The sequence below is a fragment of the Calothrix sp. CCY 0018 genome, from assembly GCF_963920925.1.
In the GTDB taxonomy this organism is placed as follows: Bacteria; Cyanobacteriota; Cyanobacteriia; order Cyanobacteriales; family Nostocaceae; genus Rivularia.
This window is the reverse complement of the sequence record NZ_CAWUDI010000034.1, coordinates 1-57,671: the sequence shown is the minus strand read 5'-3', so window position 1 is coordinate 57,671 and position 57,671 is coordinate 1. Positions and strand designations below refer to the sequence as shown.

At 39.8% G+C, this 57,671-nt stretch carries 48 protein-coding genes and 2 pseudogenes (1 of these 50 running past the window's edge); 20 read left to right on the top strand and 30 right to left on the bottom strand.

The window, feature by feature from the left end; translation table 11 throughout:
• A protein-coding gene (locus ACM03V_RS23020) for a DUF1622 domain-containing protein (RefSeq protein WP_414623127.1) crosses the window boundary here: on the bottom strand, positions 1-186 show its beginning. It extends 228 nt beyond the left edge of the window; only the first 186 of its 414 coding nucleotides appear in the window; the start codon lies at positions 184-186; its stop codon lies off the left edge, out of view.
• Positions 187-319: 133 nt separating this feature from the next.
• On the bottom strand, positions 320-1,483 hold the full coding sequence (hemW, locus tag ACM03V_RS23015; protein WP_414623126.1) for a radical SAM family heme chaperone HemW: 1,164 nt from the start codon (positions 1,481-1,483) through the stop codon (positions 320-322).
• 285 nt (positions 1,484-1,768) lie between these two features.
• Here hemW and ACM03V_RS23010 point away from each other — a divergent pair, with 285 nt between their 5' ends.
• The 3 genes from ACM03V_RS23010 to ACM03V_RS23000 all read left to right on the top strand — a co-directional run bounded on the left by ACM03V_RS23010 (position 1,769) and on the right by ACM03V_RS23000 (position 3,664).
• Positions 1,769-2,845 carry a PIN/TRAM domain-containing protein gene (locus ACM03V_RS23010; protein WP_414623125.1) on the top strand — a complete coding sequence of 359 codons (1,077 nt, stop codon included), beginning with the start codon at positions 1,769-1,771 and terminating at the stop codon, positions 2,843-2,845.
• 177 nt (positions 2,846-3,022) lie between these two features.
• On the top strand, positions 3,023-3,205 hold the full coding sequence (locus tag ACM03V_RS23005; RefSeq protein ID WP_414623124.1) for a hypothetical protein: 183 nt from the start codon (positions 3,023-3,025) through the stop codon (positions 3,203-3,205).
• 48 nt (positions 3,206-3,253) lie between these two features.
• Positions 3,254-3,664: a nuclease A inhibitor family protein gene (locus ACM03V_RS23000; RefSeq protein WP_414623123.1), complete on the top strand. Its 411-nt coding sequence runs from the start codon at positions 3,254-3,256 to the stop codon at positions 3,662-3,664.
• Positions 3,665-3,726: 62 nt separating this feature from the next.
• On the opposite strand, the gene ACM03V_RS22995 is transcribed toward ACM03V_RS23000, so the two are convergent.
• From ACM03V_RS22995 to ACM03V_RS22980, 4 genes and pseudogenes are all read right to left on the bottom strand, one after another.
• Positions 3,727-4,524 carry a DNA/RNA non-specific endonuclease gene (locus ACM03V_RS22995; RefSeq protein WP_414623122.1) on the bottom strand — a complete coding sequence of 266 codons (798 nt, stop codon included), beginning with the start codon at positions 4,522-4,524 and terminating at the stop codon, positions 3,727-3,729.
• 343 nt (positions 4,525-4,867) lie between these two features.
• Positions 4,868-5,068: a zinc ribbon domain-containing protein gene (locus ACM03V_RS22990; RefSeq protein ID WP_414623164.1), complete on the bottom strand. Its 201-nt coding sequence runs from the start codon at positions 5,066-5,068 to the stop codon at positions 4,868-4,870.
• Positions 5,069-5,098: 30 nt separating this feature from the next.
• Positions 5,099-5,206 (bottom strand): annotated as a pseudogene (locus ACM03V_RS22985) (VOC family protein); the annotation flags it as partial.
• 83 nt (positions 5,207-5,289) lie between these two features.
• Positions 5,290-5,439 carry a hypothetical protein gene (locus tag ACM03V_RS22980; protein ID WP_414623121.1) on the bottom strand — a complete coding sequence of 50 codons (150 nt, stop codon included), beginning with the start codon at positions 5,437-5,439 and terminating at the stop codon, positions 5,290-5,292.
• A gap of 91 nt (positions 5,440-5,530) precedes the next feature.
• Between ACM03V_RS22980 and ACM03V_RS22975 the strand changes: the two are divergent.
• Positions 5,531-6,703 (top strand): annotated as a pseudogene (locus tag ACM03V_RS22975) (RNA-guided endonuclease InsQ/TnpB family protein); the annotation flags it as partial.
• Here the strand turns inward: ACM03V_RS22975 and ACM03V_RS22970 are convergent.
• Complete coding sequence (locus tag ACM03V_RS22970) at positions 6,702-7,040, bottom strand: VOC family protein (RefSeq protein WP_414623120.1); 339 nt, start codon at positions 7,038-7,040, stop codon at positions 6,702-6,704. The pseudogene ACM03V_RS22975 and the gene ACM03V_RS22970 overlap by 2 nt on opposite strands.
• Before the next feature lie 117 nt (positions 7,041-7,157).
• Positions 7,158-8,405: a vWA domain-containing protein gene (locus ACM03V_RS22965; protein ID WP_414623119.1), complete on the bottom strand. Its 1,248-nt coding sequence runs from the start codon at positions 8,403-8,405 to the stop codon at positions 7,158-7,160.
• 461 nt (positions 8,406-8,866) lie between these two features.
• On the opposite strand from ACM03V_RS22965, the gene ACM03V_RS22960 reads away from it, so the two are divergent.
• The 5 genes from ACM03V_RS22960 to ACM03V_RS22940 all read left to right on the top strand — a co-directional run bounded on the left by ACM03V_RS22960 (position 8,867) and on the right by ACM03V_RS22940 (position 12,464).
• Entirely contained in the window at positions 8,867-9,532 is a 666-nt protein-coding gene (locus tag ACM03V_RS22960) for an ATP-dependent Clp protease proteolytic subunit (RefSeq protein WP_414623163.1), read from the top strand.
• Positions 9,533-9,736: 204 nt separating this feature from the next.
• Positions 9,737-10,333 (top strand): ATP-dependent Clp protease proteolytic subunit, encoded by a 597-nt coding sequence (locus tag ACM03V_RS22955; RefSeq protein WP_414623118.1) that lies wholly within the window; start codon positions 9,737-9,739, stop codon positions 10,331-10,333.
• A 322-nt stretch (positions 10,334-10,655) separates the two neighbouring features.
• Entirely contained in the window at positions 10,656-11,294 is a 639-nt protein-coding gene (locus ACM03V_RS22950; protein WP_414623117.1) for a DnaJ domain-containing protein, read from the top strand.
• A 164-nt stretch (positions 11,295-11,458) separates the two neighbouring features.
• Positions 11,459-11,923, top strand: a complete 465-nt coding sequence (locus ACM03V_RS22945; RefSeq protein ID WP_414623116.1) for a hypothetical protein — start codon at positions 11,459-11,461, stop codon at positions 11,921-11,923.
• 79 nt (positions 11,924-12,002) lie between these two features.
• Positions 12,003-12,464: a hypothetical protein gene (locus ACM03V_RS22940; protein ID WP_414623115.1), complete on the top strand. Its 462-nt coding sequence runs from the start codon at positions 12,003-12,005 to the stop codon at positions 12,462-12,464.
• Positions 12,465-13,328: 864 nt separating this feature from the next.
• Here ACM03V_RS22940 and ACM03V_RS22935 read toward each other — a convergent pair.
• Positions 13,329-14,153 (bottom strand): hypothetical protein, encoded by an 825-nt coding sequence (locus ACM03V_RS22935; protein ID WP_414623114.1) that lies wholly within the window; start codon positions 14,151-14,153, stop codon positions 13,329-13,331.
• A gap of 206 nt (positions 14,154-14,359) precedes the next feature.
• On the bottom strand, positions 14,360-14,863 hold the full coding sequence (locus ACM03V_RS22930) for a hypothetical protein (protein ID WP_414623113.1): 504 nt from the start codon (positions 14,861-14,863) through the stop codon (positions 14,360-14,362).
• A gap of 763 nt (positions 14,864-15,626) precedes the next feature.
• Between ACM03V_RS22930 and ACM03V_RS22925 the strand changes: the two genes are divergently transcribed.
• Positions 15,627-18,374 carry a carboxypeptidase-like regulatory domain-containing protein gene (locus ACM03V_RS22925; RefSeq protein ID WP_414623112.1) on the top strand — a complete coding sequence of 916 codons (2,748 nt, stop codon included), beginning with the start codon at positions 15,627-15,629 and terminating at the stop codon, positions 18,372-18,374.
• A gap of 158 nt (positions 18,375-18,532) precedes the next feature.
• Here the strand turns inward: ACM03V_RS22925 and ACM03V_RS22920 are convergent, their stop codons facing one another.
• A complete protein-coding gene (locus ACM03V_RS22920; protein ID WP_414623111.1) occupies positions 18,533-18,871 on the bottom strand; it encodes a hypothetical protein in 339 nt (112 codons plus the stop codon).
• A gap of 395 nt (positions 18,872-19,266) precedes the next feature.
• Between ACM03V_RS22920 and gyrA the strand changes: the two genes are divergently transcribed.
• Entirely contained in the window at positions 19,267-22,044 is a 2,778-nt protein-coding gene (gene gyrA, locus ACM03V_RS22915) for a DNA topoisomerase (ATP-hydrolyzing) subunit A (protein WP_414623110.1), read from the top strand.
• A gap of 320 nt (positions 22,045-22,364) precedes the next feature.
• Entirely contained in the window at positions 22,365-24,005 is a 1,641-nt protein-coding gene (lnt, locus tag ACM03V_RS22910; protein WP_414623109.1) for an apolipoprotein N-acyltransferase, read from the top strand.
• Between the two features lie 47 nt (positions 24,006-24,052).
• Here the strand turns inward: lnt and ACM03V_RS22905 are convergent, their stop codons facing one another.
• Entirely contained in the window at positions 24,053-24,343 is a 291-nt protein-coding gene (locus ACM03V_RS22905; protein WP_414623108.1) for a hypothetical protein, read from the bottom strand.
• A gap of 83 nt (positions 24,344-24,426) precedes the next feature.
• Here ACM03V_RS22905 and ACM03V_RS22900 point away from each other — a divergent pair, with 83 nt between their 5' ends.
• A complete protein-coding gene (locus ACM03V_RS22900; RefSeq protein WP_414623107.1) occupies positions 24,427-24,894 on the top strand; it encodes a GxxExxY protein in 468 nt (155 codons plus the stop codon).
• 71 nt (positions 24,895-24,965) lie between these two features.
• Here the strand turns inward: ACM03V_RS22900 and ACM03V_RS22895 are convergent, their stop codons facing one another.
• The 11 genes from ACM03V_RS22895 to ACM03V_RS22845 form a co-directional block, all read right to left on the bottom strand.
• Positions 24,966-25,508, bottom strand: coding sequence for a hypothetical protein (locus tag ACM03V_RS22895; protein WP_414623106.1), 543 nt, complete (start codon positions 25,506-25,508; stop codon positions 24,966-24,968).
• Positions 25,509-25,647: 139 nt separating this feature from the next.
• The gene (locus tag ACM03V_RS22890) at positions 25,648-27,276 is read right to left on the bottom strand and encodes a TrbI/VirB10 family protein (RefSeq protein ID WP_414623105.1); all 1,629 of its coding nucleotides are present in this window, start codon (positions 27,274-27,276) and stop codon (positions 25,648-25,650) included.
• Positions 27,277-27,495: 219 nt separating this feature from the next.
• A complete protein-coding gene (locus tag ACM03V_RS22885; protein WP_414623104.1) occupies positions 27,496-28,191 on the bottom strand; it encodes a hypothetical protein in 696 nt (231 codons plus the stop codon).
• Between the two features lie 100 nt (positions 28,192-28,291).
• Positions 28,292-29,086 (bottom strand): hypothetical protein, encoded by a 795-nt coding sequence (locus tag ACM03V_RS22880; protein WP_414623103.1) that lies wholly within the window; start codon positions 29,084-29,086, stop codon positions 28,292-28,294.
• 116 nt (positions 29,087-29,202) lie between these two features.
• Positions 29,203-30,237 (bottom strand): hypothetical protein, encoded by a 1,035-nt coding sequence (locus ACM03V_RS22875; RefSeq protein ID WP_414623102.1) that lies wholly within the window; start codon positions 30,235-30,237, stop codon positions 29,203-29,205.
• Between the two features lie 239 nt (positions 30,238-30,476).
• Positions 30,477-31,259: a hypothetical protein gene (locus ACM03V_RS22870; RefSeq protein WP_414623101.1), complete on the bottom strand. Its 783-nt coding sequence runs from the start codon at positions 31,257-31,259 to the stop codon at positions 30,477-30,479.
• A 172-nt stretch (positions 31,260-31,431) separates the two neighbouring features.
• Entirely contained in the window at positions 31,432-34,182 is a 2,751-nt protein-coding gene (locus ACM03V_RS22865; protein ID WP_414623100.1) for a hypothetical protein, read from the bottom strand.
• A complete protein-coding gene (locus ACM03V_RS22860; RefSeq protein ID WP_414623099.1) occupies positions 34,136-34,495 on the bottom strand; it encodes a hypothetical protein in 360 nt (119 codons plus the stop codon). Before ACM03V_RS22860 ends, ACM03V_RS22865 begins: the two co-directional genes overlap by 47 nt.
• Positions 34,496-34,680: 185 nt before the next feature.
• Positions 34,681-35,286 (bottom strand): hypothetical protein, encoded by a 606-nt coding sequence (locus ACM03V_RS22855; RefSeq protein WP_414623098.1) that lies wholly within the window; start codon positions 35,284-35,286, stop codon positions 34,681-34,683.
• 670 nt (positions 35,287-35,956) lie between these two features.
• Positions 35,957-36,427, bottom strand: coding sequence for a hypothetical protein (locus ACM03V_RS22850; protein ID WP_414623097.1), 471 nt, complete (start codon positions 36,425-36,427; stop codon positions 35,957-35,959).
• A 45-nt stretch (positions 36,428-36,472) separates the two neighbouring features.
• The gene (locus tag ACM03V_RS22845) at positions 36,473-38,056 is read right to left on the bottom strand and encodes an alkaline phosphatase PhoX (RefSeq protein ID WP_414623096.1); all 1,584 of its coding nucleotides are present in this window, start codon (positions 38,054-38,056) and stop codon (positions 36,473-36,475) included.
• A 510-nt stretch (positions 38,057-38,566) separates the two neighbouring features.
• Here ACM03V_RS22845 and ACM03V_RS22840 point away from each other — a divergent pair.
• From ACM03V_RS22840 to ACM03V_RS22830, 3 genes are all read left to right on the top strand, one after another.
• The gene (locus ACM03V_RS22840; protein ID WP_414623095.1) at positions 38,567-38,821 is read left to right on the top strand and encodes a hypothetical protein; all 255 of its coding nucleotides are present in this window, start codon (positions 38,567-38,569) and stop codon (positions 38,819-38,821) included.
• A gap of 612 nt (positions 38,822-39,433) precedes the next feature.
• Positions 39,434-40,894 (top strand): alkaline phosphatase PhoX, encoded by a 1,461-nt coding sequence (locus ACM03V_RS22835; protein ID WP_414623094.1) that lies wholly within the window; start codon positions 39,434-39,436, stop codon positions 40,892-40,894.
• 159 nt (positions 40,895-41,053) lie between these two features.
• The gene (locus ACM03V_RS22830) at positions 41,054-42,028 is read left to right on the top strand and encodes a calcium-binding protein (RefSeq protein ID WP_414623093.1); all 975 of its coding nucleotides are present in this window, start codon (positions 41,054-41,056) and stop codon (positions 42,026-42,028) included.
• Positions 42,029-42,220: 192 nt separating this feature from the next.
• Here the strand turns inward: ACM03V_RS22830 and ACM03V_RS22825 are convergent, their stop codons facing one another.
• From ACM03V_RS22825 to ACM03V_RS22815, 3 genes are all read right to left on the bottom strand, one after another.
• Positions 42,221-43,507: a nickel/cobalt transporter gene (locus ACM03V_RS22825; protein ID WP_414623092.1), complete on the bottom strand. Its 1,287-nt coding sequence runs from the start codon at positions 43,505-43,507 to the stop codon at positions 42,221-42,223.
• Positions 43,508-43,518: 11 nt separating this feature from the next.
• Positions 43,519-44,904, bottom strand: a complete 1,386-nt coding sequence (locus ACM03V_RS22820) for a tetratricopeptide repeat protein (RefSeq protein WP_414623091.1) — start codon at positions 44,902-44,904, stop codon at positions 43,519-43,521.
• 292 nt (positions 44,905-45,196) lie between these two features.
• A complete protein-coding gene (locus ACM03V_RS22815) occupies positions 45,197-46,474 on the bottom strand; it encodes a DUF4331 domain-containing protein (RefSeq protein WP_414623090.1) in 1,278 nt (425 codons plus the stop codon).
• Positions 46,475-47,349: 875 nt separating this feature from the next.
• Between ACM03V_RS22815 and ACM03V_RS22810 the strand changes: the two genes are divergently transcribed.
• Positions 47,350-49,578, top strand: a complete 2,229-nt coding sequence (locus ACM03V_RS22810) for a DUF4114 domain-containing protein (RefSeq protein ID WP_414623089.1) — start codon at positions 47,350-47,352, stop codon at positions 49,576-49,578.
• A 367-nt stretch (positions 49,579-49,945) separates the two neighbouring features.
• Here ACM03V_RS22810 and ACM03V_RS22805 read toward each other — a convergent pair whose 3' ends face one another.
• Complete coding sequence (locus ACM03V_RS22805; RefSeq protein WP_414623088.1) at positions 49,946-50,470, bottom strand: DUF937 domain-containing protein; 525 nt, start codon at positions 50,468-50,470, stop codon at positions 49,946-49,948.
• A gap of 237 nt (positions 50,471-50,707) precedes the next feature.
• On the opposite strand from ACM03V_RS22805, the gene ACM03V_RS22800 reads away from it, so the two are divergent.
• Positions 50,708-52,249 (top strand): YcjF family protein, encoded by a 1,542-nt coding sequence (locus tag ACM03V_RS22800; RefSeq protein ID WP_414623162.1) that lies wholly within the window; start codon positions 50,708-50,710, stop codon positions 52,247-52,249.
• Positions 52,250-52,562: 313 nt separating this feature from the next.
• Here ACM03V_RS22800 and ACM03V_RS22795 read toward each other — a convergent pair whose 3' ends face one another.
• Together ACM03V_RS22795 and ACM03V_RS22790 are read right to left on the bottom strand one after the other, a co-directional pair.
• Positions 52,563-54,503: a tetratricopeptide repeat protein gene (locus ACM03V_RS22795; RefSeq protein WP_414623087.1), complete on the bottom strand. Its 1,941-nt coding sequence runs from the start codon at positions 54,501-54,503 to the stop codon at positions 52,563-52,565.
• Positions 54,504-54,540: 37 nt separating this feature from the next.
• A complete protein-coding gene (locus ACM03V_RS22790; RefSeq protein ID WP_414623086.1) occupies positions 54,541-56,232 on the bottom strand; it encodes a tetratricopeptide repeat protein in 1,692 nt (563 codons plus the stop codon).
• Positions 56,233-56,571: 339 nt separating this feature from the next.
• Between ACM03V_RS22790 and ACM03V_RS22785 the strand changes: the two genes are divergently transcribed.
• Entirely contained in the window at positions 56,572-56,748 is a 177-nt protein-coding gene (locus ACM03V_RS22785) for a DUF6888 family protein (protein WP_414623085.1), read from the top strand.
• Positions 56,745-56,942, top strand: a complete 198-nt coding sequence (locus ACM03V_RS22780; RefSeq protein WP_414623084.1) for a DUF6887 family protein — start codon at positions 56,745-56,747, stop codon at positions 56,940-56,942. The genes ACM03V_RS22785 and ACM03V_RS22780 overlap by 4 nt, the downstream gene beginning before the upstream one ends.
• A gap of 70 nt (positions 56,943-57,012) precedes the next feature.
• Here the strand turns inward: ACM03V_RS22780 and ACM03V_RS22775 are convergent, their stop codons facing one another.
• A complete protein-coding gene (locus ACM03V_RS22775; RefSeq protein WP_414623083.1) occupies positions 57,013-57,414 on the bottom strand; it encodes a hypothetical protein in 402 nt (133 codons plus the stop codon).
• Positions 57,415-57,671: the final 257 nt, after the last annotated feature.

The following is a 57,671-nucleotide window of genomic DNA, read 5'->3' as shown; positions in this document are numbered from 1 at the left end:
TAAAGAAAACGAGTAGCCCATTTGTAGACGGCTTTCTTGGAACATTTTAGCTGAGTTTGTAAAAGATAAGGCATTTCGTAAAAATATAATTAAACCTTTGACTAGTCCGATTGAAATTACGAAAAGGGCTAATAGTTGACAGGTACTAATTGCGATATCGATCAGATTTTTTACAAAGGGTTCCATTATTTGTTCGATTTTAGATTTTAGATTTTGGATTTAACATTTAGCTTCTTAACTATACAAAGAATAATAATTTTTTGTTCCCCGTTCCCTATTCCCTGTTCCCCACTCCCTACTCCCTATTTCCTTATCATTATTAAAGTTTCTCAAACAACTCTGCTAACACTACGTTAGAAAACAAAAACCCATCGGGATCGAGCAGTTGCAATCTTTCATCTACCACTTGCACCCAACCTTTCTCTAAATAAGGTTGCAATACTTGTAATACTTCTTCAATTTTCTTTTCACCGAATTGTGCTGCTAATATTTGCAAATTCACACCTTCCGCCAAACGTAAACCTAACATTAAGGTTTCTAATAAAACTTCATGAGAAGTTGTGATTTCGCAATCAATTATACTTCCATCATTCACCCAAGCGTAATATTCTTTGGTTTTGCGGGGACGGTTGAAGCGTTTCCCTTGATAATAACTTGCTGCTCCCATTCCGAAACCGTAATAATCGCGATTTTCCCAATAAACTCGATTGTGGCGACATTGATATCCTGGTTTAGCATAATTGGAAATTTCATAATGTTCGTAACCTGCATTGGTAAGAATTTCCTGTGCCATACGGTACATTTTTACGGTTGTTTCATCTGTCGGAAGAGGGCGATCGCCTGGTTGATAATAACGTCCGAAAGCGGTACCGGGTTCTATTGTCAAGTCATATATAGATATATGCATGGGCGTAATTTTGATTGCTTGCTCTAGAGATTGTTGCCATATATCTAAAGTTTGATGTGGTAAACCGGAAATTAAGTCTATGCTAAAGTTAGAAATCTGTGCAGCTTGAAGTAAATCAATAGCGGTAAAAATATCCGAAACTGAGTGAAAGCGTCCGCAAGCTTGCAATAATTCTTCTTGAAAAGCCTGTACTCCCAGACTGATGCGATTTACACCTGCATTTACATATCCTTGCAAATGCTGTTGATCAAAAGTACCTGGATCGATTTCCATCGAAATCTCTGCAAATTTGTCAATGCCAAATTTCCCATCTAAAACTTCCAATATTCCTTGTAATTGTTGTGTTGAAAGTAATGAAGGAGTACCGCCACCAAAAAAAATTGTTTCTAAAGGTTTATTATTAGTTTGTACAGTAACAATTTCTTGACATAAAACTTCAACGTAATCAGAAATTGCGCCGGATGTTTCGCCACGTTTGGTGTTTCCTACCACATAGATGGGAAAATCACAATAAAAGCAGCGTCGTCTACAGAAAGGAATGTGTATGTAGACAGCACTTGCGGAGCCTGAAGTCATTGAATTAACTAATTTATCGGACATTATGAGAAACAATTTAATTTAGATTAAGAATGAATTAGAAATAGTAAAAATCAATGAGAAATCTACATTTTTGTATGGTTTCATGACAATACCAGCAGAATAAAAAAGCTGAGAATATTTGGTTATAATGATTGCAGATGGTTTATGAACAAGCCTGTAGGTTCACTGCAAATATTTATCTCTATTTTTAACCCGATTACATACAAAGTGACTTGAGTTGATTGGGTAATGCAGTTGCAGGAAAACAAACAAAATCAAATCATGTTTGACGCTATTATAATTTTTTCATTCGTCCTAGCAGCAACGGGAATAGGTTATTACAGCACCGATTTACTACCGATTGGTACGTTAGATAGTGTAAGTAACTTAGAAGCTTTGCGCTTAGTTATTGCGGCTTTTGCAGCCATTCTTGGCGGTGCGATCGGGCTGCGAGTCCAAACCGGATATCGCCGTTTGGAAGCCCAAGTCCGAGATTTGCCACTGGAAGTTATTCTGACACGTTCAATTGGTTTAGTAATTGGATTGTTGGTAGCTAACTTAATGTTAGCGCCACTATTCTTGCTACCGATCCCCGATGACTTCAGCTTCATCAAGCCATTAGTAGCCGTTGTAGGTAGTATCACTCTGTCTTATACTGGCATGAATTTAGCTGATACCCACGGACGCGGATTATTACGATTGATTAATCCTAATACAGTAGAAACGATGCTGGCCGAAGGAACTTTAAAACCTGCTGCTACCAAAGTTTTAGATACAAGCTGCATTATTGACGGGCGTATTGAAACGCTGTTAGATACCGGCTTTTTAGAAGGACAAATTATCGTACCGCAATTTATTCTGTTGGAGTTACAGCAAGTCGCTGATGCTAGCAAAGATCAAAAGCGGGTACGAGGAAGACGGGGATTAGAGATTCTCAACCGGATTAAGAAGTCTTATTCCGAACGCATTGTAATTAACTCGCTTGATTACGAAGAAATTGCCACGGTAGATGCAAAGTTGGTTCGGTTTGCTCAAGAAATCAACGCGACTTTGTTAACCAACGATTACAATTTATCGAAAGTTGCCAGCGTGCAGAAAGTCCCCGTTTTGAATGTTAACGATTTGGTAAATGCGGTACGTCCGAATTATTTACCAGGTGATAACATCGATTTGAAAATCCTCAAAGAAGGCAAAGAACCCAGTCAAGGTATCGGCTATTTAGATGACGGTACTATGGTGGTAGTTGAGGAAGGAAGTCCTTTTGTCGGTGGTGAAGTACGAGTAGTTGTTACTAGTTCATTGCAGACTTCTGCCGGTAGAATGATTTTTGCTAAACCCCAAGCTTCTGCATTTGCTTAAATGTTTGAAGTCTACTTTAACAATTCCATTAATTTAGATATCGATGCGGTTTAACTGCATCGATTGTTTTTTGATTAAGGGAGCAGGGAACGGCGAGCAGGGAACAGGAATAAATATTTTATATTTTATGATTAAATATTCTCTTAATTGATAATTGATAATTAATAATTGAAACAAATGGCGCGTCCATCACGTAGAAAACTTTGCTCCCTATGCAGTCAATCTGCACCAATTCTTTACCGAGTAAAATATCTTGAAGATGGCGATTGGGTTTTTTTATGTCCCCAATGTTGGGAAAAGGTTAGTCAAAATAACCCATTTTATGTTTATGGTGGAACTTGGAAAGCAAAGAAAAAGTAATTTTAATTAGTTAGGAGTTATAACTTTAACCTTTAACCTCATTGAATCATGAACAACAATGAATTTGATATTCCCAAAAAAATAAAATCGCTTTCCCAAGATTTAGTATGGATGAGCGAATCCGATTATCCTTTTGATACTTTTACATGGTCAAATCAAGAGGTTAAAGAAGTCAATACGCAGAATATATTACAAAAAACTCATCATTCCCTCGATGCTCCTGTCAAAGTAATAGATGTGGAAAAGTTTTTTCAACGAGCTACAGATGAAAAAGACTGGTACGACTCGCAAGAAATGGAAATAGCGAAAAAATATCAAGCTCTTGTAGAAACTTTAAAGCAAAACCTAGACAATATCCAAGTTTACAAGATTGGTGACGTTGAAATCGATGTTTACATTGTCGGACAATTAAAATCGGGGGATTGGGTTGGTTTGTCAACAAAAGCTGTGGAAACTTAACAATAGTTGTTAGTTGTTAGTTGTTAATTCCCAATTCCCAATTCCCAATGCCCAATTCTCTATTATTTTCTATCAACTTCACTTTCAATTACTTGCTGAATAGATTCTGGTACTTTAGTCAAAAAGTTGTAACCAGTTTTGGCTTCAATTTGATCGACTGAGACTATATATCTTTTCCAGTCATCGCCGGTATTTTGACGATTGGCTACGTTTACGGCGATAACTCTTGTATTTTCAGATATTCCTTGCAAACCTTGTCCGGGATTATCCAAAACTACAATCACTTTCCAAGTATATGCAGGTGCGGTAACTTCTTTTTTTCTACCAATTTTTTTAGAGCCACCATCAACACCAGCAATAATATAAAGTTCTTTGCCCTGCTTTACTAAATAACGGCAATATTCTTCTAATTCTCGCCACGCACCCCGATTATTGTCGGGAGTTTGCGGGACAATATTAGTCATTAAGAAAGTGGCTGAATTATCTTGTACAGTCGCAGTGCGATCGGCAGAAGGAACCATATGTCCTCGGTCGTAACCGCTACCAGTGTAATCGTTTGGTTTGACGCGATACAAATCTGATGGTAGCGAATCATCAGGACGAAAATCGTCTTGACGTTCGGCATTACCCAACCAGCTTTGATTGAGTTGCCAAGCTACCCAATTTGGCGTGCCTCGTTCCCGACTGTATGATAAAGCATATTGTGGTTTTATCATCAGGTAGTTATTCGGATTTTCCCCCGCATTACTAGGATTACCCATTGCTAAATGAGGACTAACTGGTTGTTGCAACAGCAGTTGACAGCCAGCAATCAAAGCAAATAGGAATACAAAAATAACAAAAACTAATTTTCGTTTCACAATGGTTTTTAGAAGTTTCCGTTTAGAAGTATTCCATTCTGGGGTAGTTTTTGCAAAGGGGGGAGCGCTACGAAATCAGTACAATCAAAAATTCATCCACCGCTTTATTTGTTATTCATCACGGCAAGATGAACCAGCATTAATTGCTTATCGTCTTTAAGTGTCTTCAGCAAAGGACTTTTAATAGCTTTTTTTGCGATCAGAATTTGTGCTTCTAATGGCAAATTCTCAAAGTCTATTTCTTGCTTGCGATGACTGTCTTTCTCCGGACAGTGCCATTCATATTTTAATAATTAAATATGTGACGCACCTACATCGATTCAAAGAATACGATGTAGGCTTCTCAGCGACTCGTCTTAGACGACATAAACTGAGCTTTTTTAAACAGGTCGTGCGCCCCACGATTCCTAATATTTATCGCTGCGTTCAAGTCCCTGCAAATATGGGTATGGCAGACGGGACAATTATGCATTCTTACTGACAGCGACTTTTTGACTTTATGACTACAATTAGAGCAGATTTGGCTTGTACCGTTGGGATTCACAGCTATTACTTTTAAACATTGCTTTAAGTTGTAAATTTCTAATGGTAAATTATCGGGATCTTTGAAAAAAGTAAATCGCTTGCCAGTAATTTGATCAATTCTAATATCTTCCACCGCTACACCTTTTGATTTTAGCTCAAACCGGAGAAGCCCCACACCCGACCCGAAGGGCGGTGTGGGATGAATCCGAGGATAAAAGGCTCGCGTCCTGAAATGCAATGTTAATTTATTGACGAGTTTTTTGGGGCAGCGAGCCTTTTATCAATCTCTTCGGATGGCAACGAGTCAATTAAATCTTCAAGAATTGCAGTCATGGTTTTATCTTTGCTTACCGCATATAGTTTTAACTTATTTAATCTACGTTCACTCATTCTTACGTCTAATCTTTTTTTACCCATATGTCTGTACGATGGCTGTATGTTGGTGTTACTATATTTATAGGTCGAAACAAGGAATAAATCAATGAGAACTTCTTGCCAGTACAAAATAAAGCCAACAAAAGAACAAGTAACAAAGATTGATAACACACTCAATATGTTGCGTCATCAATACAATTTTTTGTTGGCTCAAAGATTCAACTGGTATGAACAAAATCGTTGTTCTATTGATAGATGTTCTTTGATATGCCAGTTGCCCGAATTAACGGAACAACCTAATTATTACAATCAAAAAGCATCTCTAACGCAACTTAAAAAGGAACGTCCTTGGTACAAAGAAATTTACTCTCAAGTATTACAGGAAGTTCCGAAAAGAGTAGAGAAAGCGATGAACAGATGGTTAAAAGGTGATATTAATGGTAAAAGGTCAGGTAGACCTAGATTTAAAGGTGAAGGTCAGTACAGGACTTTTACTTATCAGCAATTTAAACAACATCATTTTTCAAATGAAGTTATAAAGCTTTCAAAAATAGGTGATGTAAAAGTAATTGTTCATCGTCCTATTCCGGGCGGGTTCACAATCAAAACTGTATCTGTCACCAAGAAAGCGGATGGTTATTATGTTACTTTGAGTCTTGATGATAAGACCGTACCAACAGTTAAACCTGACTTTGATACAGACAAAATCGTTGGTATCGACTTAGGATTGATAGACTTTTTCGTTACATCTGATAACGAACGTGTTGCAGCCCCAAAACATTTACGGAAAGCAGAGCGTAAATTACGTAAGGCTCAAAAACGTGTTTCTCGTCGCAAAAAGGGTTCTACCCGACGTAAAAAAGCTATTCATAAACTAGGTCAACAGCATAAAAAAGTTGCTGATACCCGCAAAGATTTTCACTTTAAAACAGCAAATAAATTGCTATCTAAATATGATGTAGTAGCAGTTGAAAAGCTAAATATAAAAGGTCTAGCTAGGACTAGACTTGCAAAAAGTATTCATGATGCAGGCTGGGGACAATTTATCTCAATACTTACAAACAAAGCCGAAAATGCTGGTTTGTTGGTAATACCAGTAAAGCCTCATGGGACTTCTCAAGAATGCTCAAATTGTGGTCATAAAGTAAAGAAACCGTTGTCGCAGAGAGTTCATAATTGCCCGGTTTGTAATACTTCTTTGTGTCGTGACCACAACGCATCAATTAACATCAGGAATCGTGGGGCGCACGACCTGTATAATCAAGCTCAGTTTATGTCTAGGGTTGCCTAGAGTCTCTGAGAAGCCCACACTCACCCGAAGGGGAGTGTGTGGAGTACGTCACACAGCGAACGGTTTCTTTTATATCATCCACTTCAAAGCAAAGATGTCTTAAACCGCAAGCTTCTGGGTTGCTGGATCTTTCTGGTGGATTAGGAAAGGAAAACAGTTCAATTTGGTCGTTTTCTCCAACTTTTAAATCTAATTTGTAAGAATTTCTCGAATCACGGAAGGTTTCTTGAATAATAGAAAAACCTAAAACTTCTGTATAGAATTTTTTTGAAACTTCGTAATTCGAGCAAATAATCGCTATATGGTGGATTCTATTGACTTTCATCTTTGGTTAGGGATTAGGAGTTAGGAGTTAAGAATTAGGAGTTATTTCTACCCCCTCTCCCCACTCTACCCCTTCTCCCCCCTCCCCTTTTTCCCGTGCCCAATTCCCAATTACCTATTACGAATCTTGCAATGTGGTTTTAGAAACGATTCTGGTTTTCTTCTTGTCAGCTTCTGAAAGTTCTTCTCCAGATTGCAAGCGAGTTGCAGAGGTTTGTAAAACGGTTGCTGCGCTGTTATCTCCCATTTGTAAAGCTGTTTTGGCTGCGGTTTGCAACATCGTAGCAGCACCGGCTCTATCTCCTTGTTGCAGTTTGGCTTCTGCTAGCTGAGTTTGCCGATATTTTGCTAATGCTAAAACATGAGGCTGAACTTGTGGACTAGCTACGGGTTGGTATGAAGAGGTTGCATTAATTTCTATGGGAATAGTATCTGAGAGCAATCCCGCCATATTGCTCGTTGGGTCGTCGTAACGAACTTGTAGTTGAGCTACTGTATGATTACCTTGGGCAAATTGTCCTAAATAAATATTTGCTAAAACTGTTCTTTTACTATCTTTCATTAAGTCACCCAAACGCACTGCAAAACGTCCGTCTGCTTCTTGTTGCACTGGCAATTCGATGGTATCGGGAAATACCTGGGCAACGGGTTTAAGTTCAGCTAACCGAACCTTGGGCATTAAAGAAAATAGCAGATAGGCATTGGTTAAACCAACAGTTTGAATGCGGCTGAATAATTGATTAAATTTATTTTCGGCTTCCTCTGGTTGTGCAATATGCGACAAACTACCACCGCCAGCATCAGCAATTTCTTCGAGAACATCTTGGTTCCAATTGTCGCCAAATCCAAGAGAATTTAAGGTCAAACTATAGTCAACTGCTAAGTTAGCGAACTTTATACAGCGTTTGTTATCGCCATGTTCGTTTTCACCATCAGTTAATAAAAAAGCTTGAGAAATAGCTTCATTTTTGCCCTTAGCTAATTCCTCTATACCTAAACGCAAACCTTCATCAATAGAAGTACCGCCATCGGCACTGAGACGGTTTATCTGTTGTTTTATACCTTCTCTGTCTTCAATTACCTGGTTGGGAATAAGTACCTTAGCCCGGTGATCGAAAACTACAATACTAAGGCGATCGCCATTTTTGAGTCGATCGACAATGCGGTTTGCGGCTTTTTTAACAGTTTCTAGCGGACGACCATTCATGGAACCGCTATGGTCTAAAATCAAGCATAAATTAAGGGGAACGCTACGGTCGAGGTTTTCTACCTTAGCGGTTAGAGAAACTGCCAACTGACGTTGAGAACTTGATTGATTTACGTCCAGATTGCTATCATTGAGTTCGGGCAACAAGCTTACTTTCATATTAGTTGCGGTTCCTTACACGGACTATATTATATATAAATAACTCCAGGAGGCAGCCAACTCGCTACGGAAAACTCCTGGTGTGGTTCAATTCTTAAATGATATTCATAATCGTGCTTGCTCAATAATAAAATTGCTCAGAATAAATTTTTTTCAGAGGGGGGAGATGGGGAGATGGGGGGACAAGGGGACAAGGGGACAAGGTAAATATAAGACAACTAACTACTAACAACTAACTACTAGTACAAGTCGGCGTAAATAAGGCAACCATTAAAAATAGCTGAAAAGCCTAGAAAATCAAACTTCTTACTTCTTACTTCTTACTTCCGCGAAGCGGTACTAGCTACTAACTACTAACTACTAAATTTGTAAAAAGCGAGAAATCCACACCTCCATTGTGGTTATCCGTTGCGTTAGGATGTTCTACAGTTAATAGCGTTAATTCAGGCAACGGTTGGAAAATGGAACATTCACCCATCAAGGCTATGCAAGCGCCTTATTCGGGCGACAATCTTTATCGCACACCACCCCCAGATTTACCTTCACTATTGTTGAAGGAGCGTATCGTGTACCTGGGAGCGGCACTGGTGCCAGAAGTTACTAAATTAATTATTGCCGAATTGCTTTATTTGCAGTCGGAAGATCCAGACAAGCCAATAAAAATTTATATTAACTCTGTTGGTACAAGTTTCGGCGACCAGCCTATTGCTTTTGAAACGGAAGCTTTTGCTATATACGATACAATGAGGTACATCAAGCCTCCCATTCATACTATTTGTATCGGTCAGGCTATGGGTATGGCAGCAATGTTACTTAGTGCTGGAACAAAAGGCTTTAGGGCAGCTTTACCCCATGCTTCAATTGTTCTCAAACAGCCCATTAGCGGTACAAGAGGACAAGCAACTGACATTCAAATCATGGCGAAAGAAGTGTTTGTCAATAAAGAAGCAATGATTGATATCTTTGCTCTCAACACCGGACAAGACAAGGCAAAGGTTAAAAAAGATATGGATCGCTTATTCTATATACCGCCAGAGCAGGCAGTAGAATATGGCTTGATCGATAGAGTTTTTGAAAGTAGGGCACAATTAGACTCCGAATCTGCCGCACCAGCTGGAGTTTTATAAACAAGCAAGTAGAGATTAAATAATGAGGATGAAATTTATTTAATTGTTCATCCTTTAACAAATTTCTCGCTGCAAGAATTTGGAGTTAATCGCCTATAGCGAGGGTAGGAATCAATTATTGCTATATGATAATTATTTCCACCTGCGGTATAGCTTCCACAATAAAGATTTTCATCCTCAATTAATTACAAACGGAGTCGAAATATGCCGATAGGCTATCCAAGCGTTCCTTATAAACTACCAGGGGAACAGTATACTCAGTGGGTTAATATTTATACTCGCCTCGCTCGCGATCGCATTATCTTTTTAGGTGATGAGGTAAACGACCAGATAGCCAACGAAATCATTGCTATCATGTTATACCTTGATTCCGAAGACCCAGGCAAAGATATTTTTCTGTACATAAATTCACCAGGTGGCGTTGTAACATCCGGCTTGGCAATTTACGATACCATGCAGCACATCAAGTCAGACGTGGTAACAATATGTCTTGGTTTAGCAGCTTCAATGGGTTCATTCCTGCTGGGTGGTGGAACTAAAGGTAAGCGATTGGCATTACCTCATTCGCGGATTATGATTCACCAACCTTCCGGTGGTACTCGCGGGCAGGCAACCGACATCGAAATCGAAGCCAGAGAAATTATCCGGATTCGCCATCAGCTAAACGGCATTTACGCCAACAATACTGGTCAATCAATCGAAAAAATCGAAAAAGACATGGATCGTGACTTTTTCATGTCTTCTGAAGAAGCCAAAGAATATGGCTTGATTGACAAAGTGATTGAAGAACGACCAGTTTAGAAGAGATGGGGGGATGGGGATAGGGCATAGGGAATAGGGCATAGGGAATAGGGCATGGATAATTTAGGAATTTTAAACTGAAATTTTAAAGCTACTTATCCAATTACGAATTACCAATTCCTAATTCCTAATTCCCCATGCTCCATGCCCCATTCCCATTCCTTGTAAACTTGTCCGTGATGAACTTTAAATTATAAATTTAGTCTTTATCATTAGTGGCTTCAGCAATTAGCTGAAAATGTAATATAATCAGTCACTTACTTTAATAATTACAATAATTAGGTAAGCTGATAGCTGTTAAAAGTGCTTCTGATAGCTCAAAATGGATCTTTTAGATTGCTACCGTTTATTGGGTTTAAGGTCGGGAGCTTCTTTTCCCGATATCAAATCGTCTTATCGCCGACTTGCACAGCAATATCATCCCGATATTAACCCGGATGATGACAGAGCTAAGGAAAAGTTTATTGCTCTGACTGAGGCATACAAATTGCTGTTGCAAGTTATACCGCCGACCGCCGACAATTCTTATCAAAACGTGTCGCAAGCTGTAGAAACGCCGCAAAAACAACCGACTCAGGTTAAGGAGACACGGCAGCAAAAAGCACAGGAAGTACCTAAGCAGCCGCCACAGCAGCCACAACCGAAACCTCCTCATGTTGCAGAAATTGAGCGACGCTTGAAGTGGAAGACTTACGAACAGCTACAAACATTTCTCAAGGAAAGACGTTTCCCGCAAGCCATTGCATTAGCAGAAGCTTTAGTGGAACGTTTGCCCCATGATGCTGAAGTACGGCAGTGGTTAGCTATATCATATCAGCTTTGGGGAAGAGCGTTAATTGCTGAAAAACAGTTACTTAAAGCGAGAATATTTCTTAAAAAGGCTTTAAAAACCGATCCTAAGAATAAGTCTTTGATTAACGAGGTGCAGCGCGATTTTAAAAAGTTGGAGCAGGTTTTTTAAAGGAATAGGGAACAGGGAGTAGAAAGTAAAAGACAGTCGTTTATCGTATCTTGATTTTTTTAGTTGAATTTACGTAATTTTGATGAAGCTAATCGGCAAGCTTAAGTAATATTACTTGGTTAATGATATTCTTCTCTCAGCGAAGATAATTAAACTAGTCCCGTATGCTTAATCGTATAGCTTCAGCTTTTTTTTTGACAACGGTATTTACCGCTATTTTCTCAAATCAAATTACGTTAGCCGAAAGCGTGAATGTTTACTTTAGCGGCACAGTTGAACCTCGTGCTAGTTTCAGTAGCTATACCCCCGGCAAGATAGAATCAATTATTTCTGGCAAAGACGCTAAAAGCACGAACGGGTTTACTAATATAACTCCTGCGAAAATTAACGTCCAAACCAGCACCCCTACAACAATTAGCGTTTCTTCTCCCCAACTTTCTGGTACCAATATAGTTGATACAGAACATACTGCGACTTTAAAAGTTGATTCCCAGGGAGTTAGCGGTAAAAATATTACTTTGCCAGCGGGTAAAAACACTGTAGAAATAGATATGCCATTAAAGCAAAATCCTGTGCTTGCTCCAGGAACTTATACTTATGACGTTACTTTAACTATGGTGAATCCATAGAAGTTAAGTAATATTGCCGAAGTGGTTAATAAGGATAAATAGCTACAAAAGAATGCGTAGATTAACCGAGCTATTTATAATGTTATACCGTTTGGCGATCGCCTTTGGCGTAGCGAAGCTTTTCGCTTCAGGATTATTACTCACAAGTTTTACTAATTTTGCTCCAACTGCGTTAGCTGAGGTGAAATTCAGCAATGTCAATCCCGGTGTTATTGAGACGGGAGGGAATATGAAGGTATTAGAGTCAGTAGTACCCGCAAATATTAATGTAAACGTTCCCCCTGATACGACTGCTCAAATTACAGTTTTATCACCCAACTTGATATCCGCTCCTTCGGAAGATCCAGGTGGTACAAAAAGGATCGGATTTTTAAAATTCGGCTCAAATAACCTCAGCAGCGACGGGAATAATGCTACAGCAACTTTACCTGCTGGAGATACAAATTTAGAAGCAGGATTGCGGGTAGAACGTCCGGTTTCATTTACCCCAGGAACTTATAATTATGCTGTGAATCTCAGCGTTACGATTACACCGCAATAGAAAACCTCACCCTCGCTTTACAAATAGGTAAATCTCTCCCTCTCCTTAACAAAGAGAGGGTTGGGGTGAGGTTGTATTTATTGTGAATTGAATTGTAGTAGTTAAAGTAGGTTGGGTTAGACACGAGCGGGCAATTCAATTTATAACCCAATATTTATAATCCTCGTGTCGTAACCCAACAACAGCATTTTGAATCTCTACCGGAACCGCGCACAGTGCCCCTAATTTTTAATTATGGGGGTGTAGTGCGCCCTTGGAATTTATTCGCCAGTCTCATTGGACTTTACGATATATTGATTAAAGCGGTAAAGCGCACATTTAAAAAGCCTAGTAGGTAAGCGCGGACAGACCCCGATCCGGAACCCTGGGGGCAATAAGCCCAAAATCTTGTACGCCACTTGCTTTATGCCGGGAAACCCGTCCACCGCAGTGGCTCACAAATATGGGAGTCAAAGCAAAAAATTCAATAAACCATTCCAAACGCGGTCGGGCAGTCCGTGTAAGCTTGTGGACGTATCCTTTCCGGGGAGATTTAAATACTTGTATTTAGATTTCTAGGGCGGACGGATGAAGCAAGAATCCCCTTCAATTTATTGATGGGGAGTGTCAAAAACAAGATGTTGGGTTACGGCGCGATCTTAATTTTAGTTAAAAAGCATCATACCGGAGTGCGCCTAACCCAACCTACAAAACTCTATACCTTTTTAAAAGATAAAAATTCATGCAAAAAATGCGTTGGTGTTCGAGATAATGCCCTCTCCCCTTTCCCCTCTGCCCTTCTCCTGGAGAGGGGTGCCCTTCAGGGCGGGGTGAGGGAGAAAGATTATGGTTGTTACCAGCATAAAAATTGTATGAACAAAAAGATTATCTCGCAGGAATCGTCACTTTAACGTTAAAAGGAATCCGCTCTTTCTTATTTACTCCCCATCCCAATTCACCAGTTAACTGATATTCTCCCGGTGTTAATTTGGGTTGATTTTTATTGAGAGATTTCGCGGTAAGATAACGCTCTGCTTCTGCTAAGACGGTTGTATCGGAAATATTTCCTTTCTGAATTACTTCTTTCCCTTTCTTTAGTTGCCAATCTCCGGCTACTATTGCCGATGCTTTACCTTTGTTGCTAACTAATAGCTGAATTTGATTATTTGGATTAACTCTAGCGCTAGCGAAACTTAAATTTGGTGAAATATCGCCTTTACGAACGTACAAAGCAACGCCGATACGAGGGATAATATTAGTTTGTAAAGTGACGTTGGTTTTAGAATCGGTTTCTGTTATCGTTCCTCTTTTCAAGTTTTCGGTAAAAATCATTGTCCGATATTCGCCATCGGGTAAGCTGGGGGGAAAGCGGACGATAAAACGAATATTCCGCTTTCTGGATGCTCCTACCTGTAACTCTCTGGGAGAAAATTGGAGGTAAGGAGCTAAATCTGTGGGGCTTTTAGATAAGGTTTTGAATCCGGTTTCTTTATCGTAGGTGAAGGGTGAAGTGTAAACGCGAGCGCGGAAGTCTTTAGAATCTGTGTTAGTAACGCTAAATCTACCTTGTGCTTGTCCGCGTTTGGCTTCAGTCTCAACTACCATCGGGGAAATTGAAATATTGGCTTTAGCGATTCCCGACAATAAAAAGCTAGATAGCAAGACGCTAGCTAGCGGTAATGTAAATCTTCGGATAGAAGCGAAATTCATCGATAGTTTAAATAAGTGACGAGTAATTTTACACAAGCGAAAAAAATATTAAAGTATATCGGCATATACTGAGTAAATCGGTTGGAAGCTTGCAGGCTCTACCAACCGATTTAGTAAAAATTAAATTCGATTTTCTGAGGGAACCTTTATCTTGTTTTAATAGGTTCCTTCTTTGTTTGGAAGGATTAAACTAAAAACTAAACCTCTTAGTTAGGAGAAGCAGTTACGGTTACATTGTATTCATAACGACCTTCAGGTAAAGGTGTAGTGCTTTCAACTCGCAGATCTACATCAACAGGAACATCAGTGTTAGAAGAAGTGAGTGAAGCTTCGCTAGGCGTATTACTTGTAAATCCAGCATTAGCTGAGGAAAGTGTTGCTGCCAAAGTTGAAGTGGTAACATCAAAGTCTTCAGGTACTTCTGGGTTTTCGTCTACAACAGCAGATATTATGCTATTACTATTACAGTTAACTGTAATGCTACCTGACATACCACCACTAGGATCACTATCAGGTACATTTGAATCAAGAGTATTAACATCCACAAGTCCAAGGGTACCAGGTTGAGGATTGCTTAATGTACAAACAGAACCAACAGTACCTGTAAATGGAACAGGTTCAGTATCCGCAACCTGAGCGTGTGCATTAGGTGCAAAAGCTACAGCACCAAGAAGAGCGAAACCAGCAGTTAAAGCTAAACGACGAATCATAGGAAATATCTCCGGTAAGTGAATATTGATTGATTGAAACTGAGAAAAAATCAGCTTAAATGTTGCTTCATTAATTTAGGAAAAATCAAAATTAAATTTTGAGAGAGCAAAAACGTTCAAAATCAGTAATAGCGTTCTGAAAATCACGAAAATTTGCTATTTCTCCATAAATTATTATCTTAAGCAAAGATAAATCCCAATTTTAATTAAGGAAACTTTTTCTTCTCAATCACGACGGCAATAAACCGCTCGTTATTAGAAATGATGGCTTTGATAAGTTAATTTTGTCTTCAGCGATATTACGCAAACAAATTTTGATTAAAAACCTATTGAAACCCTTGATTTTCTGTAGCTAAACTGCATAATTGTGGATTCCACGGTTATCATCCGATTGTAAAGTTGCTATAAATGATTCGCTGAGATTACTGGAAATATTAGTAATTATGTTTCTGTAAAATTACAGCTACTTAAATGGATTTACCATCGTAGCTTTAAATTGCAACAGTTAAAAAACTGTTAATCTTTATCGTTTCAAACATCAATTCTTCTTAGAGGATGTAAGAATGCGTCTAAATGTTTACTAAGAACCTCTCTCTAAATCTCTCTCCTACTAGGAGAGAGACTTTGAAACCCTTATTTTTCTGTTCCCCTTCCCTAGCAGGGAAGGGGTTAGGGGTTAGGTTTTTATGGTTTTGATGTTAAATATGCCGACTTTTCAAACAACCTCTTACTGCCGTTTTTAATCAATTAATTTAAGCTTTCAATGCAAAAACTATATTGGCTGTTAGCGCTTGTTTCGATTGCCGTTTTTAAACATACTCCGAAAGCTATTGCTCAAACAACAGTTAATCTTTCAGAATTAAGCGATATTAAGTTAGATGATTACGAAGCAGATGAAACTGCTGATGACTTAATTAAAAGATTAAAGCAAAGTAAAGCTGAAAAAATTATAAATTTACGTAATTCGCTATTAAAAGAAGAAAATAAAACAGAAAAACCTTTAAATTCCCCCAATACTTCAATAAATATCGCTTCAGCTAACTTTAGTACGTTTCCCGTGGGCTTAAATATCGGTAAGCGCAATGTGAAAGCGGGTGTTTTGGTAAGGGGAAATGAAGATGGTGCCGAAGCAGTTGATTTTCAAAACTGGCTTTTACCTTACGATGCGGTAATTTCAGCGTTGAACTTGAACGTAACAACTTTACCAGATGGACAATTAGAAGTTCGCTCTCCGGGAATTGTCACTCGCATCAATCCCGAACAGCTTCGCAATGATTCGGAATTAGGGCTTGTTTTTTCCATAGCAGACTTACAAAGATTATTTGGAATCAGTGCAAAGTTTGATATTGATGATTATGCAATTGTCTTCGATGTACCCTGGCTGAATAAAACGAATAATAGAATCGGACAAGCTGAAATTCCAGTCATACTAGACGGATTACCGCGCTTTCAACCGGGAAATTTCAATATTGCAGCAGTCGAACAAAGGATAGATGCTAGCGGTAGCGGAAATGGTTCGACAAATTTTAGAGGTGATTTTCAAGCTGTGGGTACGGCTTTTGATGGTTCGTGGTTTGTGCGTGCGAATCAGCCAGATTTATGGGATGGAGGAAGCTGGAAGATATCGGAAGCGCAGTATTTACGACAAACTGATAAAACCGATTATTTTGTGGGTTCTCAACCTAGTTTTTGGCAACGATTGGGAACTGGTGGAGAATATTGGGGTTTAACTTTTATTCAGCGTCAGGGATTCAATCCACCGCAAACTTTTGGTGGCGGTACTTCCGATCCTCGTCAACGGTTGCAAGCGGATCAAATCGGACGTACTGTAACTGGTAGAGCGGAACCCGGTACTTTGGTTAGGCTGGTGCAAGGTTTCGGTAATAACGTTATTGCCGAAGTTTTGGTTGATTCTTCCGGGATTTACCGCTTTGAAAATATCACCACTCAAAGAGGATATGCTAACTACCGGGTTTTTCTTTATCCCCAAGGAAGATTAACAGCACAACCAGAAATTCGCGAAGCTGCTTTTACCACGGTACCCGGACAAATTCCTGCTGGTGCTTCGGCTTGGGTTGTATCTGGTGGTTTGCAAAGAGATTTTTCGGGAAATGATAGTTTATTAGGGAATTTCTCTGAATTTCGCGGGGGAATTGCCAGACGTTTGGGTGTGTCGGAAACTCTAACGCTAGGGTTTGGGGGAGTTTACGATGAATCGTTGAGAGGTTTGGCAGAATTATTTTATCGCCCTAAAAATATTCCTTTACAGGTAGCGGTTTCAGCTTTAGCGGGTGATGGGATAGATGTGATTTCAGATATTCGCTTCCAGCCATCAAATAACTTAATTGCATCATTTACTAGCGATCGCCTTTCCAATCGTTTTAATGTTAACTGGAGAGTATCTTCGGGCTTGAGTTTATTCGCTAATACTTCTAGCCGCAATGCAACAGAGGGGGGATTGCAATTTAATTTCAGCGGTAAAAACTTCTATACATTTGCTCGCGCTAGCTTGGATACCGACAGCAATTTACGATGGAATTTGCTGCAACGTCTTGGAAAGCTGGGATTAAATCTTCAAGGAAATGAAATCGGCACCTCTTCCGAACTTGCTTATAACTTTTCTAATGCTAGATATTCCAACACCGGAAGCTCATTACTTTTAAATTACGACACCCGCAGCAATAATAATATCAGCGATAACTTACTTACTCTCGGCTGGCGGTATCGTTCGCCACAACGCGCTTTTGACGGTAATTATGTATGGCAAGCTGAGTTAGGTTACGGTATGGGTTCCCAAGGTAACGGCATAGTAGCAACTTTAGGAACTACAGTTTTACCTGGAATTATGTTGCAGGGAAGATATCAGGGAGTATCTTTAACTAGAAATGATTCTAGCTTTAGTATAAATTTAGTTTCTGGATTGAACTTGCAGCAGGGAATTCGCCCAGGAGATAGACGTTCAAAATATTTTCGTACTCAAGGCGGTTTAACGATTAAGCCGTTCTTAGACAGTAATAATAACGGTAAACGGGACTCTGGAGAGAAAATTTATACAGAGAATTCAGATTTGCTGTTAATGGTGAATAATAAATCAATTAAAAGTTGGCGATCGCACGTCCAAAACGACCGCATAACGGTACGTCTCCCACCAGGAAGTTATCGTCTGGACTTAGATCCAGCAGGTTTTCCGTTAGATTGGCATACTAGTACAAATGCTTTAGCAGTAGATGTTGTAGCGGGTAGCTATACTCCGATAATGATACCCTTGACTCGTTCCTATACCCGTACCGGAGTTGTTACCGATAGCACCGGAGAAGCAGTTGCAGGTACAAGAGTAGAAGCTATTGGAAAAGATATACGAAAATTTTCCGTTACCAACGGTGCGGGAGTTTATTATTTAGAAGGATTGCAGGAAGGGGAATATGAATTGCAGATTAATGGGAAATCGGCGGGTGAGTTGAAATTGCAGGAATCAGATGAAGCGTTTGGGGAGTTGAATTTAAAATATTAATGGGGATTGGTAATTGGTAATTAGTTTGAGTAGGTTGGGTTAGACACGAGCAGGCAATTCAATTTATAACCCAATATTTATAATTCTCGTGTCGTAACCCAACAGCCGCATTTTGAATAACTTAAGATATTATTGAATCTTCACAAACTACAAATCTCTTAAATCCTCAAATTAACTTCCTGCATAGTTTCCGAATTCCCATCAATCAGAATCTCTGCCGGTTTTGAACTTTGATCGTTAACTCTAAACCCTGCACAAGCAGCATTTTCGCGAGTATTACCGCTAGCGCGAAAGCTCACACCCCGGAAAGCACGGTAGTTTGCGCGGAATCTTTGGGAAAGCTTGTCACTATTTAAGTTTAAATCAAAATCGTTTGATGGACGAAAGCGAATATCGGCATTATATTCTAAACCTTCATCGGTTCCCAACAACCCAGAAAATGCAACTTCTAAAGGGAAACCAGAAGGTTGATAGAATAATTCTCCCAAACCCAGCATTGATTTATCGTAAATAACACCCGTACCTAAAGTTAAATCTTCGGTGACACCAAGACGATAAGCAACACCACCGCGAAAATCGTTAAAGTTACCAAGTAGAGAATTTGAGGTATTTTCTCGTTTCCATGCTCTGCGTGGAAATACTTTTTTGTGGGCTGCTGTCTCTAGCTACAGACGAGGCAGAGCCTCTTGAGGGGCATTCCAAGGTTCTACCTTGGAACGAGAATAGAACAATGCCCTTCGGCCCAATTCCCCATGCTCACTCTCTGCAAAAACGCGCAAAATGTGCTAGAATTGTACCAAATAATGGCGATTATTCAAGCATCATTTGGAATAATTTGGCTTTTTTTCTAATTTAAGCCCTAAAATTTGCGATTTTTGGAGTTTTTTAGGTTATGACAACCTCTCAGGAGCGGATAATCCCGACGGATCTGCGAAACGAGATGTCCAGGTCTTATCTGGAATATGCGATGAGCGTGATTGTCGGTCGCGCTTTGCCAGATGCCAGGGATGGTCTGAAACCTGTGCATCGTCGCATTCTTTACGCTATGCACGAGTTGGGGTTGACGGCAGACCGTCCTTTCCGTAAGTGCGCCCGTGTTGTAGGGGAGGTATTAGGTAAGTACCACCCCCACGGGGATACGGCTGTTTACGATGCTTTGGTGCGGATGGCTCAAAGTTTTTCGATGAGGTCGCCTTTAATTAATGGGCATGGTAATTTCGGAAGTGTTGATAACGACCCTCCGGCGGCTATGCGTTACACTGAATGCCGCCTGCAATCTTTAACTAGCGACGCTTTACTGCAAGATATCGAATCGGAAACTGTCGATTTTGCTGACAACTTCGATGGTTCGCAGCAGGAACCTACGGTTTTACCAGCAAGGCTACCGCAGCTATTGTTAAATGGTTCTTCTGGTATTGCGGTAGGGATGGCGACTAATATCCCTCCCCATAATTTGGGAGAATTGATTGACGGGTTGGTAGCGTTAATTCATAATCCGGAAATTACGGATATGGAATTAAGTACCCAGTATATCCACGGTCCCGATTTTCCTACAGGCGGTCAAATTCTCGGTACTTCCGGGATTAAGGAAGCTTATACTACCGGGCGCGGTTCGATTACCATGCGTGGGGTAGCTAATATTGAGACTCTCCAGCAGCGTGGAAGACCGGAAAAAGAAGCAATAATTATCACCGAGCTACCTTATCAAACTAATAAGGCAGCCTTAATTGAGAAAATTGCCGAACTGGTTAACGACAAGCGCATTGACGGTATTTCCGACATTCGCGACGAAAGCGATCGCGATGGGATGCGGGTAGTGATCGAACTCAAGCGAGATGCTTATCCCCGCGTAGTCCTAAATAATTTATACAAGTTAACTCCGCTGCAAGCTAATTTTGGCGCGAATATGCTTGCGTTGGTAAATGCAGAACCCATCTTACTAACTTTAAAGCGGTTTTTACAGGTTTTCTTGGATTTCCGCATTGAATCTATTACCAGACGCACCCGCTATGAATTGCGGAAGGCTGAGGAAAGAGATCATATCTTACAAGGTTTGTTAATCGCGCAGTCCCATTTAGATGAAATTATTGCTTTAATTCGTCATGCTGCGGATGCACCGACGGCGAAGGGAGAATTAATTAGTAATTATGGATTGTCGGAAGCGCAAGCGGATGCAATTTTGCAGATGCAGTTGCGACGTTTAACGGCTTTAGAAGCAGATAAAATTCGTTTGGAACACGACCAGTTACAGGTTCAAATCACCGATTTAGAAGATATTCTGGCTCGTAGAGAACGAATATTAGAAATTATTGAAACCGAAGTTAGCCAATTAAGAGAAAAACACGCAACACCCCGTCGTACAGTAATTACCCTCAAGGAAGGGGAATTAGATGATATAGACTTAATTGCTAATGAAAAAGTTATAATTTTGCTTACCCAGCAAGGCTATATCAAGAGAATGCCGGTTAATACCTTTGAAGCGCAAAGCCGTGCTACCAGAGGGAAAGCAGCAGCGAAGGTAAAAGATGATGACAATATCGAGCATTTCTTAACTTGTTGCGATCATGATAGCGTTCTATTCTTTAGCGAGCGCGGTGTAGTTTACTGTATGAGGGCTTATCAATTGCCTCTCGGTTCCCGCACCAGTAGAGGTACGCCCATCGTACAAATGCTACCGATTCCCAGAGAGGAAAAAATTACCTCGATTGTACCCGTAAGCGAATTTAGCCAAGATGAATATTTGGTAATGCTTACTAAAGGTGGCTATATCAAGAAAACTGCATTAGCAGCATTTAGCAGTATTCGCGCCAACGGTTTGATTGCAATTTCCTTAGAAGAAGGAGACGAATTACGTTGGGTACGTCGAGCCAGAGCCGAAGATAGCGTAATTATTGGTTCTCGGATGGGTATGGCGATTCATTTCCGCTGCACTCACTCACAATTACGTCCTTTGGGTAGAGCAACTCGTGGGGTAAAAGCCATGAAATTGCGTAAAGGTGGTGACGAATTGGTAGGAATGGACATTCTTCCTGCCGATATTTTGAATCACATAACGCCACCAGATACGGGATCTGAAGCTGAAGCTGAAGTTGAAGCCGAAGCAGTTGAAGCCGAAGCAGTTGAAGCCGAAGTAGTTGAAGCCGAAGTAGTTGAAACCGAAGATACAGAGAATGCGGAAACTGTAGAAGTACAGGATGAAAACAATGCTGGACTTTGGGTATTAGTTATTACTACCGGAGGATACGGAAAACGGGTACCAGTCGGGCAATTCCGCTTGCAAAACCGTGCTGGACAAGGTTTAATGGCAACCAAATTCAAAAACCTCAAGACTCAAGATTCATTAGCAAGTTTACATATTGTTAGTGAAGACAACGAGATTATGATGGTGACGAATCGCGGTATCATTATCCGGCAGGCAGTAAACGCCATTTCCATCCAATCGCGTTCCGCCACTGGAGTACGGGTACAGCGTCTCGATCAAGAAGATTTTCTTAATGGAGTAGCAATAGTTCCCGGTGATAGTGGTGAAGAATCAGATGAGTCATTGGATGAAGATGATGTTGAAGTAGAAGCAGCAGATGATGCTGTGGAAACAACAGAAACAATTGTTATAGAAACGGCAGATGATGCTGTAGAAACAGAAGATGATGCTGTAGAAACAGAAGAATAAAATCAAATTTTGGTAATGTATTAACCAATAATGTAGAGACGTTGCAATGCAACGTCTTTATGTATTTTGGTTTGTAATAACGAAAAAGTTTTTATTACATTTATTACAAACGTTAAAATCGCCCCAACCCCCCTTAAAAACTGCGGTGTACACACATTTCGGCTCTATCCCCCTAAATCCCCCGCTAAATTGGGGGACTTTAACTCCGATTCCCGCTTTGCAAAGGGGGGCTAGGGGGGATCAAAACGTTATGAAACAAACTTGGAAGACTTGTGTGTACACTGTAGTTCTTAAAAAAGGGGGGCTTTATGTAAGTAATTATGAAGTCAAATATTTTTACCAAACTGATAACTCGTAACTCAAAACCGATAATCGCTTTAGCTAGCGGAATCACAATGGGTTTAACCGTTGCTCCCGTTGGTGCTTGGTTTTTAGCCTGGTTTGCAATGATTCCCCTATGGCTAATAGTTGTAAATTACCCAAAATATCCAAAACAAAAAAATAAATTTCTCTTCCCCTCCCTCCTATGGGCTTTGGGTTATCACGGAACAGCATTGTATTGGATTACCGGGCTTCATCCATTAACTTGGTTGGGTGTACCTTGGTTGGGAAGTATTGCGATCGCACTGTTTGCTTGGTTCTTTATCTCCTTTTGGGGAGGCATATTAGTTATGCTCTGGGCTAAGTTAATGGGGATATTTTCAACTCAAAATCCTTTAAGTCGCGTGCTTATTGGTACGGCTATTTGGTGTGCTTTAGAAAGAATTTGGAGCGCCGGTCCCTTGTGGTGGAGTTCGCTTTCTTACACCCAGTCACCGCATAATTCGGTAATTTTACATTTAGGTCAAATTTCGGGGCCTACAGCAGTAACGGCGATAATAGTTGCTGTTAATGGGTTATTAGCTGAAGCTTTAAATACAACCCTTGTCACGCGGATGCAATCCAAATTTGACCTCACCCTCTTTCCCTCTCCTTACCAAGGAGAGGGATGTCCGCAAGGACAGGGTGAGGTTTTACCAAGTTCTCAAGGATTGGTAATAATTGCAATTATATTATTTATTTGTTGTCATTTAATTGGTTTCGGCTTGTATTCTCGTCCCCTTTCCCAACCCTCGGAAAATGCTTTAAAAGTGGGAATTATACAGGGAAATATCCCCAACAGACTAAAATTTAAACCTGAAGGCAAGCAACGCATCAGACAAAATTATACACGGGGTTATTTGAATTTAGTTGATCGAGGTGTAGAAGCAGTTTTAACCCCAGAAGGTGCATTACCGTTTTTTGAAGATGAAATTGTTCAAAGCCCGTTAATCGCAGCAGTGCGAGAAAAAGGCGTTTTGGCTTGGGTTGGAGGTTATAAGCGTCAGGGTGAAGGTAGGTATACCAATAGTTTGCTAACTTTTACAGGTAATGGTGAAGTTTTTAGTCATTACGACAAAGAGAAACTAGTACCTTTGGGAGAATATATTCCCTTTGAAAATATTTTAGGCGGTATTATTAATAGATTATCTCCCGTAAAAGCAAGACAAATACCGGGAAAATCAAATCAAATTGTCAAAACACCTTTCGGTAATGCTGTAGTTGGCATATGTTACGGTTCAGCCTTCGCCGAACAATTTCGCAATCAAACCTTCTCAGGTGGAGAGTTTATTCTTACAGCTTCCAACAATGACCCCTACAGTGCAGCCATGCAATTTCAGCATCACGCTCAGGATATCATGCGAGCGATTGAAAACGATAGATGGGCAGTAAGAGCAACAAATACCGGATATTCAGCATTTGTAAATCCCCACGGTAAAACATTGTGGATATCGGGACACGACACCTACGAAACCCATGCCGAAACTATTTATCGACGACAAACGCAAACTTTATATGTGCGTTGGGGCGATTGGTTATGTTGGGTTTTCTTGGGATTGGGCTTTGGGCTTTGGGGATGGGGGAGAGTGAGGAGGGGATAATATGTTGGCAACGGATGAAATAACTTCAACGGATAGATTGTCTATAATCACAACCATTTATTTTTTGTTGAGAATACCATCTTCATCCGTTGCCAACCCCCCATCCGCTGCCAACCACCCATCCGTTGCCAACCACCCATCCGCTGCCAACCACCCATCCGTTGCCAACCCCCCATCCGCTGCCAACCACCCATCCGTTGCCAACCCCCCATCCGTTGCCAACCACCCATCCGCTGCCAACCACCCATCCGCTGCCAACCACCCATCCGTTGCCAACCCCCCATCCGTTGCCAACCCCCCATCCGTTGCCAACCCCCCATCCGTTGCCAACCACCCATCCGTTGCCAACCATTACCTCTTATAAAATGCTATACCTAAATAACAAAGTATTTAATACAACATTTTATTAAAATATTTACCGATGAATAATAGCAATATTCCTCACCAAGACATTACGTACAGAATCATTGGTGCAGCAATGAGAGTACATAATAGAGTGCCACGAGGATTAAAAGAAAAACACTACCAGCGAGCATTACAAGCAGAAATGATAAAAGATGGCTTGTATACTCAGATGGAATATCACTTAGAAATTTATGATGGTGATGTCTGGCTAGGAAGACTTTATCTCGACCATTGGGTAAACGAATGCGTAGTAGTAGAAGATAAAGCCGTTTCCCGTACAATGGGAAATAAAGAACTAGCGCAAGTTATTACCTACCTAGCAGCTACACAATCCAAAGTTGGTTTATTACTTAACTTTGGAACACAGCGTTTAGAATATCATCGTATCCTTCCACCCAAAACTGTAGACGATTGGAAAACAAAAATTCAACCTTACTTGTGGCAACCACCCGATCAAAAAAATAACGTAAACCCTACAAAATAATCCAATAACTAACCATCACCCCTATCAATCAGCAACTCCAACCCGTTACCAACCCCTCATCCGTTAGCAACTTACTCTTCAACTCTTACGCATGGTGTTTCTCCGAAATTCGGGGGGTCTTCAAACACTGCTAAAGTATTATATTCGGGACTACCTTCTTGATAAAGTACTCGGAATGCGTAGAGTCTTTTTTTACCATTCCCTTCTGTAATTACCGTTAGAAGCGTGTTGTCAGTATTGGGAAGTCCGGGTATATCGAGTTTTTCGATTCTTCTGAGGTGGATGACGTTGGCTGCGGAGTCTTCGCAATCTCCAGTATCGGCGCTTTCTTCACCAAATTGCATACACATCGGGCCATCAAAATCTAAAGTAACTTGTGATGGATCATCTAACCAAACTTTTTTTATAGTTTCTCCTGCGGGAATAAAACTTAAATTTGTACCTTGTTCGTACCACACTTTAATAGTAGGAATTGCACCTCCCAAACCTTGAGCTTGACAGGAAAATATTGAGCGCAAAACGGCGTTATTCGCGAAAACAGCACCCGCCATTAAGATACTTGTTGCGGAGAAAATTAAGGAAGTGAGAGGGAGGAGGTTGAGGGGTTTTTTCATGGAAAGAGAAGAGAGGGAGAGAGGGGGTAGAGGGGGGAGAGGGGGGGACAAGGGGACAAGGGGACAAGGAGAAAATAATTACTCTTTACTTACTACCTACTACTCTTAACTCCTCACCTTTAACCTTTAACCTTTGACCTTAAATTCGCGTTTCTTGATTGACAAATACTTCAACTTCTTTCCCTTCGGGTAGATACCAAATGTTTGTTTTACGGGACATTTCAGATGCGGCGCGTTGATTGCGACGGGTTATTTGCGGTACTACTGTTTTTATTCCGCCTTCTAATATACCCGCAGCCAAGCTTGGGTCACGGTTGACATTGGTAACGGCTATTGTTCCATTTTCGCCAGTAACAACTTCTGATTCAGTACGATTAATTAATTCTGCTGCTTTACCAACTCCCCCTAAAGCAAATGATAAGGCATCATTACGGGCTATTGATGAACCGTTATTGCGATATTGTTTGGCTATTAATGGTTTACCTTGTTTACCGCGAATCATTAATGCGTTTTGAGGTACGGTTTTTTCGACGATTTCGCCGTTTTCTCGTGTTTTTATTTTGACTATTTCTAACTGCATTAATCCATTTTCGGAAATAGAATCTATTTTGGCGTATATCTGACTTCCTGTGGGTAATGCTGCGGTACCATCTGCGGCTTTTAAGGATTGTTTTAAACTGACTACGTAAACGTTGTTGTCTTCATTTTCTTCTCTTCGGGATCTGCTAGTTTCACCGTATATAGGTGTAGCTAATTCTGCTTTAGCGCTGCTACCCATAGGTATTGTTTTAGAGTTTCTTCTTGTTGATTCGCGGGCTGTACGAGTTGGTTTTTTTGTCTCTGGCTTTGCTTGAGGTTCTTTCTGTTCTACTTTTCTAGCTACTTCGACTCTTTGAGGGGATGTTCGATTGCTAACACTTCCATTTTCACCAAAAGAAACCTGTCCGTAACTACCTAATTTTGCTAATCTTGCCCATTCTTGCATGGGATTGGGTTCGGGTGGTGGCGCGATTTCTACTAATGGTTGTTGAGGTATGAATGCGGGTGGTTCTGGTCGTGGTACGATTTGAGGTAATACTGGTATTGGTTTTGGTTTTTGTACGACTGGTTTTGAAACTTTTTTTGGCTGTGGTTTGGATTGCGGTACGTTAACAACGCGATCGACTTGGACTATTTTTGGTACTTCAACAATGCGTATTTGTGGTGGTTGAGGTTGGGGACGAATCCTTGATATAGATATGTCACGAGGAATTGTTCTCGGCTTTGCTTCGGAAGTTGGTTTCGCTGCAATGGGTGGTGTTGACGGTGTTGGTTTAGTCATTCTCAGCTCTTGCTGTGCAGCTTTTACCGCATCAAGTTGTTCGGAAAGTGCGAGTTTGGTTTTTAATCCCTCGACTTCTTCTTGCAATTGTTCGACACGGGGTTTTGTTTGCGGTTTTGGTGGAGTTTGGCTGCGGATGGTATTCTGTGCGAGATTTGGCTTATCGTTGCTCATCATTTGAGATAAAAATCCGCCAGCAAACATAACTACAGCTAAAGTACCTGCACCAACTAAACCTGCTTTAGCAAAGGGATTGGCTGACAATGGTTGTTGGGTTGCGCTGTTATTCGGCTCGTCAGGTTGCGATCGCGCATTTGAATCTGTGAGAGATTCATTTTCCATATCTGCGGGAGTGGATTCATCCAAACCCACCAGCTTAGCCATCCGGGTTTCCCATTCGGTAAGCCCTGTTTCGTTATCTCTCAATGATGTTGAATTTTTAGTCATGATATTAAATTAGGGAGTAGGGAATAGGGAATAGGGAACAGTAAAGCTACTAAATATTTTTTTAAATTTATTGTTCTTAATCACTTCTCTTTATTTATACAGCCTTTAAGTATATTTGTTTAGGCAATTAAGTTAAACATCAGTTTTGAAAATCATAGTATTTCTTCATTATTTATAACTATTGTTAAGCCGATCAAATCGCATTATTTATTAGTATTATCATTTCCTCTGTTCCCCGTTCCCTATGACACTTTTATTTTCAGAACAACTTTTATCTTCTAGATCGCATATATTATAAATTTGCATTCTTGCTTCTCCTAATCGATAGGCTGCTAAGTTTAAAGGAGTTGAAAAGCGCGGTAAAGAAGTTATTTCATCTTTGGTTTCAACTAAAATTTGTTTATTAAAAGGAACCGATCTTCCCAAATTGTCGCCGCGACTGAAAATTAAACGATGAGCTAATAATTCAACTTTCCATTTTCCATCTGCAATAATTTCCGGTTGAGAAATCCTTTGAATTACTAAAACATTTTGTTCGGGGCTTTCTAACTCAAAGTTATTGAATTTTTGGGCAAATTCGCGTTTAAAATCATTTCTTAATAGATCGGAACTAATATCCCATACTACTGTAGAAGACTGTTTCTCAGACCAAGTAAACATCAAAGTCATCGTTTCACCGACAAAACGGCGAATCGTTTGTTGATTCCGCTCCCAACTACTTTTAGCATCAGCGGTGATAACTCGTCCATCTTCTAACTGTACCAGAGTTTGGGGTACCGATTTACGCTTAACTTGCTGCAACATTCCACCGTGAAACATCAGCAAAAGCAAAGTTAATAAATGCAACCCAAATGTCCCAATGGCGAACAAAGGAATGATATTAGTTTGATTTTTATCAGTGTTGAAGGTTTGCATTTATATTTTGGGGAATTAGGAAATTAGGGAATGGGTAATTGGTAAAAAATTAAAATATGTTTCTTTTATATATAAGTTAATTTCAAAAACTATTGGATCATCACCGATTTTGACAGCGATTAAATCCATCTGTAGCTAGATTATCGTATTTATCAGTTAAACATAATTCTCGGATTTCGTAAATTTCTAATTTATCGCTACGAGTGGCATAAATTGCTTTTTGTAAGTCGGTAAGATTTTGTGTGATGGGGTAGTCAAAAGTATCTACAGCTTGTACAAAAATATCTTTATTAAAAGGTGTAATTATTTTGTTTTCACCACCGCGTTTTTGAAGCAAATTTGCAACTATTCCTACTTTCCATTTACCGGGTTCAATTTGTTGCGGGGGATAAATTCTAGTAATATTCAGTTCTGCTGATATGGCTTGTTTAGAATTACTTGAAAATACTTCTGGTGGCGTTAATTCTGCTACCGCACTTAAAAAACCCTTGCGAAAATCTTCCGATAAAGCAAAGCTAGATATCCAACTACTTGTAGTAACTTTTTTACTACCCCCAGATGTTCTAATTGATATTCCTAAATCTTTTTCTGGTAAAGAGGCTTGATTTACATTTTGTGCCGGTAGTTTCCCAGACCAGTTAAACATTGATATCATTGTTTTACTAACGAATCCCTCAATAGCTTCCGGTTTCCGCTGCAATTCATCTATGTTATTTACAGGTTTTCCATCAACCAACTGCACAAAAGTAGGAGGTTTTTGTAAACTTAATTGACGAATTGTCAACCCTTGAATGATTAATAATAGTAAAGTTAATAAATGTAAACCAAAAGTAGCAACAGCTAAGGTAACAAACAGATTTCCTTTTCGTTTTCGTTTTTCAAGTAAACGTACCATGAGCGGGATTTTAGATTTTAGATTTTAACAACGGATGCTTTTGTTTTGAATTGAGAGGTAAGAATTAGGGGTTGGAAGTTATAAATTCACAACTACTCACTGCTCACTGCTCACTGTTAACTGCTCGCTGATTTCACCCAGGAAGCGGTATTGCTAATAGCGCTAAATACTGCAAAACCTCCTGCTCCTGCTGTGATTAAGGATAAAATTGGGGCTAGAATTCCTAGAAAGATGATAAACCACATTAAGTCTGGGTTGGTGTTGGGATTTTGGGCTGGGCCATTGACGATTACTGCTGCTGTTAATATGGCAATAATATTGAAGGATATTTTGGCAATTCCTAACGAGAAAAAGCCTGTCAACCATGCAAAAATTGGTTTACCTGCTACTGGTAATAATGAACCACCTACCGCTAATGGTCCTAAAGCTGCTATCAGTAACATTGTAGCTTCTATCAAGTTCTGAAATGCTGATTGTAGAGAAATTAAAAAGTTTTTGATCGTAATTTGAGCAGTGGAACCAATTAAGGAATTAAACGCTTCCTCCGATAATACACCAGTTCCTAAAGTAACTTGATTTACCTGGTTTTCTAATCTTGTTATCCAAGGGCGATCGCCATATAAGTTTCGATATTCTTCCCATAGAATATCAATTTTTTCTGTAGCTTTAACAAAACACTGTCTTTGTTGTTCTCCATTCAGAGATTGACAGGGACGTAATAAAGAACCTACCACATCTTCAGCAATACTCATATTAATTGCCTGCTGGTAAGTTCGATCTACATCTGCTGATTCTACAACTTGTTCGTTGATGCTATTAACAAAATTTCGTACCCCTAAAGTTAAATTGGATAATACAGTTCCACTTCCGGTATTGGTTAAAAATAGTACTACAATAAAAGGCCAAATTAAACCCGATATCGGACGAGAATAATCATCATTTATAGTATCTTTTAACCATTGCATCATAAAAATTAATAAGGTACCGACGGCAAAAAAGACACCAAGATTTGTTAACGCTCCATATAAATTATTGTCGGTGTTATTTTGCAACAAATCTACCCATTGTCTATCCCAACCTTCAGCAATACTTTGGGCTGTTGTTGCACCATCATTTAAAATTTCGTTGATACCAAGTTGTGCTAATAGCATTTCACCATTTTAGATTATAAAAGATTGTTAGGTAAAAACAGAAAGCTTTGATTAAACCTTTTTATTCCTTTGCGTGAACCTCAGCGTCCCTTTGCGTTTATTATTTCTAGTAAGATAGTTCCTAGATAGTTAAAAATTATGCGATTATTTTTCATCCGCTTAGGGTTGCAAACCCCAAGCTAAGAGCAAAAGTCCATTGAAATGGACTAAGAGAACAACTCATAACACCTAACTCCTAACTACTTCTTCCTGCCAATTAAATCAACTTGAGAAGTTGTTCTTAAAAGTCTTGCTGCTTCTGCTGATGCGTTGACTCTTCGGGAACGATTTGATTCTTCCATCTCTTGGGAAATATTGGCTAAATTCAAGTTAGAATATTGCAGGGTTTGATGTAGCTGCATTGTTTGAGCTAAGTTTTCTCCTATCAGTTTTGATTGTTCGCTTTCTATTTGAATACTTTGTAATTGAAGTTTAATTAACTCTGATTGGCTTTGATTAAGTATTGGTGATAATGGATTAGCAACACCACCAGCAACTTCTGCAATCCCGCCTAATATATTTTCAGAACTTTCCCGCGCTTCTTGAGCTATTTTTGAAGTATTATCTATAGAACTATCGATACTTTCTAGTTTATTTCTCGAACGTATTTGGGCTTCTTCTCCTAAAATCGCTACTGCCACACCACGAGTCAACTGTCTATCAATTTCATTCCCTACCGATTTAGCGTTGACTGCTGGATTATTCTCAAAATTACTCGATAGCGAGTTAATTGTTATATCATCATTTAAACTTCTTCTCACAGCAACCGGATTGGGGATATTTAATTCTCCGTTAAAACTGTTAATAGCCGTTTGAGTTTCCGATTCTACTGGTTGCAAGGTATCTGAGATATTATCTATTAAATAATTTTGTAAATCGCTAGCATAATTTTGAAAATCAACCCAGACATTACCTACCTGAGCTATTGCTGGTAATGCTGCTAATAACGTAATTGAAATCGTTATAAAAATTGTTTTTTTCATTGATAATTGATAATTGGTAATTGGTAAGTAAGTTGGCACAAATAAAACCAACTATGTAACGAAGTGTAAAAGAATCGAAACGGTTGCGTTTGCTTCCTCGTGCCTCGTCGCAATGACAAAATGCAGTTACATTTAATTACGCTCACCTACTTAATTGTTAACTGCTGACTGCTCACTGATTTTTAAGTGACGCTACTAATTGACGTGCAAAGGCGGAAATTGCTTCATATTTATCTTCATGAGTTTGCATAAATTGATTTCTGGCTGCTTGCTCGTTGGGATTATTGGCTACTACTGCTAATTGCTCGTAACCGGGATAGTAACGACAAAAGCTGTAAATTCCGTTGTCGTCTAATAACCATTGACTGTAAACTCCTTCTTTACGAGGGAAGAAACTTTCTGATGCATTTCTACTAATTATGTCCCGAGGATATTTTAAAATGCTTTCAAAACTATCTACTGCTACTGGCTGAATTCTTCCTATTAATCTAGTAGTTAAATTTTGTAAAATCTTTGATGCTGCTTTGGATTTGGCTATGGTATCTGGGTCTTGAGCTGATAAAATAACTCTTATTCCAGCTTTGGCTCCATTCGCGCAAATTCTGCCGACTAAATCGGCAATTTGGTCAAATTCAAATAAAATCGGCGCTTCATCGATGAAAAATATCGATGCTGGGCTACTCAATGCCCTTCTCAATGCTGCCGAATATGCACTCAAAGATAATACCGCAGCATCTTCACTATCTGATAAATTTCTTAATGCAAATACTAAAAGTTGTGCGTCGGTGGGAAAACTTGATGGCGCGGATATTGCTTGCCCAACCCGACTCGATAACCAAAATCTCAACCGCAAATCAATTTGACTCAAGGCATCTTCTATTCTTCCACCCTGAGTTTCTAAATTCAAATGCTCTGGCGCACAAAATGTGAGAAAATCTTTTAAGGTGGGAGTTTTCTGCCAAGCTACGGAACCAAATCCGTCATTTATTGCATTCTCATATCTCTTCCTAATTCCTTCGTCGCTGAAGAATGCATTTAAGGCTAAGTTAATTACAGAGCGCACTGTCTGAGTTAACAGTTGACTTTCCCCAGAAGAACCTAATATCATCGTCATCAAAGCTGATTCTAAGAAAGCAACGTAATCCCCAAATCTATCTTTCTGCTCCTCATAACTCAAAGCGCGTAAATCTGGCTGCTCAAATAAATTGTTCGATTGTTTGGAAATATCGAAGTATGCTCCCCAATCTTCCATGAATTCTGTGTAGTCGGTAAAGGTAGAAGTACCATCTGGCTTGGGGAAATCCAAGGCAATTACAGGAATATTGTGAGCTAAAGCTTGAGTTAAGATTCCCGAAACCAACACCGATTTACCGGCGCGAGTTGTGGCGAATAAAGCTAAATTTTTATGCTGGTTGAATAAATCCAACTGTATCGGTGTTCCCCCTTCTTCGGCAATTAATTCAAAACCTCTTCCGTCACCTTCCCTGGTTTTTACCAAGGGAATCAAACCGGGTACCTCGTTAGTTAAATAAAGGTGACGACGATTAAAAGGTTTTGCGAGTAAACCTTCCCAGACAATTGGTAGAGTTTGCAGCCAAATCTTCCAAGCGTATTCTGTTTCTCGAATTACTTGGGCTGGGCGTTGAAAACTGTTTTCAATATATCTGGCAGCTTCATCTAATTTTTCAATGCTGTCGCGATGCACCAACATCACAACACTCGTATATATTGGTACAGCACCTTCATATATCTGCTCTTGAGCCGCCACCGATTTTCTCAACTTCAACTGAGCGCCGACATCAATGGTTTTACTCTTCTCTTCGGCTAACCTTGCCGTCATGTTAGATTGCTTCAAAACCCGTTGCAGAGTGGTTTTTACTATCGCCGGATTTGCCGCAGTTAACTGACAAAATATTTCTGTATCGACAACAGTTTCCCTGGCAAGCAATTCCCAAAGGTAGCGTAGCTGAGAAGATTTATTCTGCCAGCCTCCGGGTTTTTCCAGAAATGTTAATGCACCTACGTATCGATTGTTAACGTTAACCCAGCTTCTGTCGGCGCATGGTACTTCTTTTTCCATCAACAAAGTTGTGCTGTGGAGATTGTCTATTAATAACTTAGTACTGGCTAAATCTGAGTAAACCTCTTCGTGCAATCCATTTTCATCCAAAGTTACTAATTGAGGAATATCTATTGGTTGAGTATCGTTAAACCTGCGCCAAACTTCACCCCAAAGTTGATTTGCATTCATGGGCTTGATATCCAAACCCATTTTATTAGATAAAATCTGTTCCCAACGACGAAAACCTTGTTTGTAAGCGCTTCTAACTACAGTTTCGATCCGCTGATGCTGCGAACTGGATAAATCGCCTTTAAAGTTATACCACCATTTTTCACCTTTAGCTAATAGCCTTTCGATCCAATCTTCGGTATTGGTGCTATCAGGTTCAACGGTATAGGTAACGTAAATTTTTAAAAATTTTGGCTTGCGAATACCGCTTTGAGTTAATTCTTTAACCCTAGCACGTTCCGCCATCAATAAATATTTGATATTTGGGGAAGCAGCTGATTTAACTAAACTTGCTAATTCCTGCTGTCGTCTGGTTTCGTCGGTAAAAGAACCAAGATGAAAAGTTAGTTTTTCACCACCGGGAATATCTTTTAATCCAGCTTCAATATTATTGCATATAGTATCAATTTGTTCCGGTCTTAAAGTCGTATGAATACCCCGACAATCGAAACCGAAAACAAAACAAAAGCTGTCTTTTTTCGACGCTTTATTTAAAATATAGCCGCCGACATCCCTACCATCAAGAGATATCCTCAACATCGTTGCCAGATGTAAAGCATCCTCAAAAGGAGTTAATCGAACCGAACTACCCGCGACGTTTGCGACGCTTTTTTTGCCGATTTTTGGCTTCATAGTTTACTGACAAAAAGCTTTGATAACGTGCAATTCCCCTTGTCCATCTGGGAACACCAATAAACTTGCTTAAAAAGCGCCAACTTCTACCACCTGTTAATATCCACCAAGTCCCCATTCCCCAACCAGCAATTAAAACTGTCCACAACCACTTTTGAAAATCATCTTCAAAAAGACTACCAAAAATTCCATTAACAATAAAATAAGCAGCCAAAGCAATTACCGTCCAAGGAAATATTTGGTCTGCTGGAAGTGGCCCTAATGAAGGTTGAGTTCCTAAAATTTGGTTTACTGGTCGAAAGTCTTTATCCATTATCAGTGAGCAGTGAGCAGTGAGCAGTTATCAGTTATCAGTTAGCCATTCCTCATTAATCATTGTTCGCTATTAGCTGTTCTCTATTCCCTGTTTCCTTATCTTTATTTTAAAGTTATCAGTATTGTTCATTTATAATTCTTCATTGATCGCTGTTCACTGTTCACTGTTCACTGCTCGCTGATTCAACTGCCAATAATAAAACCAGTTAATACATCGGCAACTATGACGGCGATAACTACTAATAAAGGAGTTCTCACAATACTTTGCCAATCTTCATCTTTACGAACTGCATTCACTACACTAATTAAAGAAATCGCAATGTAAAGTAGAAAAAGCGCCCGTAAAACGTTAAATACTAAACTGACAGCGGTATTAGTACCCGAATCATTGGCACCTTCAGTTAAAGTATTCTTGAAAAAATCTTCAGCTTTACCAAAAAACTGCGCTTGTGCTGGTGCGGCGAAATAATCCAACCAAAATACAGTTAGAAGAAGTGCGATCGCCAAAATTTGCAGCCCGATCATTTGACGCTTTGGTAAATTAAACCGCCACGAAATTTGCTGCATTACTACTGCGATTAAACTACCGAACAGCAAGCAAAACAATAATATCGGACTGTGTAAACTAATAACGCCTAAAAAAACCGCACAGGCAATTAAAAATGGCACGGATTCTGTTAAAACAGCGCGGCAATTTTTAACTAGTTCAAACAGCTTATAAGACGGTTTTACCATATTGCCAACTAAAAGTTTGAAAAAACGTTTTTGGAGAAAAATTTTTGCCCCCATTTGCCCCCATTTGGTTTATTTCCTACCAACATTTAACACATTTATCTTCAGCTGCATTCAGCAAAGCTTTAATTCATCGCTATCCCAATTTAGCACCAATCTGCCCAATTTTTCGGCATCAACTTTAAAATGCTTATGCCTTAAAGTTCTGATTTTTCATAAGGAAATCTCGGTAGTTTGGAAACTCACCCTTTTTAAAGCTGAGAGGAAAAACGCCCCGTGTGGTTTTAACCACAGTGGCGTTTTTCCGATGGATGGTTAGTCCGCAATTAAGTAATGTTAGCCTCGACAATGTTTAGAGTCGGCATATCTGAAAAACACTGGCTTAACTGGCGCTACACCTGTTTAATTTTCCAGTTATAGTGCTTGAAACTGGCTACGCATTTCAAGGTACGATTTTTAGCACTTACTCTAAACGTAGGAATTTAATCCTTAATCTGGTCAACTAAGAGCTTCAAGGCAATGCCTGAAGCTCAGTGGCTTTAGCCCTGAGTTGTTGACAGAAGCATTGAAAGTACTGCTATGCAAATAAATTCAGATATTTAATCAAATTATACTACAAACTTTTTAAACCGGATTTATAAAAAGGAATTTAATTAGAACTAAAGCATTGACAGAAAGTTTATTCTATGTATTGAAATCCTCTGATTGTTTGAGGCGTTAAGAAAGTTTATAGATTTTCTTCAACAACAACTGGTTCGATTTTGAAAACTTCTGCACTCTTAGGATCGACAGTCACACGAATCCAATTAACTTCATCAGCCCCAAAAGTTTGAACGCGAGTAAAGTTGCTGACACCAGGTAATGGTCGATCTAGCAAATAAAAGTGAAAATCTCCATGAGCCAAAATTACAGGTCGTCCAAATACTTGGATTTTTTCTTCTAGTAACTTCAGAAAACGATTGAAACCTGCCCGTTCTGGATCGTCTTGTGCTAAATCGAATCTAGGATTGGCATGAATCATAATAAAAATGCCAGGACTGTCAGCTTTCTCGGCGGCATCAAAAGTTGCTTCTAACCAGTTCACGGCAGCAGCTAAACGGTTGACAAATTCACCAGTACGTTGCTCGCAGAGGATATACAGAAATAGAAAATAGAGATAGCTATTACAGAAAAACTTTCTGAATGTAAGCCATCCCAATATTGTAATTACGCTCTTGCCAATTACTTTCTTCTCACTCTCAAATTACCTGTATTCTCTGCCTCTGTACGGTTTTTTTCCTCGGGAATCTTCCGCCGGAAACGAGTCATTAAAACCTGCCTTCAAGTAAATCGGACGGTAATCTGTACGCCAGATGCAATAGGTAATACCTCTACCTTGAGAGTTGACATACATGAATTTAGCGTCTTGAGAGAAGCAAGCACCAGCAAATTCACTCGTGTTACCAGGAATAATGTTTTTGGCGAAATCAAACAGACCACCGCTAGCATCTACACCCACAACCCGCTGGCTGTAGTTGGGTGCGCCAATCTCTCCACTACTACCATCTTCACAGAGATAAATGGTGCCATCACGAGCAACAGTCATGTTATCCGGACCATCAAGCAAGTCTTCATCGGTAGACTCTACAATCATTGTGGCGGTCTCTGTTTTCGGGTCGTAGCACCAAACTTGACCTTCTCCAGCATCACCTGCACCACTACAAACCCAGTAGTGTTTGCCTCGATCGTACCAAGCACCCTCACCGCGCCAAAACACAGCAGCTCCCTTGGCTTGAGCTTCCAAGCGTAGGGTATCTTCTTCGGGATCGACATCCTCTAACTTCACCCATTTAACTTTGAGAGGCTGACCGAGGAAAGGCAACATACTCCCAGGGGCCTCGCGATCCAAGCCGCGAGTATCAACTACTTCAGTACCCTCGAAGGTATTGGTAGGCAGAAGCTCACCCGTACACTTAGAACGCTGACCGGGTTCGATAATCATGGCATAGAGGTCGCCCCCTTTTTGGAGATCGCCAAAACCATTAGGCTTCTTCTTCGGTACAAATTTGTAGTAAGCGCTGTCACCCCGGTCTTCTGTTTCATATACGTAACCGCTCTGGGGATCGACTGAAACAGCTTCGTGATTCATCCGACCCATAGCTACTAAAGGAATCGGATCGACAGCTTCACCTAGTAGAGAAGGTACTTCAAAGTTGTAACCATGCTTCTTAGTAGCAACGTTATCCGGGTCGGTCGGATCGGGAACAGTTACGTTTTCTTCACAGCTAATCCAAGAACCCCAGTAAGCAGGACCTCCAGCACAATTGCGGATAGTACCAGCCAGAGAAATATAATCTTCGACTAATCTACCGTTGCGATCGACTACAACTGTAGATGTACCACCACCTGGAAACGAATCATATTGCTTGCCATTAGGGGCGTTAAAAGGAAATTTACCTTCTTCGTTAGGATTCAGTTCATGGTTACGCACCAGAATATAGTTACCTCTACGTCCTTGAAAACACGCCATTCCATCGTGGTCTCCGGGAACGGTTAGACCATCTGACATCTTTTGTCCCTTGATCGAAATAGCAGTGTAGGCAAAATTGTCGGGCAGTTCCAGGAGAGCGGTATTTCGGAGGTCATCCGGAAGTTCCAAGGTGTTTTCAGGTAGTTTGGCACTTATTGGTCCAAAGCCATCTACACTAAAGCTTGCTGTATTACAATTAGCTCCACTGCCTTTAGCCATTGCTTTCCGTGCTTGCAATAAACCCATTGGAGCCATTGCTGTGCCAGCTGCTGCTGTTGACATGAGCATGACAAACTGTCGGCGAGATATATTTGACATCAATATCTACTCCTTAATTTGGTAAATGCATACACAATTACGGTTCTTGTATTGTTGATATTCCTGAGACTACATAAGTAACTCGGTAGAAATAAACATAATTATGGAACAAAACTTAAAACTTAAATTGAATTGAAAGCCTTACCCCAGATGCCTACAGAACCATGATCATTACTATTTTCAAGGCTAACTTTCTTCTCAAAATCAGCCAGCAATCTTGATATACCAATACAACTTTATGTTGTGTATGTCACATCTCACACTCAAGACTATCAGTTCAAGTTTAATTATTTATTCAGTAAAGATTAAGAAAAGAATAAAGAGTATAGTTATAAGCTTTGATAAGAGTAAGCAGCTAACGAACAACCATATGTTATGCGTAAGTTAAAATTTTGATTGGGAGCTAAGGATATAACCGATATTTTGCACCCTAGCTGTAACAATCTTTTATTAATCTTGCGTGGTGATTTCCAAGCCAATCAGCGAGATTAAAAATGCGCTGATGGAATTTTGACAGCAGACGATAGTGTGAAACAAGCGTCTTTAAGTCAAGATAGTTTACTGTCTCCTGCATTCTCTACCAGCGACGATAACGAAGAAAGCGGAACCGTCAAACTCGATGCAGATTCGATCATAGTTTCCGTATTTATCCCTTATGTTAGGTTAGCTCAAGCACTCAGCGGTGCAGGGGCAACGCATCTTGTCATTAAGAAAGCCATATTTTCAACAAAGCCTCAGATTGTGGCATTAAGTGATACTTATTGACTTGTCACTGAGTTCTTTTTTTTGACTCTGCTTTCGTAAGTAGATAAGACACTCTCGACGATAAACATTATTTTCTCGTTCGATACATATTTAAGTTATTTCGTCAATACCATATGCTCTAAATTTAGATGTGTTTGCCCTGCTCAGCGGTGAAGCAGAAGTTTACTTCCTATTTAACAATTGCCGGATTAAATTCTGGTCGGACAATAACTTTCTTACCAACCCAAATTAATTGTTTTTGAGTACCTTTGACAATACTATCAATCATATAAAACTTATAAATATGTCAAGTTAGATATCAATCAGAAGTTTAGAGATAAACTAATAAAAGGTTAACATAACATTATCAATTACAAAATAATAGGGTTTTCAAAGATTTCAATAAATCATTTGTTTTACAAAAATTAATTTACAGTATTTGGGTAAAATGAGACTTTTATAAAAACTTAATATCAACCGTAAAATAAGTGGAATAAAAAATTGATTTAGTAGTAATGTAATAAACATCTAAAACAAAAAATCTTTGTTTTAAGAGAAGATTAAGAACAAGTTAAATTAATAATTTTGACCACAAATAACTTCGGAGAGTCCTGTACGGAATAGGGAAAAATTATGCATTTATCGCGACGGAAATTTTTTACCTTGGCAGCTACCAGTGCTGCTGGAACGGCGTTATTGTCGCCTTTAGAAGCTTTTTATGCTAGAGCGGCTCGCGGACAATCGGTTAAAGCAAAAGGTTATGGTTCACTGCAACCTCAATTACCGCAGAACGTCAGAGAATTGCCAGGAGAATATCAAAAGCCTTTGATTGCGCTTCCTCCACAATTTCAGTACACCGCTTTTTCGATTACAGGTCAGCCAATGACTGACGGCAATCCAGTTCCCGGAGATCATGACGGGATGGCAGCTTTTCCCGCACCTGGAGGACTGGTTTATTTAGTCCGCAACCACGAACTTAGTCCTGATGAAGACGAGTTTCCCGTAAAAGTACCCCCAGGATATGCTTACGATCCTTTTGCTAACGGCGGTACTACAACCTTAGTTATCGGACGCGATCGCCGACTTATCAAAGATATGGTTTCTTTGGGTGGTACCTATCGTAACTGTTCTGGCGGACCTACCCCCTGGAATACATATATTACTTGCGAAGAAAATACCTCTAAGCCAGGGGATGTAGAAGTAGTGGCCGATCCGGAGGGTGGAGAGCCCGATGATCCGCAGGAGAGACGCAGTGTCAGACTTCCCAACCAAGATGTAGTTTCTGTCGCTCACGGTTACAACTTTGAAGTAGACCCGAAAAAAGGTTTAGTTAAAGCCGAAGCAATCAAAGCGATGGGTCGTTTTAACCACGAGGCGATCGCCGTTGATTCTAGAACTGGTATCGTTTATCAGACTGAAGATAGAGGTGATAGCGTCTTTTACCGCTATGTTCCCAATGAGCCTGGTAACTTACTTGCTGGTGGTTCTCTGGAAGCTCTGGGAATTCAAGGACAGCCGGGAATTGAGACCGCAGTTGGTTTTCCTCTAAAAACTCCATTCCCCGCAGTATGGATTCCGCTTGAGGACGTAGAATCTCCCGAAGACAATCTTCGCCAACAAGCTGCCGACAAAGGAGCAGCAATATTTACTCGTGGAGAAGGAATGGCTTTCGATCCTCAAAGTGGCGAAGTATTTTTCTGCTGTACGGATGGTGGTGAAAAAGAACTCGGTCAGATTTGGCGTTATGTGCCTGACGTAACCAACGGAACTGGAGGTACCATCGAACTTTTCGTTGAACCCAACGACCAAGAAGTGTTAGATGCGCCCGATAACATTACGGTGTCTCCTTTCGGAGATTTATTCACCTGCGAAGATGGCTCAGGAACAGACCGGCTCGTTGGTATTACTCCCGACGGGTTGCTCTACGAATTTATTCAGAACAACATAAACGATAATGAGCTTGCTGGTGTAACTTTCTCTCCAGACGGTCAGACAATGTTTTTCAATATCCAAGACCCTGGTATTACCTTTGCTGTTTGGGGCCCGTGGCAAAATGTAGCTAAACTAAGTCGCACACGAGCTAGGCTTGGTTAATTTTTAAATCTTTTCGATGTCTCAAGTCGGGATAATCTTTCAATTAACGCGCCCTTATGTGGGTTGTGGAATTTTATTCCCCTGTTTTTTGATCTCAAAAGCGATACTCCTATAGGGAGTCGCCGCAGGCTATTGCATTAATTTTGTAAGGATACAATTATGGATTTCATGGATTTTTGGAATGATTTCGTCGCTTATATCAGGAACTCTTTTAACGATGCCTTAGACAATTATCAACAGACTATAGACAATCAAATGGATGATGTCGGGGATAGCGAAAGCACAGAAAGCACCGACGAACTCATGGCTGACTCGGGAGATACTGTTAATAGCGACGACAATCAAATGGATAATGTCGGCGATAGCGAAAGCACAGAAAGCACCGACCTTATAGGTGGTTTGGGAGACGACTTGCTTGAAGGTGACGAAGGTGACAATTTCCTCGACGGTAGTATTGGCAACGATGTCCTTAATGGCGGTGATGGTGACGATTTCCTTCTCGGTGGATCTGGCTTTGGCGGTGACGGTAACGACAACCTAAATGGCGGTAATGGAGATGACGAACTTTTAGGTGAAGCCGGTAATGACGTTCTCAACGGTGACGGCGGAGAAGACATCCTCAACGGAGGTGCGGGTAACGATAACCTCAATGGTGGTTCCAACGACGACCAACTCAACGGCGTATTTGGGGATGATATCCTCAATGGCGACGGTGGAGCAGATTTACTACAAGGTGGTGAAGGCGACGATATCCTCAATGGTGGTGAGGGTGCCGATAACCTCCTTGGTGACGCGGGTAATGATATTTTAAATGGTCAAGAAGGTGATGACATAATCGCCGGTGGCTTAGGTACCGATATCTTGAGTGGTGGTGAAGGAAGCGATCGCTTTATCATCTCAACTGAAGAAGGAACTGACACCATTCTTGATTTTGTCAAAGGTGAAGATTCTTTGGTTTTAACTCAATTTATCGAAACTTTTGAATTTGACCAACTTGAAATTACCAGTTCGGGTAGTGGTAGTACGATCGCAATTACCAGCACTGGCGAACAGTTAGCTTCTCTTATTGGTGTTGAAGCCAGCGAACTCGAAGTAGGAGATTTTGAGATTACAAATCAAGTTTCTCTGGGTTGATTTGTTTGAAGCTAAAACTTTTGTAGGATGTCTAGGATGTTGACTCTGTACCTTTTTAAAAGATAAAAATTCATACAAAAAGTGCGTTGGTATTCAAGATAATGCCCTCTCCCCCTCCCCTCTCCCAAGTTTGGGAGAGGGGTGCCCTTTAGGGCGGGGTGAGGGCGGGAACTGACTGGTGTGGCATAAAATTTATAACCGTACTATTCCTACTTCTATTAATGCTTGTGTGGTGATTCCTAAACCAATCAGTGAGATTAAAAATGCGCTGAGTGCGGGCAAAATTCTTAACAAACGCTGTGGTTTTGGTAGCTGTAGTTTCTCAAATCGCTGTTTGGCGTAAATTAGCAATAATCCTAACGCTGTTAATACGAATGCTAGTCCCAAACTAAATGCTACAACCAAGCTTAGTCCAAAACCCACACGTCCGATCGCGATCGCACTTAATAATAATACTAAAGCTGAAGGACAAGGTACAAGTCCACCAGAAATGCCTAAGAAGAGTAAATTTCGCCAAGTTACAGGGGTTTTTGCTTTTATGTGATGGTGGTGGTGATGATGTTCGTGTTCGTGGTGATGATGATGATGTTCGTGGTGATGATGATGATGGTGTTCGCGAGATTGACGCAGACGGCTAATAAATAAATTTAAACCGATTGCCAGCACTGTCAAACCAGAGAGAATGCTTAACCAAGGTAATACCCGTTCTGGTAAGATAAATTGCGAAGCAAATAGAGTTGCCAATCCCAAGATAAACACGCCGATAGTATGGGTGAGAGTCGTTGTTAGTCCCAAAAACAGAGCGTGTTGAGCGGTGACTTCCGAACCAACCAGATAAGCACCAACTATGGTTTTACCATGTCCGGGTGACATCGCGTGCATTGCACCCCAGAAAAAAGCACCTATCAGCGCGACGATAAGACTACCACCAAATTGCCACTTTGCAGTAGAAATTAGCCAAAAATCCCGGTTTTGGCGGTTAAAAATAAAATTTTGGACTTTTCCTTGGTGAAAGATTGTTGCTAGACAATGGGCTGCGGGTGCTTCAGCGAGAAACAAATCATAATGCATTTTCAGGTTTTTTACTGGCTGTAGCCCTGAATAATTTAGTTGCAAAGTACTGTGGGTACTAGCGTTAACTTTCATTGCTTGCAAGTTGGTGTCCACAGGTGCGATCGCCATAGTACCTTTTTTACCTTGCTGGTTAGCTAAAAAGATGCGATCGCCTAAAAACTTTTCCAGTTCTGTTTTATGGGTTGTAGTTTCTTCTGGGGAAAGTTGTCCATCCCGGTTATCATCGCTAAAAGCTACTAAGCCAGTCGGAAAAGTCAGTGTCATTGCGGTTTCTATTTCGCCTACCGTAATTTCCGCAACTGACAAATCTGCCCAATGTGCAAGGCTAGGAGTACTAAAGCCAATTGATAGCAGCAGCGAGAGAAGAAAGGAAATTATACTAATTTTACGCCAGTGGTTTTTCATCTTTTTGATTTCTAAAATTCAAAATTCTCTAATCCCAGCCCTGATGTACGTCGCGCTTGTTTGTCAAAAGTCGGATCGATTTGTTGAGATAATTTTTGATAAGTTAAAGCTTGGCGATCGTTTCCCAATGCTTTTTCGATGGTGGCTGCACGGTAGAATATAGCAGCATCTTTTGTACCCATTTGCAAGGCTTCTTGGATAACTTGTTGAGCTTCTTTAAAACGTCCAGAGTCAGATAAAGCCCAAGCAAGAGTATCTAGAGTTTGAGCATCGCGACGAATTTTGATTTCTGCTTGCATCAAGGATAAAGCTTCAGCTGTATCTTGAGGACGATTCTTTTCTAATAACAACCGCGCTAGCTCTCGCTGATGTCCAAAGGAACCGTTACCATGTCCTGTAGCGTTTTCTTGTCTGAGCAAGGTTTCGGCTTCAGTTAATAATTTTACTGCTTGTTGTCGATCGCCTTGCAATTGTTTGAGTCTAGCTTTGCCGCGAAAAACAGCATGATCGTAAGTTGTCGATGATTTCTGGGAGTTGGGTAAAACTTGAGCGTAAAGGCTTTCTGCTGTTTTGTAGTCTCCTTGTCTGGTTTTTAGTTCTGCTAAATGAAGTAAAGCTAAGGGATATCTCGGTATAATTCGTAGGGCTTCTTTATACAAGCCTTCTGCTAGTTCTAGTTCACCGTGTTTGTAATGAAACTGACCGAGTAATACCCGCGTGTAGGCAGAAGTACCAGTTTCCCCGGCTTCTTCCATTGATAGAGCCGATTTAAAAGTATTAATTGCCGCTTCTTGTCCTTGTGCTGTTAATACCAAGGCTTGTAAAGTTAAGTTTGCTTGGGTAGGATTTTTATTAACTAAAGTATCAGCAGCGGTTTTTGCCTGTTGTAATTTACCCATTGCTAACTTAGATGTTGCCAAGATAGCGAGGGCATTTTGATTGCTCGGTTGAATTTTTAATACTTCTTGGGATAAGCGTATGGCTTCGGTAAAATCATGTCTAGCTTGAGCAACACGAGCCAAAACGATCGCCGCACCTTGGTTATTAAAAGGTAAATTAGAGAGAGAGCGTTTAGCTGCTTGTTCTGCGAGTAAATACCAGCTACTTTCACCAGTTGCCTTTGCCATTTGCAAATATGCTTGAGCTAAGGAAGCTAAATTTAAGCCACTTTCCGGATTCTGACGGAGTTTTTCGCGGTAAAAGTTGATTTCTTGGAGAACGGTAGCTCGACGATTATTGATACCTGGTAAAGAGCGAGAAACAGAGTAACGGTAAGACTTTGGAAGTCGGGAAGATTGAGAATTAAAGTATAAGACTACAAGGCTAGTTGCGATCGGGATTGTTAAAAGTAACAGCCATTTAGGCTGGAATTTGTGCTTGTAAATAGCTTTTGTCATTGCCATTATTCCTGTTCTTGTTTGAACCAGACAGAGAAAAGCATTTGTTAAGCCCGGCGGGGACTGCAAGTCCCCGTCTAATAGCTTAAGTCCTATAAATAGGACTGAAATAAAAGCCATTAAAACGGCTGGAAAAGGACTACTAGCACTCTGCCACATTAATAGTGCGGGGTATTACCTTAGTCCTCTTTAGAGGACTTTTGCTATGAGACAGGGACTTGCAGTCCCTGGCGGATTGGATACACACCCATCAAAACTAATGGGACAGAGTACTAGCCTTATTTATGTGCCTTTAATTCGGTAGTGCTAGGTAAGGAAAATCTGTTACTAACGGCTTATGACCTTGAGAAGGATTACCCGGAGTACCTTCGTAGGAAACGTTATCGGCGGTAACTGCACCGTTCGTAAGTACGCTTAAGGTTGTATCAATCACATCATCTTCGAGCAAACGTCCTCTGATGGGGCTACCTTTGGCGTTGAGAGCTAAACCGTAACCGCTTGGTTGGGTGGTATCAATTCGCATCACGTCAGGAAGGAATGCACTTAGTAAAGTGTTAGCTCGTGCTTCGTCATTTCCCAAAGCGAGGAGGGTAGCTTTTGCTTCCGCTCCCACGGGTGCAGCAGCATCACTTAAGTCAGCAGTAGGGGGAATACTGTTAAAGGCATTCAGAAAATCGTTAGTAACAATTAAGCCTTCGTTAATAGCTGGTCGTCCGAGACGTTCAAACTGTTGGAATCTATTACCACCGCGTTGGGCACGAAAGTCTGGGTTGCGGACGGAGATAGTTTCCCACACGTCGAAGGTTGTATTGGAAGTAGATCCTTGCAATAAAGAGCGGGGTACTCTGGCAACGATGGTATTAACGTTATATCCTGCGGCAAAGTCAATGGCTTCTTCTGGTGGAAGAAAACCAACTGCTGGTCCGATACCTAAAGCTCCTGCACGAACTCGGAAAAACTGTTCCACATCGAAGAAAAATGGATCTTCCCGCAATCCTGCAAATACGCTAACGTTGCCATTCCCTAAATTTAATTGGTTGATAGTTGGGCTATTCTCTGAACTTAAGGGAGTAGTTGTGCCTTCATCAGCACCAATTATTGTACCGTCCGCGATCGCAGTTAGTTTAAATGTTTGCTGCCCTTGGCTGTTGGGTTTTCCAAATTGAAACTGCAAAACCACATCTTCTTTACCCGTGGGGGTTGCATCTTTATCGGCAACGCGGGTAATTTTAAATTCATAAAGGGCATTGTTGCTGAAATAATACTGCTGACGAGCCACCGATCGCGGATTGGTATTCATCACGAATATCAAGTCATCTGCACTGGCGCTGGCGTTTTGGTCTTGTTCGCGGAACACGTATAAATCGGTTAGATTCCGGTTGCGACCTTTTGTATCCACTTCACCATCATCATGGTCGGAAGCATTAACGAATATTGGGATAGCTGTTATTGTGCCAACTGCTAAACCCAAGCCGATTATAGTTGCTCCAATAATTTTGTTCAAATTCAGATTTTTGATACCCAAACGGTGCGACGATTTTTTTGCGGAAATTTTTGTTGTATCTGTCATTTTATTTATAAAAAAATATTGTCCGGAACTTAACTCTATCAGTAAAAAATATTAATTGAGAACAAAAAAATAATCTTTATATTTCAATTTATTTGGAAGTTAACTGTTCGACATAGTACCTAAAATTTAGTAAAAATTGTTAACTGATTACTAGCTATTGACAAACTTATCTTAGTCATGTTATCAAGTGAAGTCAATAAAGCAATCAAGTTGTATTTGAGCTACAACTATCCGGTTTTATTTGTGTTTATTTTTTTAAAATTTACAAAATACGTACTACTATGCGACAAAAACTACTATTAATGGTTAAAAAACAAAAATATGTTTGTTTTTTAATGCAAAAAACAGATTATATTAATAACAATAAAAAAATAGTTTTATAGATGTTTATTCATCATGTTTTAATACATAAATATGTCAGATAAAGAGTAATAGGATTATCCTATTTATCAGATTTTACTTGATATTGGTTCTTGTTTTTTATCCACAGATCAATGCTATCTTTTTTTTATTAAGCTCAAAGTTACTACTTTAAAAAAATTGCTTTTTCTCTAAAAGTTAACTACAAATTAATTTTTTGTTAAATCAAATTATTTAGTATCTAATGGCAAATATCAAAAGTGACATTTATTTGCGGTATTTATCAGCATACCATAAATATACTGAGTGGTAATTACTTAGGGTTAAGTAATATTTTAACTTATGATAGAGCTTTATCTTATCGTTTTTTAGTTTTTTACGGAGATACTGCGTTTTAGCTGAGTCGTTATAAATACTGAGATATTAGAATAATACTTTACACTAAACATAGCGTAAGTCTTGACTCAGAATTTTTTGCCCATTTTGTATAACTATTAACCAGGAGACTTTTATCAATGGTATTAATTAGCGAGATTCAAGGTGCCAATCATAAATCACCACTCAACGGTCAAGTTGTAACGACTACAGGTATCGTAACAGCAGTAGATCGGGATGGCTTCTATCTTCAAGACGTTACAGGAGATGGAAACAATGCAACTTCCGAGGCTATTTTTGTTTCCAGTCCACTTACTCTCACAGTGGCAGTTGGAGATAGTTTAGAAGTTACAGGTACGGTTAGCGAATTCTTTCTCTTTCCTGAAGGTGAGAGCAGCGGTAATCTTTCCACAACTCAAATTAGTAGCGAGAATATAACCGTAATATCTAGCGGTAATCCTCTCCCCGCAGCAACAATAATTGGTAGTGGTGGTAGAGTACCTCCTAATAAAAATATCGATGATGATGCTTTCACAAGTTTCGATCCTGACACCGACGGTATAGACTTCTTCGAGTCTTTGGAAGGAATGCTGGTAACTGCCAAAGATGCAGTAGCTGTTGCTCCGATTAATCAATTTGGGGAAATCTTCGCGGTTGTAGATAGCGGTAATAACGCTACAGGTTTAAGTGAAAGGGGTACGCTGAATATCAGCCCTGATGACTTTAATCCCGAAAGAGTTCAAATTAATGCAAATTTTGACATTTTCCCTCTTCTTGATATTCCAGACGTAAATGTTGGAGCAAAGCTAGGAGATGTCACAGGGGTTGTTGGCTATAGTTTTGGTAACTTTGAAATTAATCCCACACAACAGTTCACCGTCACTCCCTCAACCATCCAACCAGAAACCACCAGCTTAGAAGGTGGTGCAAAGAAACTGACGGTTGCTAGCTACAACGTGCTGAACTTAGATCCTAATGATGACGATGATGATACAGATGTAGCAGACGGCAGATTTAGCACGATCGCATCTCAAATTGTCACTAACTTAAAAACTCCAGACATCATTGGCTTGCAGGAAATTCAAGATAATGATGGTACTGGCTTTTCAGAGGTTGCCGCTAATCAAACTTTGCAAAGGTTAATTGATGAAATTGCCGCGAATGGAGGGCCAACATACAGTTTCATTGATAATACATTTATCGGCGATGATACCAACGGCGGCGAATTCAATGGTAATATTCGCACTGCATTTCTTTACAATCCCAATCGTGTAAGTTTTGTTGATGGTTCTTTGAGTGCAATTACTGACGCTAATGCTCAACAAACTGATTTAACCAATCCTTTCTTTGACAGTCGCTTACCGCTAGCTGCTAAATTTACTTTTAACGGCGAAGAAGTTACCGTTGTTAATAATCATTTTTCTGACAAAAGTGGTAGCGCTCCGATTTTCGGTGTAGAGCAACCTTTTGCAGAGCGACAGGAAGACTCGACTGTTAATGGAAATCTTGATAAGCGCCAAGCCCAAGCCCAAGCTGTCAAAGGTTACGTTGATGGAATTTTAGCAGCAGACGATAACGCTAATGTTGTGGTTTTGGGTGACTTCAACGAGTTTGAATTTGTCTCCCCAGTTAAAACCTTGGCAGAGAGTTTGACAAATTTAACAGAAACCGTATCGGAAGATGAGCGTTACAGTTTTATCTTTGAAGGTAACTCGCAATCTTTAGATCATATTTTGGTTAGCGATAATTTAGCTAATGATGCGGAGTTCGATATCGTACACACAAACTCCGAGTTTGCCGATACTCCTCAGAGAGCTAGCGACCACGATCCGATACTTGCGAGTTTGGAAATTCTCACAAAATTAGAAAATCAAATCGTCACACAGGAAGTTAACGGAACTACCATCGAATCAATTGACTTAAGCGATTTTACAGGTCAAGTAACGGTAGATTTCACCATTAGTAGAGAAGCTGATTTCAATAACGAAGTTTACTTTTACGCCGTCGATGATATTACTGGTATTGTTAATGGTTTAGCACCTGACGCTGATGGTTATTTAGAAGCGGCTTTAAATAATCTTGTGTCTCCCAAATTTTCCACCACCGACGATAACGAAGAAAGCGGAACCGTCAAATTTGATGCAGGTTCTATTATTGTTCCGTTAATTATCGCCGATGGTACATTAGCCCAAGCACTCAATGGAGAAGCAGAAGTTTACTTCCCATACTTAGGTGCGAACACCGATTTGCGTAACTTCGATCACATCAAATTGCTTGATGAGAATACCTTTGCTTTTGAAGATTTACCCAACGGTGGTGATCGCGATTTCGACGATATCCAGATTCAGTTTGATAACTTTAGAGCGTAACGGCACAAAGTATACCAGAGGATGAAGATCGCAAATTCTGAAATTCTACTCTGGTTCGCAATAAATAGGTAGGCTTAATTAAATGTAAAACGTCATTGCGAGGAACGAAGCAATCCCAGTCCTCAGCGATTGCTTCGTCGTTCCTCCTCGCAATGACGGAGCGTATTATATTTATTTGTACCCGTCTAGTTAACTGCACAGAAGTAACAAAAGTACCTATTTTGGCTTGATTAATTGTTTAAATCCCGATTGGAATATTATCTAAATTTTAAAATGATATTTTTGCATATAATTCCTAACTTTATTTACCAATTACCAATTACCAATTAAATTTTGATAACTGATAATTGATAACTGTTAACTGAAACTATCTTCCCAAATAACGGCTAGCCATTCCCATCGCATCGGAAATATCTACATCACCATCACCATCAGCATCGAGGAAACTGCTGAGAACAGAATTTCCACCAGACTGGGGATTTTGGGCATGAGTACCCGACTGCAAAAACTTCAGCACCAAAGGAACTAACATCGGTAACATTTGCATAGCCATATTTGCATCCAAGCCAGTACGTTGTGAAATCGCTTGGGCTACCTGCTGCTGCATAGCTCCAGAGAATAAACTATTAACAGCTTGAGAATTAGGGGAAGTACCGCTAAATTGGTCTACTATAGATTCAGCTTGGCGATCGCCTTCATTAACTCGCTTTTCTTGTAAAGAAGAACGAACAAAATTACCCACAACACCCATAGCGGATTGCATTGTGGAAGAATTCGTACCCGAATTACCGCTCAACTGCTGCACGGTATTGAGGATACCGCCAATATCGTCCATACTGCCTCGCGTTTGTGGGTTGTTCACCGCATTAAGAACTTGATCGAATAATCCCATAGCTTAATATCTCCTGATAAGATGTCCTATTAAAAAATAATGGCAAACCGAAAGCCATATTTACGTTTATATTAGAAAAAATATTTAATTTAGGTCAAAGGTCAAAGGTCAAAGGTTAAAAGTGAGGAATTAAGAGTGAGGAGTTAGGAATTAAGAGTTAAGAATTATTTATTCTTCCCCCTCTCCCCCTCTCCCCCTCTCCCCCTCTCCCCTTCCCCAAATTTCCCTATGCCCAAAATACCTGTATCCCGCTTAGTTACGTTAATTGTCGGTTTAATTGTCATCCTCGGGGTTGGCTTGTGGTTTCTAGATTCTCTAAACCGACTTTCTTGGACATTGTCCTATTATTCTCCGATTTTAGTTAATTTACTGCTGTTTTTGCTGGTTATTTTAATTGCAGCGCTGATTGCAGCTTTTGTTTACTATGCTTTAAAAATACAGTCTGGGGAACAGCGCAGTCGTAGCCGCAAACGTCCCAATATTAAGCTTCCTGAGAAAAAAACAGAAACTGCTTCCACGACTTTATCAGCGGTGCGCCAACAGGTTTCGCAGATTCAAGATGAAGTTTCTCGCCAAGCTTTACTCAGTAAATCCCGCGAGATTGAAGCAAATTTATCACGCGGTGAAATTCAAGTAGTGGTATTTGGTACGGGAAGCGCGGGTAAAACTTCTTTGGTAAATGCGGTTATGGGGCGGATGGTTGGTAATGTTGATGCGCCGATGGGGACTACTACCGTAGGGGAAACTTATTGTTTGCGTCTCAAAGGGATGGAGCGCAGAATTTTAATTACCGATACGCCGGGTATTTTGGAAGCGGGGGTTGCGGGAACTGAAAGGGAACAGTTAGCCAGGGAATTGGCGACGAGTGCCGATTTATTATTATTTGTAGTAGATAACGATTTACGACGCTCCGAATACGAACCTTTAAAAGCATTAGCAGAAATTGGTAAACGTTCGCTGGTGGTTTTAAACAAAACCGATTTGTATGCAGAAGAAGACACTCAAGCGATTTTAGCTAAATTGCGGGAGCGAGTGCGGGGCTTTATTCCTACAAACGATGTCGTGGCGATCGCCGCTAATCCGCAGGAGGTAGAGTTGGAAAACGGCGATATTTTCCGTTCGGAGCCGGAAATTGTACCTTTGTTACGAAGGATGGCAGCAATTTTACGGGCAGAAGGTGAAGATTTAGTGGCTGATAATATTCTTTTACAATCAATAAGATTGGGAGAAGAAGCCCGAAAACTGATCGATACTCAACGTCGTCGGCAAGCGAACAAAATTGTAGATCGGTTTCAGTGGATTGGTGCGGGTGTAGTTTCGGTAACACCTTTACCGATGGTGGATTTGCTGGCAACTGCTGCCGTAAACGCTCAAATGGTAGTAGAAATTGGCAGAGTTTACGGTTGTGAATTGAATATGGAAAGGGGAAGGGAATTAGCGCTTTCCTTAGCGAAAACCTTGGCGAGTTTGGGCATAGTTAAAGGTGCTTTGCAGTTAGTTTCTACAGCGCTACAGTTAAACGTTGCAACTTTTGTAATTGGTAGAGCAATTCAGGGAGTAACGGCAGCTTATTTAACTAGAATTGCCGGTAAAAGCTTTATCGAATATTTCCGTCACGATCAAGATTGGGGTGATGGGGGAATGACAGAAGTTGTACAAAGGCAGTTTCAATTAAATCGTCGGGATGAGTTTGTGAAAGCTTTTATTTCGGAAGCTATAGCTAAGGTTGTGAAGCCGTTGACGGATAGGAAGGAAGTTGTGGAAGAGATGGAGGAATAGGGGATTGGGGATGGGGGATTGGGCATTGGGGAATAATCATTTATCCGGCGGTTGAAACCGCTTCTACACAAGCGAAACCCACCTGCGTGGGTTAATTGTGGGAATTTTCCTATTATTTTCCTCAGTCCATTTCAATGGACTTTTGCTATTAGACTCTTAATTATATTCCCTGGCGGGTTTGAACGAAGCTGAGAAACGGTAATTGTTTTAACTTTAACTAGTAGCAATATTTCAAAATGGTGCGTTATAACGATAGATATGATTATCTTTTCCTATCATATCTACAATGCAATAAGATATCTTAATTCAAAGACTAATTCCTGGCAATAACGCTGATTAGATAAATGATTATAATTAACTTTACTAATAAGTCTAAAAATATAATTTTAACCCAGCTATAACGTATATCAGTAGCGCGACCAAAACGAGCAATTAACCCTGTGATTGTTGATGCTAAAATAAACATTACTATAGATAGAAAAAAACCTGTAGACATCAACCAATTTTTATTATAAACAAGACCATAAGGAAGCATAACTAAAGTTTTAAAAAGAAGCCAAATTCCTCCGACAGTAAAGGCTTTTAAAAACGGTGTATCTTTCTTACGTATCGCATTGCGATTTTCTAATGCTTCTTGAAAATCAGGTTTGATTGTTAATGCTTTATTATATGTAAAAATCGCTTCGGTATATTTTCTTCTCTTGCTAAGAGTTAAAGCACGATTAAACCAGGCTTGATAGTCATCAGGTTTAATTTCAATAGCTTCATCAAATGAGACGATAGCTTCGTTATACTCTCGCAATTTCATTAAAGCTAAACCGCGACTGTACCAAATATCTGAATCATCACTTTTAATTTTAATCGCTCTGTCAAACGATGCGAAAGCTGTTCTATATTTGCCTAACTGATACGATACAGAACCACGATTATACCAAGCCTCTAAATCATCAGTTTTAATTTCAATTGCCCTATCGAAGAATTCAAGGGCTTCCTCATATCTGCCTAATTCTTGTAATAAGTAAGCACAATTGTATAAAGCTGGATAGGAATCAGGTTGAATTTTTATTGATTCCTCGAAAGATATAATTGCTTCAGAATATTTGTCTAATTCTTCTAACGCTAATCCCCGATAATACCAAGTTTTAAAATCATTTTTTTCAATGTCTATAGCTCGGTCAAATGATTTAACAGCTTCGCTATATCTTTTCAGTTGAAATAATCCCCAGGCATGACTGTACCAAATTTCAAAACAATCATTTTGTAATTCTATTGCTTTTTCAAATGATGTAATTGCTTCAGTATAGTTTGCCAATTTATTATGAGCTAGTCCTTTAAATTTCCAGGCTAAATAATATTCCGGTTGAATTTCAAGAGCTTGCTTAAAAGCTACAATTGCTTCAGTATATCGCTGCAATCGATATAAATTTTCTCCCTTGTTGTACCAATCGGATGCAGTAAGCGATAAATTTTTGAGAGCTTCTAAGGCTTCACCTGCTGACTGATAACGTTCAACAAAGTCAAATCTTACCATCCGATCTAAAACATCTGCGAATCTCTTATTTACCTCTACTTTGTCGCGCCAGATGGGTTGAAAAGTTGTACTATCAGTTGGTACATTAGCAGGGTCATAACCTGTTAAAGCTTGAATAGCTAGCATTCCGACGGCATAGACATCACTACAAAGTTGAGCATTATTGTCAAATTGTTCTTGAGGAGTATAACCAGGTGTACCAATAACACCAGTCAAGAGTGTAGAACCTGTTTGAGTTTTAACTTGTTTGACTCCGCCAAAGTCAATCAGCACTATTTTGTTATCTTGGTTCCGCCGCATAATGTTTGCTGGCTTGATATCGCGATGGATAACTTTGTTTTCATGCACAAACTCAAGAATTTTCAAGATATCCTTTAATAACTTGATTACCCGAGTTTCTTTCCAAGGTTCTCCGTCTATTATTTCTTTAGTAAGATCGTGCCCATCAATAAACTCTTGCACCAGATAAATTTCTTGCTCTTGCTGAAAATGCGCCAAAAGTTGGGGAATTTGGTCATGACTGCCTAAAAGAGTCAAACTCTTTGCCTCTCCCTTGAACAACTTGAGTATAGTGGGATTAATTAAATCGGGTTTAAGTCGCTTAACTACACACCGATTATCCCCTTCTTGCCATCCATCTTGAGCAAGATAGGTTTCTCCAAATCCACCTTCTCCTAACTTTTGGATTATGTGATATCGCTTATTAAGAATATTGCCAAGCATTAGTTTTGTACAGTATTTGGACGCTACACGCTAATAACTAAAGTCTTAACCATCGCAAAAACCAAACTTTTCGCACTTTTTTCTCTGGTAATTTGCGGTTTTTTATTGCCAATTCATAGCCAGGATTTATAGCCAATACCTTATCAAAAGATTCCAGCGACTCTTGATATCGACCAAAGTAGTAAAGTACTTCACCACGAACGTACCAAGTAAAAAAGTCATCCTGTTTTATTTGAATTGATTTTTCCAGACTTTTAAGTGCATCTTCGTACTCTTTCAACTTTTTTAGTACAACAGCACGACCAGTCCATGCTTGATACATATCTTGTTTAATTTGAATTGCTTTATCAAATGCGGCGATCGCCTCTTCATTCCTTTCCAAATTTTTTAGCGCCCAACCGCGACCATTCCAAGCTTCAGAAGATGCCTGTCTAATTTGAATTGCTTTATCAAATGATGTAATAGCATCATAAAATTTCTCTAATTTATTGAGCGCTGCACCACGACTAATCCAAGCTTGCTGATAATTCGGCGTAATTTGAACGGCTCTGTCAAAGGATTGAAACGCATCATCATACTTGCCAGAATTATTAAACACTAATCCGCGATAATACCAAGCTTGATGATAGTCTGGCTTAATTTCAATTGCTCGGTCAAAAGAAGAGATTGCCTCTTGATTCCTATCTAATTCATCTAGTACTAAGCCGCGACTGTACCAAGCTTGATAGTCATCTGGTTTAATTTTAATTACTTGGTCGTAGGATGCAATCGCCTTTTCGTACTTTTTCAACTGACGTAGTGCGATACCGCGATGATACCAAGCCCGAGAGTAATTCGGATTAATATTTATTGCTTGGTCGTAGGCTGTAATCGCTTCCTGATAATCTTTTAACTCTATCAATTTATCGCCGCGCCCAAACCAGTATGATGCTGTGAGTGATAAATTTTGTACAGCTTCCAAAGCTTCATCTGCTAACTGATAGCGCTCTGCAAAGTGAAACCGCACCATCTTATCTACGACATTTGCCAATCCCTCGCTCACCTTGGCTTTATCCTGCCAAAGCAGTTGTCCGGTTTTCGCATCTCTTAAAAGTTGGATCGGCTGCAATCCCGTCAATGCTTGAACAGCTACCATTCCCACAGCATAGATATCGCTGCACAGTTGAGCGCGATTTTTGAACTGTTCATCTGGCATATAACCCTGCGTTCCAACAACAGGAGTATACATTGTAGAATTTGTCTGGACTTTAACTTGTTTAACTCCACCAAAGTCAATTAATACGATTTTGTTATCTTTGTGCCGACGCATGATATTTGCTGGCTTGATATCGCGGTGGATAATTTTGTTCTTATGTACAAACTTGAGGATTTTTAAAATTTCTTCTAATAGATACATCACATCGCTTTCATCCCAGTGTTTACCTGGGGTTATCTCTTGCACCAAGTCATGTCCTTCGACAAACTCTTGTACTAAATAAAAATTATCATCTTGCTGAAAATGAGCTAAAAGTTGAGGAATTTGGTCGTGAACGCCTAATTTAGTCAAAAATTGAGCTTCTCTCTCAAACAATCGCACCGTCACCGGACTCATAGTATCCGGTTTAAGTTGCTTTACAACACATCTCTCATCCTCCAACCAGCGATCGCAAGCAAGAAATGTTTCTCCAAACCCACCACCCCCCAATTTTTTGATGATGTGGTAGCGACTATTTAATGTTGTGTCAAGCATGAAAATAACAATAAAATGTAAAAATTTGATAAATTCTTTCTTGAAAGTATTACTTACTCAGTATTTCTATCAATTTTACTATTTATATCCCAGTGCGCGATCTAACCAAACACAATTCTATAACCATCTAAAGCTGCTAGATAGAGTGCGTTAAAGTGTATAGCTTGATTTATCCCGTATATCTATAGTTAGGAATTCAAAATTCTTAAGCGGTAAATAATCCGGCGAAATTATATCGCGTTCGCAAATCAATAAGTTAGACTGATACTAATACGAATTTAGTCCGCGCTATTTAATCGAAAAGCCCTAATTGATAACTAATATACTTAAATTGAGCTTGTGGAGCCAACAGTCGAACAAATGCGCTCTTTTTACGGTTTATGCGTAAGAATGAGTAATTTACTGCAAACAATTGAACTAACTAGATACGATACTAGAACGCAAAGAATAGTTGTCCTTATAGGAGAAACAATTCAGGTAGAAATATTAACCAATGGAGAGCAAATTATACAATGAATGATTTAGATTATCGTCAATTAAATGAAGCGGATTTACGAAATTACGTCAAATCACACCCTCAAGATGAAGATGCGTTTCAACATTACCTTTCTATTATGAGAGCAAAGCCTAATAGAGTGGTTGTTAGTACAGGAGAACAGTTAGAAGCGGAAGTAAGAAAAAGATTAGAGAAAAAAACCTCAACCGAGTAATTATTTAGACAGTAGGGTGCGTTACAGATTTAGCGATTACGCACCATCTTAAAATGACGAATTATCTTGGTTAACAAGTTGTTCTCGCAATCATTCGGTTAGGAAATAACCCAAACCAAGAAAATGCTTCTTTGAAAAACAAAGCGCTTTTATTAACAACATTTTCCCAAAGAAAGTTTGCCAACCATACACCTATACTTTGTCCAATAAAAGCACCAATGGCACCACCAATAGCTCCACCGATAAATCCGCCAATTGGACCACCGATAGCCGTTCCAGCTATAGCACCAATAGCCGAGCCTGCTGCAAAGCCTACCTCTGTTGCAAGCTTACAAGATTGCTCTAAAAAAGCCATCTTATCTTCTTCTGATTCAAATTTGAAAACAGCCTTTTTACCACTGTTTATTTTGTTGACAACTTTTGTTTGTAGAATTGTGTCTTCTTTTAGCCTTTCTGCTTTTATTGCTAGCATGGTATATCCGTATTTTGTCTTTTTTTAGTAAATCAATATACTAAGTGTAGAAAGTTATTTTTATATCGTCAAGGAATTATAGAATTTTTGTGGGATAGTTAGTAGGTTGGGTTAGACAGGTTTAGCAAATTTTACTTGTAACAAGAATCTTTATTCCGTGCATTGTCGTAACTCAATATAATGATTATGGATAAATATTGACAAGAAGAATGTTGGGTTACGGTTCAAATATAAATTATTTGTTCCAAACCATATAT

Coding starts and splice junctions, on each gene's coding strand:
- hemW (WP_414623126.1), bottom strand. CDS start 1,483: ATGACTTCAGGCTCCGCAAGTGCTGTCTACATACACATTCCTTTCTGT.
- ACM03V_RS23010 (WP_414623125.1), top strand. CDS start 1,769: ATGTTTGACGCTATTATAATTTTTTCATTCGTCCTAGCAGCAACGGGA.
- ACM03V_RS23005 (WP_414623124.1), top strand. CDS start 3,023: ATGGCGCGTCCATCACGTAGAAAACTTTGCTCCCTATGCAGTCAATCT.
- ACM03V_RS23000 (WP_414623123.1), top strand. CDS start 3,254: ATGAACAACAATGAATTTGATATTCCCAAAAAAATAAAATCGCTTTCC.
- ACM03V_RS22980 (WP_414623121.1), bottom strand. CDS start 5,439: ATGAGTGAACGTAGATTAAATAAGTTAAAACTATATGCGGTAAGCAAA.
- ACM03V_RS22970 (WP_414623120.1), bottom strand. CDS start 7,040: ATGAAAGTCAATAGAATCCACCATATAGCGATTATTTGCTCGAATTAC.
- ACM03V_RS22965 (WP_414623119.1), bottom strand. CDS start 8,405: ATGAAAGTAAGCTTGTTGCCCGAACTCAATGATAGCAATCTGGACGTA.
- ACM03V_RS22960 (WP_414623163.1), top strand. CDS start 8,867: ATGGAACATTCACCCATCAAGGCTATGCAAGCGCCTTATTCGGGCGAC.
- ACM03V_RS22955 (WP_414623118.1), top strand. CDS start 9,737: ATGCCGATAGGCTATCCAAGCGTTCCTTATAAACTACCAGGGGAACAG.
- ACM03V_RS22950 (WP_414623117.1), top strand. CDS start 10,656: ATGGATCTTTTAGATTGCTACCGTTTATTGGGTTTAAGGTCGGGAGCT.
- ACM03V_RS22945 (WP_414623116.1), top strand. CDS start 11,459: ATGCTTAATCGTATAGCTTCAGCTTTTTTTTTGACAACGGTATTTACC.
- ACM03V_RS22940 (WP_414623115.1), top strand. CDS start 12,003: ATGTTATACCGTTTGGCGATCGCCTTTGGCGTAGCGAAGCTTTTCGCT.
- ACM03V_RS22935 (WP_414623114.1), bottom strand. CDS start 14,153: ATGAATTTCGCTTCTATCCGAAGATTTACATTACCGCTAGCTAGCGTC.
- ACM03V_RS22930 (WP_414623113.1), bottom strand. CDS start 14,863: ATGATTCGTCGTTTAGCTTTAACTGCTGGTTTCGCTCTTCTTGGTGCT.
- ACM03V_RS22925 (WP_414623112.1), top strand. CDS start 15,627: ATGCAAAAACTATATTGGCTGTTAGCGCTTGTTTCGATTGCCGTTTTT.
- ACM03V_RS22920 (WP_414623111.1), bottom strand. CDS start 18,871: ATGCTGGGTTTGGGAGAATTATTCTATCAACCTTCTGGTTTCCCTTTA.
- gyrA (WP_414623110.1), top strand. CDS start 19,267: ATGACAACCTCTCAGGAGCGGATAATCCCGACGGATCTGCGAAACGAG.
- lnt (WP_414623109.1), top strand. CDS start 22,365: ATGAAGTCAAATATTTTTACCAAACTGATAACTCGTAACTCAAAACCG.
- ACM03V_RS22905 (WP_414623108.1), bottom strand. CDS start 24,343: ATGGGTGGTTGGCAACGGATGGGGGGTTGGCAACGGATGGGGGGTTGG.
- ACM03V_RS22900 (WP_414623107.1), top strand. CDS start 24,427: ATGAATAATAGCAATATTCCTCACCAAGACATTACGTACAGAATCATT.
- ACM03V_RS22895 (WP_414623106.1), bottom strand. CDS start 25,508: ATGAAAAAACCCCTCAACCTCCTCCCTCTCACTTCCTTAATTTTCTCC.
- ACM03V_RS22890 (WP_414623105.1), bottom strand. CDS start 27,276: ATGACTAAAAATTCAACATCATTGAGAGATAACGAAACAGGGCTTACC.
- ACM03V_RS22885 (WP_414623104.1), bottom strand. CDS start 28,191: ATGCAAACCTTCAACACTGATAAAAATCAAACTAATATCATTCCTTTG.
- ACM03V_RS22880 (WP_414623103.1), bottom strand. CDS start 29,086: ATGGTACGTTTACTTGAAAAACGAAAACGAAAAGGAAATCTGTTTGTT.
- ACM03V_RS22875 (WP_414623102.1), bottom strand. CDS start 30,237: ATGCTATTAGCACAACTTGGTATCAACGAAATTTTAAATGATGGTGCA.
- ACM03V_RS22870 (WP_414623101.1), bottom strand. CDS start 31,259: ATGAAAAAAACAATTTTTATAACGATTTCAATTACGTTATTAGCAGCA.
- ACM03V_RS22865 (WP_414623100.1), bottom strand. CDS start 34,182: ATGAAGCCAAAAATCGGCAAAAAAAGCGTCGCAAACGTCGCGGGTAGT.
- ACM03V_RS22860 (WP_414623099.1), bottom strand. CDS start 34,495: ATGGATAAAGACTTTCGACCAGTAAACCAAATTTTAGGAACTCAACCT.
- ACM03V_RS22855 (WP_414623098.1), bottom strand. CDS start 35,286: ATGGGGGCAAAAATTTTTCTCCAAAAACGTTTTTTCAAACTTTTAGTT.
- ACM03V_RS22845 (WP_414623096.1), bottom strand. CDS start 38,056: ATGTCAAATATATCTCGCCGACAGTTTGTCATGCTCATGTCAACAGCA.
- ACM03V_RS22835 (WP_414623094.1), top strand. CDS start 39,434: ATGCATTTATCGCGACGGAAATTTTTTACCTTGGCAGCTACCAGTGCT.
- ACM03V_RS22830 (WP_414623093.1), top strand. CDS start 41,054: ATGGATTTCATGGATTTTTGGAATGATTTCGTCGCTTATATCAGGAAC.
- ACM03V_RS22825 (WP_414623092.1), bottom strand. CDS start 43,507: ATGAAAAACCACTGGCGTAAAATTAGTATAATTTCCTTTCTTCTCTCG.
- ACM03V_RS22820 (WP_414623091.1), bottom strand. CDS start 44,904: ATGACAAAAGCTATTTACAAGCACAAATTCCAGCCTAAATGGCTGTTA.
- ACM03V_RS22815 (WP_414623090.1), bottom strand. CDS start 46,474: ATGACAGATACAACAAAAATTTCCGCAAAAAAATCGTCGCACCGTTTG.
- ACM03V_RS22810 (WP_414623089.1), top strand. CDS start 47,350: ATGGTATTAATTAGCGAGATTCAAGGTGCCAATCATAAATCACCACTC.
- ACM03V_RS22805 (WP_414623088.1), bottom strand. CDS start 50,470: ATGGGATTATTCGATCAAGTTCTTAATGCGGTGAACAACCCACAAACG.
- ACM03V_RS22795 (WP_414623087.1), bottom strand. CDS start 54,503: ATGCTTGGCAATATTCTTAATAAGCGATATCACATAATCCAAAAGTTA.
- ACM03V_RS22790 (WP_414623086.1), bottom strand. CDS start 56,232: ATGCTTGACACAACATTAAATAGTCGCTACCACATCATCAAAAAATTG.
- ACM03V_RS22780 (WP_414623084.1), top strand. CDS start 56,745: ATGAATGATTTAGATTATCGTCAATTAAATGAAGCGGATTTACGAAAT.
- ACM03V_RS22775 (WP_414623083.1), bottom strand. CDS start 57,414: ATGCTAGCAATAAAAGCAGAAAGGCTAAAAGAAGACACAATTCTACAA.